The following is a 56,982-nucleotide window of genomic DNA, read 5'->3' as shown; positions in this document are numbered from 1 at the left end:
GATATTGAAAGTCATCGTAATCTCCTGAAATCGGTCGCTCAAAGCCCTTTGAAGCTGGCTGCGTGCAGGGTGGAATGGGTGCCGGACTTGAACTTGATGCGCCCGGTCTTTTCGACCGTGATGTGATTGGCGAACAGCGCCGCAGACTGGACGTTGAGGGTCGCGCCCTTGCCCACGAAGATGTCCTTGAACAGGAAGATGTGGATATTGATGCCAATCGTCCTGATCCATTTGTCGACCGCTTCGATCTGCCTTCGATCGATACGCTTGCTGTCGCCGAAGACATATTCGGCGCTGATGTCGTAGAACCGTTTGGTGGTTGGCACGTCCTGCGCCGTCGCTCCGGCCAGCACCAGCGGCGGAATGCGCCGCGACAAGGGCAAGCGATCTTCGAGCGCGAGGCGGGTTGGTATCTGCGGCCTTATCTGGAAGTCCGTTTCTTCCACGGCTTCGTCGGGAATCCCCATCGCCTGTTTGACGTCCCTGATCGAGTCGAACGTCATGCGTTCGAGATGGTCCTTGAAACGGTCATTTGCGCGGGTCGAGATCTATCGATTGCCCGGGCTCGACATGAAGATCTTCGAGCTGCCTGTCATGAGCGAGCCCGATAGACTTTAGTCGTTCGGCGATGGTCAATTCAGGCATGGCTGTTCTCCTCCGATGAAAGTGCAAGCACGTTCTCCTGCTCGGCCTCGCCTCACGAAGAAAATGCCAATCACACCGCGCCGAACACAGAAAGTTATCTGACATGAAAAAAATGGCAGTCGAACCTGCAGAACCGGCTTAAGTTTTTTACTATAGAAAAAGATAGATAGTTTTTGATCGATTCCCTAGATCTTCACTTTTGTTATTCGTGTAATTCGGAGTCAAGCCGCATCCTCATGTTAACCTTGTAATGAATGTCCATGAACTCCGTATTACTAGAAGTAGGATTACGTTAGTCAGAAAAGTGCATATTTTTATTAGAATTTTTGCATATTTCACAGAACAGTAAGTCAAGTGATTGGCCTTCTGAAAGTTCGGACGAAATACGGGGAGGTCCGGGCGCAGCATCAGCACGCGCCAGCAGGGCTCAGCGCAAGGTCTCAAATTGCTCTGACAGAGCCTGATGACCGCTTTGAGAACGCGAACGACTGGCTTAATGAATAAGATTGCGACAGGTCGGTGCCGTCTCGTTTCGGATAGACCAGCGTCCGCTTACGCCATTCTGCGGTTCCAAAGCGGACAGAAGGCCTTTCAGCCGTTTTGACGGGACAGCGATCGATGAATGACGTCAAGGCGCGGACGAGGATTAACGCGATGATCCCAACCTTGATTGTCTTGATCTGGCCATCTGGGGTGCATTTGTATAGTGTTGAGCGCTCAATATCGGTGACAGGGAACTCTTCGCGATAACAACAGTGATCGGCCCTGAAATGAATCAAGCATGAGGATTCCAGCGTATCCTTTACGACCGGCGCGCTCAACCTCGCCCCCAGCCACCGGGCACCGGTTTATGTTATGTTCGCGGTCATAAACCTCGGCGGTGCGCATCCGCACGTCGCGCCCGGCCTGCTCGAGTGCGCTCCGGCGCTGCTCGCGCTCCCCGCCAGTGTCGCTGCGGGGGGGGCACCGGCTGGCCCGTGCGACGTCCCTAACCGCCTTTCCGCCGGCGATTTGAACCAGTGTCCGATCGCTCACGCCCTGTTATCAGCGTGCTTCGACCGCCGACTGCCGGGTCAGGCGACCGCCGCCGTCTGCGCCGGCGGCATCTTTATGGGCGGCAGGTTGCGAAACCCGGGTCGCGCAAGCAGATAGCCTTGGATGTAGCGGACACCGATCTTGCGGAGCGTCGCATATTCCTCGGGCGTCTCGATGCCCTCGGCGATGATCGTGATGCCCATCGATTCGGCGATGCGGACGACGCCCTGCACGATCAACCGCCGGGGCGTGCTCGCGTCGATGCCGCGGATCAGGTCCATGTCTAGTTTGATTATGTCGGTCTGAAACTTGGCGAGCAACCCCAGCCCGGCGTGGCCCGCGCCGAAATCGTCGATCGCGGTGGCGAATCCCATCTGGCGATAGCTCTCGACGATGTGCTTCACATGATCGGTATCGGACATTTCCTCGTTTTCGGTGAATTCGAAGATCAGCCGGTCGATCGGGAAGCCGCAGGCGTTGGCGGTCTGCAGCGTCAGCTGGATGCACGCGAGCGGCGAATAGACGGCGTTGGGGAGGAAGTTGATCGACAGCCGGGCGCCGGTGTCGAGGATCCCCGCCGCGACCGCGCCTTCGATCGCGGCGACGCGGCATTGCTGATCGAACGCGTAGCGGTTCTCGGGGGTGACGCCGGCGAGCACCTCTGCCGCCCCCGCGCCGTTGCCGCCGCGCACCAACGCCTCGAACGCGAACGGGCGTCCGGTATCGGCGTCGACGATCGGCTGGAACGCCATCGCAATGTCGAAGCGATGGGTTTCTGATCGGCAGCCATTGCACCCTGCCTGCATGTTGCGTCTCCTCGCGCCTGCCCTGCTAGCAAAAGAGTGCTAACGGCCTGTTAAATGGACAGACATGCTGGCTTTCCCGAGATCCTCCGCACCGCCGCATTGCGATCGCCATGCGAAGGGTCTCGTCCGATGTCGGCGAAATGAAGCCGGCGACCAGCGCCTGAGACCCTGACTTTCGTCGGCATGCCGCGTAAGGGACGCGACCGCGGTATGGGTGCCCGCCGACCGAAACGGCGATGGCGCGACACTTTTCCAGAGGCCGGTACGTTACTGTGCCGCAGCGAGGGACGATTGATGACGGAACGCACCGCGGATCGCGCGGCGATGACACGATTGACGATCGATCTTGCCGCGATCGTCCGCAATTACCGGCGTATTGCTGCCCTTGCGCCCAATAGCACCGTCGCCGCCGTGGTGAAGGCCGATGCGTACGGCATCGGCGCCGCGCGCGTCGCTGCGGCGCTGGCAGCGGCGGGGTGTCGGCATTTCTTCGTCGCGCACCTGTCCGAAGTCGCCGCGGTCCGGGCAGCAGCGCCCGCGGGGACGCCGATCTATGTGCTCAACGGGCTGGTGGCCGGCGCGGAGGCCGATTGCGCGGCGTTAGGCGCGATTCCCGTGCTCAATTCGCTGGCACAGCTCGCCGCGTGGCGTGCTCAGGGCCCCGGCCTACCCGCCATCGTGCAGGTCGATTCGGGGATGCAGCGGCTCGGCCTGTCCGCGGACGAGATCGGCCAGTTGGCGACGGCGCCCGCGCTGCTCGACGGCATCGACCTGCGCTATGTGATGAGCCACCTCGCCTGCGCGGACGAACCCGATTCGCCTGCCAATGCCCGGCAGCGCGAGCGATTCGCGTCGATTTGCGCGGAACTGCCGCTGTCTCCGCGATCGCTTGCCAACTCGGGCGGCGCGTTCCTCGGCGCCGATTATCATTTTGACCTGCTGCGCCCCGGCATCGCGCTCTACGGCGGATCGCCGCGGCCCGGCGTCACGATGGACCCGGTCGTATCGCTCTCCGCGGCGATCATCCAGACCCGCGTGGTGCCCGCGGGCACCGGCATCGGCTATGGCCTGACCGCGGCCGCCGACCACCCCCGCGTGATCGCGACGATCGGCGTCGGCTATGCCGATGGCTGGCCGCGGCGGCTCGGCGGACGCGGATCGGCGTTCGTCGGCGACACGCGCGTGCCGATCGTCGGCCGCATCTCGATGGACAGCCTGTTGATCGACGTCAGCGCCATTCCCGACGAGGCGCGGCAGGCCGGCGCGGCGGTCGAACTGCTCGGTCCGCACCAGACGATCGACGACGTCGCGCGCGATGCCGACACGATATCCTATGAAATCCTGACCCAGCTTGGGGCCCGCTATGCGCGACACTATGTCGGCGACGGCGCGCCGCATCAGAGAGAATTGGCATGAAAGTCCTCGTCCTCGGCAGCGGCGTGATCGGCGTCACCTCGGCCTGGTATCTGCAGCAGGCGGGGCACGAGGTGGTCGTCGTCGACCGCCAGCCCGCGCCCGCGATGGAAACCAGCTTCGCCAATGCCGGCGAGATCTCGCCCGGCTATGCATCGCCCTGGGCGGCCCCGGGAATCCCGAGCAAGGCGCTGAAATGGCTGTTCATGGAGCATGCGCCGCTGATCCTGCGGCCGCAGCCCGACATGGCGATGGCGCGCTGGCTGGTGGCGATGCTGCGCAATTGCACCGCCGAGCGCTATGCGATCAACAAGCGGCGGATGGTGCGGATCGCCGAGTTCAGCCGCGACCGGCTGATCGACCTGCGCGCGACCACCGGGATACGCTATGACGAGCGGATGCAGGGCACGCTGCAGTTGTTCCGCGAAGCCAAGCAGCTCGACGGCATGGCCAAGGACATCGAAGTGCTGGCGGCGGACGGTGTCGCGTTCAAGGTGCTCGACCGCGCCGGCTGCCTCGCCGCCGAACCGGGCCTCGCCAACAGCACGGCGCCGATTGCAGGCGGACTGCGTCTGCCCAACGACGAGACCGGCGACTGTTTCAAGTTCACCAACGTGCTGGCGGACATGGCGGCGGCGCGCGGCGTGACCTTCATCCAGGGGCGGACGATCGAGCGGCTGACATCGGAGCGCGGCGCGATCACCGGCGTCGTCACCGATGGCGGGGTGATGACCGCGGACGCCTATGTCGTCGCCACCGGCCCGCATTCGCCGCAGATCGTGCGGTCGCTGGGGCTGCGCGTGCCGGTGTTCCCGGTGAAGGGCTATTCGATCACCGTGCCGATCACCGATGCGACGCGCGCACCGGTATCGACCTTGCTCGACGAGAGCTACAAGGTCGCGATCACGCGGCTTGGCGACCGCATCCGCGTCGGTGGGATGGCGGAGATTTCGGGCTACAACAACGCGCTGCCCGAGCCACGCCGCGCGACGCTGGAGCATTCGGTGGGAACGCTGTTCCCGGGGTCGGGCGACCTGCCGGCCGCGAGCTATTGGTCCGGGTTGCGGCCGATGACGCCCGACAGCACGCCGATCATCGGCCCGACGCGCTATCCGAACCTGTATCTCAATACCGGGCACGGCACGCTCGGCTGGACGATGGCGTGCGGTTCGGGGCATGTTCTGGCCGACATCGTCAGCGGGCGCGCGCCCGCGATCGACGTCGCCGACCTCGCGCTCTCGCGCTACTGACATGCCACCGGAGGGACCCATGACGATCACCCGCATCGAAACCGACGCCCGGATGAGCCAGGCGGTGATCCACGGCGACACCATCTATCTGGCGGGCCAGGTCGGCGAACCCGGGCAGGACGTCGGCGAACAGACGCGCAGCGCGCTGGCCGAGGTCGATGCGTTGCTGGCGGTGGCGGGCAGCGACAAGTCGCGGCTGCTGATGGTGACGATCTGGCTGGCGGACATGGCCGATTTCGGCGCGATGAACGCGGTGTGGGACGCGTGGATCGCCGGCATCGCCGCGCCCGCGCGCGCGACCGGGGAAGCCAGGCTCGCCTCGCCCGACTACCGAGTCGAGATCATCGCCACCGCCGCACGAGGATAAACGGCAAGGCACCGACCGGCGACATGCGGTCGCCGACAATCGCATGGCGGACGCAAAATCGGTTGCATCCGAACCGCATAGCGCTCCGTACCTGTACGCCGGCTGCGTTTTCGCTCCTTCGTTTCCGCAGCCCGGCCCGCGCCCGACTTTGTCGATAGGCGCGGGTCGCAAAAGGAGCTGCGTACAGCCGCCGCACTCGTGCGTCCGCGCACACTCCACGCAATGATGATCGGCCGCCGATCCATACATCATTTGTGGTTTCGCCCGCTCCTCGAAGCCGGCTGTGATATCCTTAGCAACTACGCCTGACTTCGGATCAGTTCGTTGATCCGCAGTTCTTCAATCGTGCGTCCCATCATTATCGATCCGACTCCCGATCCTCGCGGATTGCTGGCGAGCTCCGGACATTTCGAAAGAGCGGCAGATGACTGTTACGACACCACAAACCTCTTCGGTCGCGCACTGCCTTCTGATCAGCGGCGTGTCGCTGATCGCGTTGATGACCGCGGGTACGGTTGCCGCCAATGCGCAGGCGTTGCAGCCGACGTATTCGCCCGCGGCGAACAATGGCGGCGGATCGGTCGGCCAGCGCCCCGACATCATCAACGTGGTCGATTCGGCGAGCACGATCACGGGCGATTACGCGTTGCGCGGCACCAGCGCGCGGCGCTTCACGATCGACAGCGCCAGCATCGCCGACCGCAACCGCAACGGCGCGGTAATATCGGGCTATGACGCGGTCGCCGGGCGGTCCGTCGTCCTGCTCGGCACGCAGCAAAAGACCATCGCCACCACCTATCCCGACCAGATCCAGGGCACGCGCGTCGCGACCCTGGTCTATGACAACGACCGGCTGCTCGCGACCGCGAGCACCGACACGCGCGCGACGAGCTACGTCGACACCAACGCGCCGGTGTATGGCGACCTGCGGCTGGCCAATATCGCCAATTCGGCGGTCACGATCGCCACCGGCGACAAGGCCAAGAGCGTCTATGACACCGCCAATTTCGCACTGCTGACCGCGGACAGCGGGTCGACGCTGTACAACGTCACCAATGGCAGCACGATCGTCTATGACTCGCGCACCGCGACGATGGACGGCGCCGATCAGGACGGCCTGTCGCAGTCCGACAGCGTGACCGTCGCGGTTCCGGTCACGACCTTTTCGGGCGTCGCCTTCGGCAGCGGCGACCGCGTCACCGACCTTGCCAGCCTGAAGCGCTACAACACCGAACAGATCGCGCTGTTGACCGCAGGCACGATCGCGCCCGCCGAATATGAACGCCGCATCCAGGCGGCAGCGACCTCGGAGCTTCGCCAGGTGACGGTGCGGACCCCGGTGATCCCGCCCTATACCGCGCCCCCCACGGTCAGCGAGCGGCTGTTCATCAAGCTCGATCGGTCGACGTTGATCACCACCGCGGACTCACAACTGGTCGGCGTGGTCGGCGCGGACGGCAACAACGATGGCCTGTCGACGCTGATCCTCGCGCAGAACGGATCGACGATCGTCAACAACGGCACCATCGCGCAGGGCGAAGGCGGCGTCGGAATCCGCGTCCAGGATGCCGGCAGCAGCCTGACCAACAGCGCAACCGGCGTGATCGGCGTCGGCTATGAAGTGCTCGACCGCAGCAGCGGCCGGCCGAGCCCGAGCGGCTTCACCGACTTCCTCGGCTATGGCACCGGCAACATCGCGGTCCGCGCGACCGACGGCGCTACCGTCGTCAACAACGGGATCATCAACGTCGCCAACCGCGACATCCCAAACCACCCCGAAGACCCGAGCTATGGCAAGGCCAACACCGGCATCGCGGTCAGCACGGGCGCGACCGCGTCGAACGCGGGCACGATCCTGATCGGCGGTGCGGACAGTGCGGTCGCCAACACGCTCGGCATGTTCGGCGGCGCCGCGGGGATGGTCGCGTTCAACGGCGGCACCGTCACCAACACCGCCGACGGCGTGATCCGCGTCGGCACCAGCTTTGCCGGCAGCACCGCGGATCTGGCGGGGATCGTGGACGTCGTGTCGATCAACCCGGCGGCGGGGATGACGTCGCTGTCGGGCGGCGGCACGCTGGTCAATGACGGGCTGATCCGGATCGGATCGCTGGCGCAGAACGCCACCGGGATGCTGGTCGGCGGCGACGGCAATGTCGCGGTCAACACCGGCGCGATCACGATCGATCCTTCGGCGACCGCGGGGCCGAGCGCACGCAACGTCGGCATCGCGGTGCGCGGCAGCAGCGTCGCGGGCGCGGTCGCTGCGACCAACGCCGCGACCGGCGTGATCACGATCGGCGGCGTCAACGGAGTCGGGCTGCTGGTCGAGAACCGCGTCGCCGGTGGTTCGGCGCGCGCGGTCAACGACGGCACGATCATCGTCGCCGGCGGCATCTCGGTCGATCGGCTGCGCAGCTACGGCGTCTATGTCGGCAACGCATCGTCCTCGGCGCAGCAGAACGGCGCGGTCGTGCTGCGCGGCGAAGGCGCGATCGGCGTCCATGCGCGCAACGGCGCCACGGTCGATGTCGGCACGGCGGGCAGCGTCGATTTCCAGGGCGCGCGCCAGGTCGGCTATTACGCGCTCGGCGCCGGATCGACGATCACCGGTGCGGGGACGACCAACGTCGACACGATCGGGTCGACCGGACTGCGGCTCGAGGGCGGCGCGACCGCGCGGGGTGCGGGCCAGACCTTCCTCGTCTCGGGCGCCAACGCCTACGGGATCGTCGCCACCGGCGCCTCGACGGGAACGACGATCGATGCGACCGGCGCGCGGATCACCGTGTCGGGTGCCGGCGCGACCGGCCTTCTGGTCGAGGGCGGCGCGACCGGCCTCCTCTCCGGCACCAGCGACATCCAGCTGACCGGCAGCGGCACCACCGCGGCGATCGTCGACGGCCAGGCGCATGACCTGGACGGCGTCGCGGTCGGTGCCCCCGTGGCCGGAACACGCCTGACCTCCGCCGCGAACCTGGCGTCGTCGACCGCGGGCGTCACCGGCTATGCGGTGCGCAACGGCGGACAGCTGGTGCAGTCGGGCAGCATCGCCTTCACCGGCGCGGACAGCACCGGAATCGTCGCGTCGAGCGGCGGTACGGTGACCAACAGCGGCGCGATCACGATCGGCGGCGGCGCCTCCTACGGCATCGACCTCGCCGGATCCGGGACCAGTGCGACGCATAGCGGCAGCATCGGGGGCAGCGGCACCGGCGTCCGCATCGCCGGCGGCGCGCGCTTCACCAACAGCGGCGCGATCGCGCTGGCATCGGGCACCGGCATCCTCGTCGACGGCGCGACATCGGTGCTGGCGGGCATCGGCACGTCGCCGGTCTCGGTCGGTGACGGCGTCGCTGCGCTGCGGCTGGTCAACGGCGCGACGCTCATCAGCGCGGGCAGCTTCACCGGCGGCGGCAGCGCGCACGGCGTGCTGGTCGATACCGGCGCCGGCGCGCTGACGCTGGGAACCGGCACGATCCTCAGCACCGGCCGCGGCAACGCGCTCGAGAATGCTGCGGGGTCGACCGCGATCCGGCTCGACGGCACCACGCTGATCGCCAGCGGCAGCGGCGCGGCGGTCCACAGCGCGGTCGCGCTCGACCCCGCCTCGGTCGCGACGCTGACCGCTGCGGGCACCAACAGCATTGGCTTCGACGTGTCGGGCGCGGGCGGCGCGGTTACCACCGGGGGCCTGACGTTCGGCAACGGGCTCGCGATCACCGCCAGCGGCATCGGCGCGACCGGCATCCGTCTCAACACCACCGGCGCGGTGTCGCTGGGCGGGACGGTCGCGGTCACCAGCGCGCAGGGCGGATCGGCGGTGGTCGGCGGCCCGGCGGCGTCGGTTACCAACACCGGCACGCTGCGATCGGTCAGCACGACCGCGGCGGTAGTCGACCTGACCGGCGGCACGCGCGCCTTCACCAACAGCGGCACGATCGCCGCCGCCTCGGCCGCCGCAACCGCGATCCTGGGCGGCGCGAACGGCCAATCGGTGACCCTGTCGGGCGGCGCGGTGACCGGCGCGGTGACGCTGGGCGCGGGGAACGACGTGTTCCTGATGACCGGCGGCACGCTGACCGGGGCGTTCAACGCGGGCGGCGGCAACGACCGCGCGACCTTCCGCGGCCTCACCGACGCGAACCTGGCCGGCGTTACCGCGATTGCGGGCAACGGCGTGGCGGGCGGCAGCGACGCGCTCATCTTCGACGCGACCACCTCCACCGGCACGCGGCGTATCACCGGGTTCAACACCGTCGCGTTGACCAACGGATCGACGCTGACCGCCGACGGGAACCTGATCCTCGCCGGCGGCACCGCGACGATCGACGCCAGCTCGACCTTCTTTGCAGGGAACGGCGTGCGCGCGCTGATCGGCGCCGGCGCGGGCGGCACCGCGACCGTCGTCAACGCCGGGACCATCGACCTGACCAACGGCAGCTCGGGGCCGACCGACACGCTCACGATCCGCGGCAATTATGTCGGCCAGAACGGTACGCTGAAGCTTCAGACCGTGCTCGCCGGCGACGGCGCGCCGTCGGACCGGCTGATCATCGATGGCGGCGCGGTCAGCGGCACCACGCGGATCCAGGTCGTCAACACCGGCGGCCTGGGCGCGCGCACGACCGGCGACGGCATCGAACTGGTCAGCGCGGTCAACGGCGGCACCACCACCGCGCTGACCGGCGGCACCGGCTTCACGCTGGCGGGCGAGCATATCGATGTCGGCGCGTTCGAGTACCGGCTGTATGCATCGAACCCCGCGGGCACGAGCCAGAGCTTCTTCCTGCGCACCCAGGGTCCGGGCGCGAACGCGGACCCCACCTATCGTATCGAAGTGCCGCTGCTCGCCGCCCTGCCCGCGACGTTGCGACGGGGCGATCTGGCGATGCTCGGCACCTATCACCGCCGGATGGGCGACGAGCCAGGCACGGTTGCGGAGGGCTTCACCGTTCCCGGCCGGATCTGGGGTCGCGCGCTGGCCGATGACGGGCGCTTCCGCCAGCGCGGCGACGCGCGGCCGACCGCGGACGGGCATCTCTACGGCTTCCAGCTCGGCGTCGATCTGTTCCGCTTCGGCACCGCTGCGGGGCATCACGATCTGGGCGTCTATGGCGGCTATACCGATGGTCGCTACAGCGTCCGCGGGTTCGCCAGCGGCGTGGAGAACAGCCTGGCCGGCAGGCTCGACCCGAACGCGCGCTATGCAGGCGTCTACTGGACCTATCAGTCGCAAAAGGGGCTGTATGTCGACACCGTCGTCCAGCACAGCTGGTATGGGGGCCGCGCCACCGCGGCGAACGGCGTCCGCATGCCGATCGACGGCACCGGCATCCTCGCCTCGGTCGAAACGGGCTATGCGATCCCGCTGTCGACACGCTGGGTGATCGAACCGCAGGCGCAATTGATCGCGCAAGGAACGTCGATCGACGACGTCTCGATCGCCAATGCGCTGGTCCAGCAACGCGACCGCGGGCAGCTGACCGGTCGCCTCGGCCTGCGCACCCGCGCGCGCTACGAGACCGGGATGGGCGCGATCCAGCCCTATCTGCGCGCCAATCTGTGGAAGGCGTTCGCGTCGACCGACCGGACCCTGTTCGTCACCGACACCGCGACCACGGTGATCGCCACGCCCAATTCGGCGTTGTGGGGCGAGGCGGGCGCCGGCCTGACCTGGTCGCTCGGCGCGCGCGTGTCGCTGTACGGCGAGGCGGATTATCGCAAGTCGCTCGACAGCGGCCGCGGCATGGTGGGGCATTCGACTAGCGGAACGATCGGGTTGAAGATCGCGATGTGAGGAGAGGATGCAGGCCACAGCGCGCGCCGGCCGCTAGCCCTCCCCCCTACGGGAGGGCCCTGCATCTCTAGCGTTCGCGGACGCGGCGGATGAAGGCGAGCGTCCGGCGCGCCAGGGCCGCCTGGTCCTCGCGCACTTGCGACGCCGACCGGCTGGCCGGCGACGCAGTCTCTGCAGGTGATTGCGCATAGGCGCGCACCAGCGCCTTGGCGTACCGATCCCGCTCGGCGCCGCAGATCGTCAGCCCCGCGAGCGCGATCGCGGTGTCGCGCGCCGTGCCGGCTGTCGCGACCTGCGCATGCATCAGCAGGCAGTCACCCCATGCCTGAAGCGCGGGCTGCGCGGGCTCTTCGGCGGCAGCACCGGCGACGAGGATCAGGGCGAGCAACACGAAACATCTCCACGGCGCAAACGCCGACTAGGCGCGGATGGTCAGGATCGGACGCGGCGCCGGATCGTCGCTTCCGCGGATCAACGCGGCGTAGCGCCGCGCCAGTTCGGTATGAAGCTTCCCGATTGCCGGCGTCGCGGCGCGCAGTGCGCAGGCCAGTTCCTGCCGTTCGCGCCGTCGAAAATACTCCGCAGACATGTCGTCCGTCATATCAACCCCCGAGCTGTGAACTGCGCGACCTTGGTCGGTTGCGACACTCGCACATCCCGATAGTCCGGGATCGATCATTTGATCGTCATGACGCCGGTAAACGGAACGATGGACTAGGCCAGCTCTGCGTTCGCCCAGATGCTTGGGGTCGCCGCGCGGTTGACGCTGGGGAACGGGATGGACTCTCGAAACGCATCGCTGAACACGCCGTCGACCCGGATGCTGAACGACAATTCACCGCTCGCATCGCCGCCGTGGAACTGGTTGACCGTATCGAACCACGCCGAGTGCCCGGCAATATACGACCGCTTCCCGGTTTCGGCGTTCTCCATGTAGAAAGGCTTGCGGCGATTGGTGCGCAGCCAGATGAATTCGTGGCACAACTCGGCGCTGTCATGGTCCTTGTGCGCCGACACCGCGCGTCCATCGGGATCGTACATGATCAGCATCCGCCCCGTCCCCGCGAACGGCAGCGTCGCCAGGAAGTCCATCAGCGGCGCGAATTCCTCGGCGGCCGGCGTCGGCTGCCAGATATCGGTCCGGTCCAGATCATAATAGTCTTCCGGCTCGATCGAGCGGGTCAGCTCGATCATCCGCGACCCCGGGCGATCGGACGCGCTGGCGTCGAGCAGGAACGGCCCGGTGTAGAACGCACGGTCCGTCGACTCGGCGAGCCGCTCACGCAGCCGCTCGGTGATCATCGTATCGAGCGCAACCAGGCGCTCGACATCGATGAACGGATCAAAATTCTTGTAGCTCGGATAAAGATCAATAGCCATCTTTCGGAGCCTAGCAAGACATCCGGAGCGGGGCCAGCGCAACGCCGAAAACATAAATATAGCGCGGTTTAACATACGCTAACGCCAGAATTATAAAAACTTTAAATAAGCGCCTGACAGCGTCATCAACACAGCCGACAACCTTGTCTTCAGTCGAAATCTGAAAAGATTGTTTTGCGCATACTTGGAACTTTAATGAGAATCTATGTAAGCGGGCTGTACGCCGGCAGCAATCCGCAGCCGGGCGTGGGCATTGTTCGGTCCCTGCGCCAGGGCTTTCCCCAAGCAACCATCGTCGGAGTCGAATATTCCAACCGGGTGTCGGGCATCCATTTCGACGAGCTCGACGAGCTGTCGATCCAGCGGCCCTGGGGCGAACTCGACCTCGACAGCTATGCCGATACGGTACGCGAGATCCTCGACGCCGGCGGCCTGTGGATTTCGGGCAGCGACCTCGAGGCGATGTGGCTGGCGAGCATCCTGCCCGACGGTCACCCCAATCTGCTCGCCCCTCCGATGGGCGGGATCAAGCGGATCACCAAGCCGGTGGTCGAGGCCGCGTCCGGGCTGCCGGTCAAGATCCCGACTTATCTGTCGACCGAGAACAGCGACTGGGAGCTGCACGCGTTCTGCCGCCAGCATGACTGGCGCGTCTGGCTGAAGGGCCCGTATTACGACGCGTCGCGCACGCCGACCTGGGATCGTTTCACCGCGATCCGCGATGCGCTCAGCAAGGTCTGGTCGACCGAGAAGCTGTTCCTGCAGGCGCATGTCAGCGGCTATGAGGAATCGGTGATGCTGTCCGCCTATCAGGGCGAGCTGCTCGGCGCGGTCAGCATGCGCAAGCGCGACGTCACGCCCGAGGGCAAGACCTGGGCAGGCGACGTGTCCGAAGTGCCGCCGTCGTTCCTCGAACCGCTCCGTCAGATGGTGCGAGACACCAACTGGACCGGCGGCGGCGAGCTCGAAATGGTCCGCGACGCGTCGGACCAGCTCTGGCTGATCGAGATGAACCCGCGCTTCCCCGCCTGGGTGCACGGCGCGACGATCGCCGGCCACAATTTGCCCGCGCTGCTGGTCGAGGCTGCGACCGGTGAGCGCGCGCGGCGTCCCGCGGCGCTGTCCGCCGAGTTCACGCGGCTGGTGGTCGAGGTGCCGGTGCGCGCCGAATACCCCCTGCCCCCGCTCCCCGAACCGTTCGCGGGTGCGGTCGGCCATTCGATGAAGCATCCCTCGGGGCTGACCGCGCTCGCCGCGCGGTTGCACACGATCGATCCCGACATGCTCGACGTCGCGCTGGCGCCCGAAGGCTCACCGGCACCGAACGCGGTGCCTGAACTGCCCGAGACCTATGTCGCCGACATCGCCGCGCAGGATTTTGGAGCGATGCAGACGCCGCAGTACATCTACATGGAATCGACCGCCGAGGGGCTGTTCAAGCAGGCCGCCGACCGCGCGCGTCGCCTCAGCACCGACGATGTCGAGGTGATCAGCGGCTATTCGATCAAGACCAACCCCGACCCGCGGCTGATCAAGCTCGCGCTCGACAACGGTTTCTATGCCGAGGCGATCAGCCTGGGCGAAGTCCAGTCGGCGCTCGCGGTGGGGTTCCGGCCCGACCAGGTGATCCTCAACGGCCCCGGCAAATGGTGGCCCGAAGGCCTCATGCCGCGCGAACGCATGCACGCGGTGTTCTGCGACAGCATCGCCGATCTCGACCGCGTTGTCGCCGCCGTGGATGCGGGCGAATTGTCGGCCAAGCATATCGGCATCCGCATCCGCACGCCCAACATCACCTCGCGCTTCGGCATCCCGCTCGACAGCCCGAAGACGCTCGCGAAACTGATAGAGGGCGTGAAGCGCCTGCCGGTCGACAGCGCGTTCGGGATCCATTTCCACATGGCGAGCAGCCATGTCGGAATCGCGCAATGGTGGCATCTGTTCGAATCGATGCTGCGCTGGTGCCGGACGATCGAGCGGTTGAGCGGCCGGACGGTCGAGATGCTGGACATGGGCGGCGGCTGGTATCCCGACGACTGGCACGCCGACGAGACGGCGAAGATCGCGCGCGCGGCCGAACTGGTCCGCACGATGCTGCCCGGCGTCCGCCAGATCGCCTCCGAGCCCGGCAAGGCGATGGCGCAGCCGTCGATGGCGCTCGCTATGCGCGTGCTCGAGATCCAAAGCCACGAGAACGACATGATCGAGGCGGTGGTCGATGCGTCGATCGCCGAGATCCCGATGCACTTCTGGCAACCCCACCGGATGGTCCGCCAGTGCGGCGAGACCGGCGAACTGCAGCCGATCGGCCGCGGCAAGACCTATCTGATGGGCCGGCTGTGCATGGAGCACGACATCATCGCATCCAACGTTCAACTTCCCGAAGGGACCCGCGCCGGCGACCTTCTGATTTTCTGTGACGCCGGCGGTTATGACAGGAGCATGTCCTATGTATTTGGCCGAGGATAAGACCAAGAGCGGCCCGACGCCGGACACGGGCACCGACCAGGGCTTCATGTTCGCAGCGCCGGTATCGCCCGGCGGCAAGTGGGAGCATTTTCCCAACAGCCACATCTCGCACCACGGTGCCGCCTGCTGCGACATCGCGCATGAATGGCTGGTCGCGTTCGACTTCGCGCAGCTGAACGGCGGCGACGTGCTGTCCGGCCCGCGGTGGATGCGCGAGCATTCCGCCTGGGGCCCGACCGCCTGGCCAATCCACTGGTGCGAGGCGGTCGATGCCAAGACCGTCGACTGTGGCGTCCACGCCGCGATGGCGCACGAGGCGTTCGTCGCGCGCGGCGTGCGGGCGTTCCGCGCGCAGTTCATCCAGCGCTACAGCACCGATGCCGCGGCGTCGTGGCGCCAGAATTGGGGCAAGGATCAGGTGTCGGACCACTGGATCGACGGCGACGCGATCTATCACGAGGGCAACGCCGTGCTGGTTGGCGACGGCCAGGTGAAGCTGTGGGACGGATCGGCCGGCTGGTGGATCAACGTCCGCGGTACGGGCGGTTACGGCAGCCTCGCCGCGGTCCGCATCGAGACCGGCGCGGAGCAGGTCCCCGACGGCCTGATGTGGGGCGACCGCCGGCTCGCGACGAACGAATGGGTGGCGGTGTGAGCCGCGGATGCGTCGAAGCCGTCAATTGATCGGTCGGGGCAAAGCGGCGGCGCTTAGCACGCGTCATCATGCCCCCTATGACGACCGAACCCGAAGCGCTGACCCCTGCCGAGCAACAGCGCGTCAGCGCGGTGCTGGCGGCGGTCAGCACCCGGACCCTGCTCCAGTCGCTCGCGCGGCTGAACGTGCATAATGCCGATGCCGGACTGATCATCGCCGAGCTGCTGGCGCGCTTGCCGGCCGAGCGGGATCCGGTGCCCGTCTAGGATCCGGTCATGCCGATGAAGCGCGTGCCGGCATCGGTCCCTGCGTTGCGTACCTTGAGCGATCCGATCCGCGCGCCGCTTGCCGAGCGGACGACCAGGTCGATGTCGTAATCGCCACATTGTTCGAGCTGGACCAGGTTGTTCATCGGGTTGCCGGCGATCGTGTCCCACACCTCGCCGGTGACGCGCAGGCCGGTGCAGCGGATCGCGCGCAGGAACTGGCCGTTGCGGCGCCCCCTGAGCGTGACGTTGCGCAACGTCACGTTGCTGCAGTCGGTGATGTACGCGGTCGGCCCCTCCTGCGTCGCGGCGCCGAAATCGAGGTCGGCGTTGACGATCGTGACCCGGTCGATGACGCAGCCTTGCGCGACGCCGTCATTCTGCATTGCCAGCGGGCACCCGGTTGGCCCTTGCGTGATCCGGCCCTTGATCCCGGTCAGCGTGATGTTGCGGATGATCGCCTTGCCGGTGGTCTTGCTGGTGTAGAATTTGATGCACGAAAACGCCGCGCTGTTGAGCGTCATCGTCGTCAGCGTGATCCGCTCCATCAGCGCATCGATCGATTCGTGGTTTTCCGAGGTGAACGACAGCGCGTCGTCGCCGCTCTGCACGACGATGTTCGACCCCGTCACGCGCGTGCACGCGCCGAAGAAGTGCAACCCATCCGCCCCCGGCTTGTTGACGCCGGAATAGAGCTGCAGCCCGTTGAGGTGCCCCCCGCTCGAATTCTTGATCTCCATGCCGAAGCCGGTCAGCGGCCCCGCGGTACGCACGCCCATCACCGTGAACCCGTCGGTCGCGACGATCCCGAGCCCCTTGCGAGTCGCCCCCGCCGGATCGGTCGCCGCGCCGACGAACGCCCCGCCGGCGCCGATCACGGTGACGTTCGACAGGCGCCGGCCGGACCGATTGGTCAGGCAGTAATGCGTCCCCACCTGCGGGCCATGATCGTTGTACAGATCGCCCGTGACGACGATCTTGGCGTTGCTGGCATAGCCGAGCCCGGTGCTCGTCAGCCGGTGCCCCCCTGCCGGGATGGTATAGGTGACGCGCGCCGCGGCGGCAGCGTCGAGCGCGGCCTGCAGGGTGGCGGTCATGTCGGGCGAGGCCATGGGTGCTGTCATGGCCGCCGGTAGAGACCGCGGGGTCTTAACGGTTCCCTGCCGACCCGGGGCAACCGAACGCGCGTACATCATTTGATGTATTGGCGGCGACTCCGCGGGAACCGTTAATCTCTTGGCAAAGGTCGCAACCCCCAGATGGCGCCATGCAGACCCCATCGCCATCGCCCGATCGCCGCCAGTTCCTGCGCATGACCGCTGGCTTCTCTGCCGGTGCCTTGCTCGCCGGATGCGGGGGTGGAGGCGGCGGCGACGCGGCCGCCGGCGATACGGCAAGCGCGCCGATCGTCGTCGTCCCCGCCCCCACGCCCGCCTCGCCACCGCCGACCCTGGTCGCGGAGGCGAGCCATCCGCTGAACCTGGCGCTCACGCTGGCCTATGTCGGCGCGCAATATTATGGCTATGCCGCGCGCGGCACCGGCCTGTCCTCGACGCTCACCGCCGGGATCGGCCGCGCGGGGGGAGCGACCGGTGCGCGACAGGCGAATTTCAGCGACCCGCTGATCGCAGCCTATGCCGCCGAGCTCGCCGACGACAAACAGCGCCACGTCGAGCGGCTGCGCACCCAGACGGGCGCGCTCGCCGCGGCACAGCCCGTGGTCGACCTGTCGGGCGGCGCGAACGGTGCCTTTTCGGTGGCGGCGCGCGGATCCGGGATTATCGGTGCGGGCGCGAGTTTCGATCCCTATGCCGGCGACGACCAGTTCCTGCTGGGCGCGTTTCTGGTCGAGAACGCGGTCGCGGCGACCTATCGCACGTTGCTCGGCCAGACCGACGATCCGGCCGTCACGGACATCCTGTCGACCAATCTTGCCGACGCGATCTACCATGGCGGGCTGGTGCGCACGCTGCTCGACGGCAGGGCGACCGCGAACCCGTCGGTCGCCGCCGCGCTGACCGGCGCCTGCACGATGCTGAGCGCGCTCGACGGCAGCAACGTCGGTGATCAGTCGCTGACCGGCGCGACCGGGCTCAGCTCGAACATCCAGGATGCAGAGGGCCGGCCGATCCCGTTCACCCGCGCAACCGCGCAGGTGCTGCGATCGCTGTACCTGTCGAGCAGCGGGATCGGCGGCTTCCTGCCCGCCGGCATCAACGGCGTTGCGGTCTGAGCTCAGGCGGTGGCGCCCTCGCGGGTCGGATCGGCACGGTCCGCCAGCAGCGCCAGCCGCGCGAAATCGTCGACGGTGACCACGCCGCTGCGGATCGTCACCAGATTCTCGCGGCGGAATTGCGAGACGATGCGGTTGACGTGAACCAGGCTCAGTCCGAGCAGCTCGGCCAGCGTGTCTTGGGTCAACGGCATCGGGAACGATCCGTTGTGGACGAAGCCGAGGAACGCCAGCCGCTGATACAGTTCGAGCAGCAGGTGCGACATCCGCTGCCGTGCGCTCTGACAGCCGAGCCTGACGATGTGATCGAGCAGCGCCATCTCCTCGGACCGATCGATCGCCGCCAGCGCCCGGGCAATCCCCGGATAGTCGTCGGGCGTCAGCCGGACCGCCTGCACCATCCGCGCGATGTTGATCGTGCGGACCGGTGTCAGTGCGACCACCGGGTTGAGCGCGAACGGCCGGCGGTCGCCGCGATCGCCCATGAGGTCGCCCGGGACCAGCAGGCTGAGCATCTGCCGCCGCCCGTCGGGGAGGATGCGCGGGCGACAAGCCCAGCCACCGACGATCAGCCGCGGATGCGGGCTGCCGTCCTCGTGCGGGCAGATGCTGGTTCCCGGCGCGTGGACCTTGGGCTGTTCACCCAGCGACAGGACCATCTCGACCTCGAGCGGCGACAGCGTCGCGAGCTTGCGCAGGCGGTGCAGAAGCAGTTCGGTGCTGAGCGTTCGGCCGCTACCGCGTGGGTCGCCCGCATACATGACCTTCAACATCAGTTCGTGTAGTAGCCGCTGTACGACCCCATGAACTGCGCCGGGTCGCCGTAGCCGGACCGGGCGAGCTCGCGCAGGTCGACGCGGCTGAGCGCGACGCCGGTCATGTTCACGCCGAGCGACTGGAGCAGATGGATCGCCATCTCGACCGCCGCATCCGGCGTCTTGCGCCAGCGCACCAGCAACACGGTCGAATCGACCTTCTTGGCGACGAGGCGGCCGTCGACGACGGGCAGCACCGGCGACGCATCGAAGATGACAATGTCGAACCGCGCCTTCAGATCCTCGATCAGCGTATCGAAGCTGCCGTTGCCGAGCGCACTCGAAGCGGACAGCCCGGCGCGCAGCATCGGCAGGATCGTCAGCGTCGAATCGACGTCGGGCAGCAGCGCTTCGTCGAGCGTCGCATCGCCTTCGAGCACCTGCTGCAGACCGACGGTCGGGCGCAGGCCCAGCGCGTTGGCGATGCTGGGGCGCCGCATGTCGGCATCGACCAGCACGACGCTGACCCCGCTCATCGCGACGATCCGGGCGAGACCGATCGACGCCGTGGTCTTGCCTTCGTTCGGCAAGGCCGAGGTCAGCGCGATGGTGCGGACGCTGCCCGAGCCGGCGGCCTGCAGGACGGACGCGGCAAGGTTGCGATACCCCTCCGCATAGGCCGAGCCGCTATGGTCGACGAGCGCGCTGATCGGATCGCTGCCGCCGACGTGGCGGACCGCCGAACCGAGCGTCGGCAGGCCGGCCAGATACGGCAGCTGCAACCGCCCCTCGACATCCTCGAGCGTGCGGATGCCGTGATCGGTGCCCTGCTTCAGGAACACGACGCCCAGACCGATCGCGGTCGCGAGAAGCGCGCCGACGAGCAGGTTGATCGGCAGGTTGGGCGAGGTCGGACGCGTCGGCACCGCGGCGAGGCTGGCGACGCGCGCATCCGACTGGGTCGTCGCCGATTGCGTGCTGATCTCGTTCAACCGGTTGAGCAACTGCGCATAGCTCTGATGCGCGGTCTCCGAGCGCAGCTGCAGCCCGCCGAGCGCGATCGCGGCGACGTTGTTGTTGACGACCTGCGCCCGCGCACCGCCGGCACTGCCCGCGAGCGAACCGGTGCGACGCGACGCGACTTCGCGCTGCGCCTCGAGGTTGGCGATGGTCCGGTTGATCTCACCCTGGATCTGCGTGTCTATATCCGTCAGCTGACGCTGCGCGGCGGCAAGCGGCGGGTATTTGGCGCCGTAGCGACCGCCGAGATCGGCGACCTGCGCGCTGAGCGCCGCGCGCTGGCTGCGCAATTGCTGGATCACCGGCGAGCCGAGCGCCTCGCCCAGATCGTCACCCGAGGATCCGCGCGCGAGCTGGCGGCGCGCGGTCTGCAGCCGTGCGGTGGCTTCGGCTTCGCCCGCACGCGCCAGCGCGACCTGGCCGTCGAGCGACGACAATTGCTGTTCGGCGATCGTGCCGCCCTGGACGCTCATCAGATTGTGCGCGACCTTGTAGCGGCCGAGCGCGCTATCCGCGGCCTCGACCTCGCGACGCGCATGGGCAAGCTGCCCGCGCAACAGAGCGACCGACGTGTCCGATCCCTCGCGCTTGACGACGGTCGACTGCGCGACGAATTCGCGCGCATAGCTGTTGACGACATCGGCGGCGAGCTGCCGGTCCTGATGTTCGAACCCGACGCTGAGCGCAAAGGTCTGCGCGGTACGATGGACGTCGATACCCTGCTGGAGCCGGTCGATCGCCGCATCGCGCCGCGCCGACATGGCGACGGGGGGCGTGTTCGTCGCTAGCATCGGCACCCGGTCGCGGAACGACGGGACGTGCGTCAGGGTCGCGAAACGGTCTGCACCGGCAAGGCCAAGCTGGTCGACGACGCGCGCCGCGAGCGTGCGGCTCTTCAGCAGTTCGACCTGCGTATCGACGCTCGAATCCGCGGCAGGGTCGCTAAGCGCGCTCGTCCGGTCGGACCCGATATCCGCCGGGCGCGGCGCGATCACCAGGGTCGCGGTCGCGGTGTAACGCGGCGTCTGCAACAGCGTGTAGGCCGCGACCGCCAGCATGATGCCGCCGAAAACCAGCAGGAACAGCATCAGATGCCGGCGATAGGTCTTGATGAGATCGAGGATGCCGGTCGACGACGCGGGTCGTTCGTGCGGGACGATCATCGGGCGGACGCCGGTATAAGGCGCAAGTACGCTAGCCATGGGTGCGTCTCCGGTCAGTTCTGAAAGGTGAGCGTCGCGGAGACGCGGTGATCGTCGAAGTTCGTCACCCCGGCGGTGCAGGTGCAGTCGCGCGCGAGGTATCGATAGCCGAGCCGCGCGTTCCAATGGTTGCGCGACAGATAGGTCAGGCCAACATCCGCGTATGGCAGGCTGTCGCGCCGGTTGAGGCCGCGATAGGTGTCGCGGAAATAGCCTCCTTCGACCGAGGCGATGATGTAGCGGCGCAGTTCCTGGTCCGCGCGCAGCGATCCGCCGCGGTGCAGGAAGCCGCCGCTGCCGGGCACGCCGCTGTCCTCGATGCTGCTCTGCGCGGTCGCGGTGATCGTCAGCAGCTTGCTGGGGAAATACACCAGCTTCGCGAGCGTCCCGACCCCCGAGATCGGGCGGATATTCGCCAGATCGAAATTCTGCCGGACGTAACCAACACGAACGTCGCCGCGTAGCAGGTTGGTCAGCTCGAAGCTCGACCCGACATAGACGCCGTAGCCCTTCGAATCGCGCGTGCCGAGGCCGGGCGTGACGAAGCGATAGTCGACCTTGTTGAGCGTGGCGGCGCCATAGACCGAGAACGCCGGGCTGATCGCACGTTCGACGCGCAGCAGGCCCTGGTAGCGGGTACGGTCGCGGTCGCGGGTGAACAGCGTTCCGCCGGCGCGGCTCGGTGTGTCGCTGAACCGCAACCGGGCAACGTCGCCGCGAAAGATCACGCGCGTGCTGGCGCCCTCGATCGTGCCGCCGCCAAAGGCGTTGAACGCGCAATATTCGAGCGGCTTGGCAGCATCGACCGGTGAATCCGCAGCGTACCGCGGGGTGATCAGCGACGCATAGCTGGCGCCGGCGGTCAGGCTGCTCAGCGCGCCAATCGCGACGCTGCCGCGCAGGCCCGCGAGCCCCTCTTCGGTGTTCTCGCTGCCATAGGTCGAATAGCGGCGCAGGTCGCCGCGTGCATAGGCCGCGACCTGATAGGGTCCGGCACTGGTGCGCACGGTGAGTTCGGGCCGGACGACCAGCGCGATATCGTCGCGGCGGTCGTCATTGTTGGCGAACAGATTGGTCGTATAGAGGCCACCGATCGACAGCCCCGGGAACACGTCGAACGCGCCGACGCTCACGCCCTGCGCCGAGAAGGCCGGAAACATACGGTCCGCGACGCCGGTTTCCTGCGACCGCGCAAACACCGATCGCGCGGTGGTGATCGGCGGTTCGTCAGGGACGACGACGGTGATCGGATCCTGCAGCAACTGGGCCGCGGCGGGCGCCGCCGCCATCGTCGCAAGCGCGATCGTCGACACGGCGAGCGCGCGCCGAGTCGGTGCCGATGCCCGGATCAAAACCAGCGCTCCCGGATGCGGATCGTGTCGCCGGGCGCGATCATCGTCGCGGCGGTGATGTCGTAGGTGGCTTCCTCGTCCTTGCCGGCGTGCTTGATCAGGACCTTGTTGGTCTTGGCGCGGTAGGTATAGCCGCCCGCCTGCGCGACCGCGGCTTCGACCGTCAGGCCGTTGGCGAACGGGTATTGGCCGGGCTTGTTGACCTCACCCAGGATATAGAAGGGCCGGGTCGACAGCACTTCGACCGCGACGCGGGGATCCTGCAGATAGCCGTCCGCCAACCGGGTGACGATCCGCGACTGCAACTGCGCCGAGGTCAGCCCGCGGACGTCGACGTTGCCGATCAGCGGCAGCGCGATGAAGCCCGACCCGTCGATCGTGAACTCGCCGCCGAGCGCCGGATCGCCGAACACGACGACGCGGACGCGGTCGCCGCCCGACAGCGCATACGCGTAAGTTGGCAGGGTCGACGACGCCGCGATGGACTGCGTGGCCCCCTCGCGCTGCGCATCCTGACCCGCCGCGGGCGATGCCGCGAGGCCGATCGCCACGCAGGCCCAGACTATTCGTGATGCGAGACGCGCAGGCATAGGTCCTCCATCGGCGCGAAGCACCGGTTGAATGTTCAAACATGGTGACGAACCGGCTGCCCCAATTGGGGTTCAAGACGGTGGCCGGCCGCAGTGCGATCGAACGAACGCACTGCAGGGTGCAGCTCCCAATTCTTACGAACGATCCAATGATGTAGGGACGTTAATCGTTCTTTAACCCACATTCATTTCAGAACCGGTCGCCAAAATCATTGTATCTTTTGATGTTTTTAAGGCCGCGATTGCCAATAGGGCCGCATCGCACCTCTTTTGATTGGCTCGAAGTGGGACGTTTCGCGTTGGCGCGGGAACCCTAGCGAGTGAGTAACCATGATCGAAATCCCCTCCGCCGACGCGGTGCGTCGTCAGTCCCGGCTGCTTCAGGCGATCGACGTCACGCTGGCCTTCCTGCTCGTGCTGGTGCTGTCGCCGGTGATGCTGCTGCTCGGCTTCGCGATCTGGGCGCGCGACGGGCATTCGCCGATCTATGGCCATCGCCGCTACGGCAAGGATGGGCGGACGTTCCTGTGCTACAAGTTCCGCTCGATGGCGCCCGATTCGGACGCGCGCCTCGCGCGGCTGCTGGCCAGCGATCCGGTCGCGCGCGCCGAATGGCACCGCGACCACAAATTGCGCAACGATCCTCGGATCACCGCGATCGGCCGCGTCATCCGCAAGACCAGCCTCGACGAGCTGCCGCAGTTCGTGAACATCCTGCGCGGCGAGATGAGCCTGGTCGGCCCCCGCCCGATCGTCGCCGCCGAAGTCGCGCGCTACGGCCGCCGCTACGTCGATTATTGTTCGATGCTGCCGGGGATCACCGGGATCTGGCAGATCAGCGGTCGCAACGACACCGGCTATCGCCGGCGTGTCGCGATGGACAGCATGATGGCCCGCCGGATGTCACCGCGACTCTATGCGCGGATCCTGGTCGGCACCGCGCGCACCGTGCTGTCGGGCCACGGCGCCTATTGAAGGTCGCGGCGGCCGAGCACGCCGCCATAGACCGTGGCGAACGCGTTCGCGACCGCTTCGGGGGTGGTGCGCGCGATCACGCGGTCGCGGCCGGCGGGCGACTGCGGCTTGCCGTCGAGCAGCGCCGCCTTCATCCGCGCCGCCAGCGCCGCGACGTCGCCGGGCGGCACCAGCCAGGCGTCGTCGGCGATGATCTCGGCGATCCCACCGCTGCGCGCGCCGATCACGGGCACCTGCGCCTGATAGGCCTCCAGCACGGTACGCCCGAGCGGCTCGGCCCATAGGGACGGCGCGACGAGCATGTCGATGCGGTCGAACAGGTCCTTGGGCTTCTGGAAGCCGATGAACTCCACCGGCAGACCGCGCGCGAGTTCCTCATACGGCGCGATCGGCCCCAGCGCCGCGCCGGCGATCAGCAGCCGCCAGCCGCTCGCCGGCAACAGCCGCGCCGCACGGAGCAGCGTGTCGACGCCCTTTTCGGGGCTGATCCGGCCGAGATAGCCGAAGGTGATCGGGCCCGAGAGCGGCGGCTTCGCATAGTCGGCGCCGACCCCGTCGACCTTCGCGGTGTTCCAGATCACGTGCCGCTTCTCGCGCGGAACATGGTCGAAGAAGCCGTATTTCAGATGGCGCGCGAGCACCTCCTCACCCACCGCGGTCACCGCCGAGACGAGCCGCTGGTCGAACTGCTTGGTGAAGGTCAGGACCTTGCACTTCAGATGCCGGTGCGTGCACGGCCCCGTCTCGCGGTACATCGAGCTCGCCGCGCACAGCAGATCGAAATCGCGCAGCGTATGGACGATCGGCACGCCGCGTTTCTTCGCCGCGTGCCAGACGCGGGTAGAGATATCGACCATCGAATGCGTGTTGATCAGGTCGGGCTTGAACGCGTCGATCACCGCGCCGAACCGTCGCTCGATCGCGAAATTCGCCTGTTGCTTGAACTTCGCCCATTCGCGCTGGCGCGGCGTGTGGCTCAGCCAGTCCTCGAGCCAGAAGTCGTTGCCGTGTGGCATGCGAAACACGCGGACGCCGTTGCGGACTTCTTCGACGGCGTCGCCCGGCGTCAGGCAGGCGGCAGCGACGTCCCAGCCGGCCGCGGCCTGTGCCTCGGCGAGCATGCTGACCGAGCGTTCCGCGCCGCCGACGATATGCGGCGGGTACAGGCTCGACAGGTGCAGGATGCGCGGTGGCGCGGTCATGCTGCGGCGCTCGCGGTCAGGACATGATTGTAGAGCGAGTCATACGCGTCGAGCATCCGCGTCGGCGTCACCGCCGCAAGCACGCCGCCGAACGCCGCCGGCTTTGGCAGCGCGTCGCGGCCCTGTTCCATCGCCGTCAGCATCCGTGCGGCGAGCGCCGCCGCGTCGCCGGGTTCGACCAGCCAGTCGTCGCCGACCGCGCCGACCAGATCGGTGATCGCGCCCAGCCGCGCGCCGATCACCGGCACGCCGCGCGCGAACGCCTCGACCACCGTCAGCCCGAACGGCTCGCGCCAGATCGACGGGACGACCAGCAGGTCGATCGAGTCGAGAAACGCACGCGGATCGGTGAAGCCGAGGAAATCGACCGGCAGCCCGTCGGCGAGCGCGCGATAGGCGGCATCCCCCTCCTGCGCGCGCCCGGCGACGCGGAGGCGCCAACCACTCGCCGGCAGCAATCGGCATGCCGCGAGCAGAGTCTCGATGCCCTTTTCGGGCACCAGGCGGCCGAGGAATCCGAACACCATGTCGCCGGTCCGCTCGGGCCGAACATGCCCCGCGGCGACATCGACGGCGTTCCAGATCACGCGCGCACGGTCGTCGCGCAAATTGCGGAACAGTCCGAAGCGGCGATGCTCGTCGAGCACCGGCTGCGACACCGCGGCGACCGCGTCGATCTGGCCCGCGAACCGCGCCTTCCACGCGCCGGTGATCCGGCACGAGGCGTGCAGCGCCTCGCACGACTTGCCGTCGCGAAAGCGCGACGCGCGCGAACAGATCAGGTCGTAATCGTGCAAGGTGTGCACCGACCGCGCGCCGCTCGCCGCGATCGCCGCCCAGATCATCGGCGGCAGCTCGACCATCGAATGCGTGTGGACGATGTCGGGGCGGAACGCCGCGATCGCACGGCCGAAATCCGCCGCGGCGCGGTAATCGACCAATTGGCCGAGCTTGTTGGCGGTGCGCATCGGCCGGGGGCTGGCGAACACGTCCTCCATCCACAGCAGGTTGCGGCTCTGCTGCGGCATCACCGCGACGCCGTGGCGCTCGCCCGCTGCTTGCGCGTCGCGCGTCAGATACGCCGCTGCGACCTGATGCCCGCGCTGTACCTGCGCCTCTGCAAGCATTTCGACGACCTTTTCGGCACCGCCGATGACATGCGGCGGATAGACCGAACTGACGTGCAGGATACGCAAACGCTCAACCCTTCAGGAAACGGCGGGCGGCCGAAGCGGTCAGCTTCAGATAGGCGTCGCCATGCTCACGCGACGGCTCGATCTCGGAGCCCTCGTGCCATTCGTTGAAACTGGTGATCAGCACCCAGTCCGCATCATGGCGGATCGCGGCGTCCCACAAGGTGCGATAGGTCTGCCCGCCGTGCCGCGCGACCGTCGGCCGCGGCTGTGGCCGGCCGGGGACCAGCGTGTCGTCGAACCCCGGGATCACCGTCGCGCAGAACAGCCGATCCGCGATCTGCCGCTTCCACGCCGGATAGGTCCGGTCCGCCCATGCCGTCATCTGCGGCGGCGTCATGCCCTTCACATAGGGCGCGAGGACATAGACGTGGATGCCGTCCATGAACGGCGCCCAGGCCGCGAACTGCGCGGTTTCGCGCGGTGAGATGTCGCCGATCAGGAACGCCCGGCCCGCCGCCTTGCGCCAGTCCTTCGCGGGCAGATCGCGCAGCGCCTGCAGGTACAGGAACAGCACCGGCCGCGCGCGCACGCGCAGCCACGACGGATGATCGCCATAGGCTTTGGTCAGATACGCGATGTCGCGCGCCGCGCCCGCCGCGCCGTCCTTCTGCTGTTCGAGATAGACGGTGACATGCAGCCCCGCGGCCTTGGCCGCGGCGAGGATCGCCGGCATCGCCTTGTCCTCGAACGAATCGATTCCCCACCAGCTGACGATCAGCGCGGTGATACCCGCCGCCTTGGCCTGCGCGACATGGGTCGCGATCACCGCGGGGTCGTGGCTGTCGTACAGGCCAAGCGTCGGGTGGTTGAGCGTCGGGCTTTGCCGCGGCGCTTCGCCATTCGGGCCCCGCCAGTGGAACCAGCGCCCGCTTGTCTTCGGATTGCCGTACCAGGGATAGTAAAAGGCGAGCACCTGCCGCGGGTAGCGTCGCGGAGTTGCTGCAATCGCGGGCGCGCCGGCCAGCGCAAGCCCGCCGCCGATGACGGTGCGCCGCGAGATCACGCCGCCCGCTCCTGCGCGAACGCGGCGGCACGACGGCGTCCGAACGCCGAGAGGACCTGCGCGCGGTTGAGCGCAAGCAGGACGATCTCGATCGTCACGAACAGCAACAGGCGGTTGATCTGCCCCGGCGCGGCGATCGGCCAGAACGACGCCTGCTGCGCGGAGAAATAGATCTGGAGGAACACCCACACCGCGAAGAACAGGCTGAGCGGGAATCCCGAAGCGAAGGCGCGGCGCAGGTAGAGTGCGGCAAACGCCACCAGCATCCCCAGCACGGCCATGATCGCGGCGACGCCCAGATAGCCGAACATCACCAGCGCCAGCGCCTCGGTGCCCATCGTCAGCTGCACCCAGCCCTGGTTCTTGCGGAAACTGTCGGCGAGCTTGGCGGGCGCGTAGCGCTGGATGAAATAATAGGTCTCGACGCCGTTCGCGAACGCCGCCGCGGGTGGCGACGTCGCGTCGAGCGTGTCGAGGTTGCCCTTGACCAGATGCGCGTCCCAGTTCGTCACGCGGCGCGCATCGCGGCTGGCGACGAACCACAATTCGCCCTGCCCCGCGATGCGTTCGCCGACCAGCGTGACGGTGCGGTCGAGCGGCAGGCGACCATAGCCCGAATAGATGTAGAGCGTCGCACCGAGCGCGGCGCACAGCAGCGCGCCGACCGGCACCGCGAGCCGGATCATCGTACCCGCCAGCCTGCCCTGCCGCGAAAGCAGTAGCGGCATCGCGAAGAACGCGACCTCCGCCAGGATCGTGAAGAACTTGTCGCCGAACAGGAAATAGAGTCCGGTCAGCCCGAGGAACGTCAGGATCGCCGCGGTCTTGAGCAGCGGCCGGTATCGCGGCGCGAACGCGATCGCGCCGAGCATCGCGGCGAACAAAAACTTGTTGTCGAGCAGGATCAGGACCAGCCCGCTGCTGTATTCGCGTCGGTACAGGAAGCGGTCGATGCCCGCGAGCAGCGGGAAGCCGCCCTGCAGCCCGTGCAGGAAGGCGAGCCCGCCGAGCGCCATGCACAACAGCACGACCGGCCACGCCAGCAAGGCGACCAAGTCGTCGAGCAGCGGCGAGCGCACATAGGCGAGGAACACGCGCTCGAACCGCCGGAACACGAGCGCAAAAACCAGGAAGAAGATCGCGGTGAAGGCGACGAACGACGCGCTGGCGTCACCCGCTTCACCCAGCCGGTTGACCTCGGGCATGTACGCCCCCGCCTCGATCACCATCAGCGACAGCAAGGTCGCGCCGCGGGTGATCACCAGGGGCAACAGCAGGATCAGCCCCGCCGCACTGATCCGCCCGACCAGCAGCAACAGCGCGCCGAACAGCAGGAGCGACGTCCAGGAGAAGAGCGGGCTGGCGATCGTCGACGCCAGCAACCAGTTGAGCGCCAGCGCCGCCACCAGCGCGACGATACCGCCGAACGGTACGCGCGAGTGCGTCTGATGATCTGTCGCCGCCGAGATGCCGGGGTTTGCGAGAATGGCCATGCCCCCGGTTACGGCGCGCATCTGCGGCCGGGTGCGTCAATTGACGCAAGCGCCACGGCACCGCCGTGGTCAGGCCGGCGCTCGCAGGAGTTCGGACGTGCTTGGCAAGAATATTCTCTCGATGTCCGGGCTCAGCCTGTACCGCAATGCCATCCAGTTCGGGATGAACATTGCGATCGCGGCGTTCGTCCCGCCTGGCGACTATGGTCTGGTCGTGTTCACCACGCCGTTCGTCGTGCTGGTCGCGATGCTGACCGATCTGGGCATGACCAGCGCGATCACGCGCGCGCCGTCGCTGTCGCGGACCGAAGCCGGTGCGGCGATGGGGGCGATGATGCTCGGCGGGCTGGTCTGCGCGGGCCTGCTGGTCGCCGCCGCCTGGCCGCTGGAACGCGCGATCGGCATGGCGGGCCTCGCGCCGGTGATGGCCGCGATGGCGGGAGTCGTGATCCTGTCGATATCGGCGGCGACGCCGCGCGCGATGCTCGAACGCGAGTTGCGCTATGCGCATATCGCGCGGATCGAGGCGATCGCGATCGCCGTGTCCGCCGCGGTCGGGATCTTTGCGGCCTGGCATGGCGGCGGGGTGTGGTCGCTGGTGCTGTACAATTTGCTTGTCCAGTCGCTGCGCCTGGGCGCGTTCTGGTGGACCGCGCGGCGCGACGTTCGCCCCAATCTGGAGTTCGGCCAGCTCGGGCGGTTGTTGTCGTTCGGCGGCTGGGTGCTGGCGAGCAACATCCTCAACTTCCTGTCGCGCAACAGCGACAATCTGCTGATCGGCGCGTCGCTGGGCGCGGCGGCGGTCGGGGTCTACGGATTGTCCTATCAGTTCATGCTGGCGCCGCTGATGGCGATCACCTGGCCGACCAGCGCGATCCTGCTCGCAACGCTGCGCAACGAGGATCCGCACGGGCCGCGCGCGCAGGCGATGGTCCAAAGCGTGCTCTCGGTCACCGCGCTCGTGGTGATGCCGGCGATGCTGTATCTGACGTTCGGGCTGGCCTTCCCGGTCGGCGCGCTGCTGTCGGAGCGCTGGTCGGCGGTGCCGGGGATCGTCGCGTGGCTGGCGCCCGCGGGTGCGCTGCAGGCAATCGCGTCGTACAACGGCGCGCTGCTGATGGTCGCGGGCCGCGCGCGTGCGCAGTTCGTGCTGACGGTCATCAACACCGTGATCCTGGTCGCGACCTTCGTGGTGACCCTGCCCTACGGCCTGACGACCCTCGTCCACGCCTATACGATCGTCATCACGCTGCTGAGCCTCGCCTTCCTTGCGCTGATCGTCGCGCTGACCGGGCTCGGGCTACGCCGGCTGATCGACGCGCTGGCCCCCGCGCTGCTGGCGAGCGGCGTCGGCGTGGCGGCGGTTGCGCTCACCATCGGCACGCACCCCGACAGCTGGCTACGCTGGACCGCGGCGATGGCGATCTACGGCGCCGCGGTGCTCGGCTGCTACGTCGCGTTCCACGTCCATATCCGCGCGACGCTGGCGGTGATGCTCGCGCGGGGCGAGCCCGCCGCGACGGTCACAGGAACGTAGCGGGCAGATAGCGGCCGCCGGCGAACACCGCCTGCGTCTTGGCGGCGCGGACGACGCCGACCGCATAGTCGCGCTTGGCCGCCTGCAGCCGGTCATGGACCAAGGCGACGGTATCCTGCTCGCCCTCGCGTTCGCTGTCGTCGAGGATCAGCGCGAAATCGTCGGGCACTTGGTCGAGCATCGCCAGGATCCCGCTGCGCGACTGCCGCGGGGTGCCGCGCGGGCCGTCGCAGACGATCACGTCGAAGCGGCGATCCGTCTTCACCGCGGCCCAGTCATAGGACAGCACCGTGCGGCGGCCGACGCGCATCGGTTGCAGCGGCGAAACCATGATTTGATGCGTCACCTGCGCGCCGATCCGCGCGGCCCATTCCGCGTCGTTTTCGAGCGTCAGGACGGCACCGACCAACCCCCGCCGCTGCAGCATCGCCCATAGCAGCGTGCTCTGCCCCGCGCCGATGTCGAGCACCGATGCCGGGCGAAACTCGCTGCCGATCCGCAGGATCAGGTACAACAAACTGTAGTTCGCCGCACCACCGGTCGGAAAGAACCGGTCCTCCTCGCCCAGCAGCGCCAGTTCGCGCAGGAACAGGTCGCGGTAGATGACCTCCAGCCCCGGCTCGGGCTGAAACACGCTCGGCCTTCCGGTCAGGTGGCGGAATCGCTGGCGCAGGCTGGTCATGCGGAATCTCCCATGGTGTCAGACGATGAGGGGGGCGGTCGGTCGGCGCGGCGCGAGCATCGCGGTGAGCGCGATCGTCATCGGCCGTTCGATCCAGCGATAGGCGGCGAGCGCGATCAGAATCGCGCCGGCGACCGTGACCAGAACGAGCACCCAGCCAGGCGTATCGCGCACCACCGCCAGCTTCTGCGCGGCCTTCTCCATCGCGATCAGCGCGAACGGGTGGAACAGATACAGCGAATAGGACGCGTCGCCGATCCGCGTGAACGGCACCGCCGCGCGCGGCATACCGGGCTCTGGCCCGAGCAGCGCCGCTGCCAGCACCGCCGCCACCGGCACGCCGGCGAGCAGCACGCGCGGCCAGGCGTTGGCGACGGTCATGCCGACAGGGCCGTCGAAGACATGGCCGGGGTCCGCCAGCAGCACGCCGATCCCGACGGCCGCGATCGCGATACGCAGCGCCTTCGGCAGGACGACATGCCCCGCGACCAGCGCGCCGACGGCAACGCCCAACCCGAAATCGAGGATGATCGGCCGCGTCCAGAACCATAACGCCGCAGGCAGCGGAACCACCTGCCCGACGCCGACCAGCACCGCCAGCACGACCGCGAGGACGACGAGCGCGCGGCGCCGCGGCCACGCCACGACGACCGCCAGCAGCGCATAGAACAGCATCTCGTAATTCAGCGTCCAGCCGAGATCGAACACCGGGAACAGCCCGCCGTCGCCCCGCGTGTCCATCGGCACGAACGCGTAGGATGCGAGGATCGCGGCGGACCCTGGAAACGCGTCGCCGCCCTTCAGCGTCGCCGCGGCGAGCAGCGCCAGGAACAGCGTGGTCACCAGCCAATAGAGCGGGACGATCCGGATCAGCCGTCGCGCGATGAAATCCTTGCGCGCGCCCGGGCGCGCGAACAGCCGGGTCGAGGCATGGACGATGATGAACCCCGAAATCACGAAGAACAGATCGACCCCCGCGCCCCACGGTACCAGCGTCGACCGCACGAACACCTGCGCGCCCGACGCGCCCGACGTGATCGCCGCGCCGACCGCGCTCTGGCTGTGGCCGAACACGACCATCAACGCCGCCACGCCGCGCAGCACCTGCACCGTCCACAGCGTCCCGCGCGGCGCGGGCGCCGCCTGGCTTCGTGTGTGTGGTGCATCCGGCATTTGATCCATGCCGTGTTCGACCACAGCGTCGGCCAGGCGCTTGCGTCAATTGACGCAGTGCACTGCAGCGCCGCCTCCTAGGCAGCGGTTCGCGTAACCCACCCGGGGGCATGATGAAGATTCTCCACCTTGCCGAATCCGCCAAGGGTGGAGTCGGTACCTATCTCGCCGAAATCCTGGGCGACCAGGCGCGGCGCTATGGCAGCGGCAATGTCCGCGCACTGATCCCCAGCCAGCATGCCGCCCACGTCAGTGGCGTCGACCGCCGCCTGCTCGTCACCTGGCGGCGGCAGGACCGTTCGGTGCTCGGTGTATTCCAGTTCGCCGCGGCGATCCGTCGCGAGATCGCGCGCTTCCAGCCGACCGTCGTCCATGCGCATTCGAGCTTCGCGGGCGGTGTCATCCGCCTGCTCTATGGCTGGAAGCGCGCGCCGTTCCGGATCGTCTATTGCCCGCATGGCTGGGCGTTCGACCGCCAGTCTTCGGGGCTCAAGAACCGACTGATCGAACGCATCGAACGCAGCCTTGCGCCAGCCGCCGACCGTATCGTCCTGATCTCCCAGCACGAAGAGCGCGAGGCGATCCGCATCGGCATCGATCCGGCGCGCCTGGCTGTCATCCTCAACGGCATCGACGACCAGCCCGCCGGACGCCCGGCGCGGTGGGACGACGATCGGGTGCGCGTGCTGTTCGTCGGGCGGCTCGACACGCAGAAGGGGTTCGACACGCTGCTCGACGCGGTCGATCCGATCCGCGACCGCGTGTCGGTCCGCGTGATCGGCAAGGCGGTGGCGGGTCCCGCCACGGCGCCGCGCCCGCACAGTCCGCAGGTCGAATATCTCGGCTGGCGGTCGCTCGCCGAGGTCGCGACCGAAATCGCCGCAGCCGACGTCGTCGTCATTCCGTCGCGCTGGGAGGGTTTCGGCCTGGTCGCGCTCGAGGCGATGCGCGGTGGCTGCGCCGTGGTGGCGTCGGCGGTCGGCGGCTTGCGCGAGATCGTCGTCGAGGGGGTCACCGGCCACCTCGTCGCGCCTGACAACCCCGAACGGCTGATGCACGCGCTCAGCCTGCACGATCGCGAAACCTGGCGCACGATGGGCGCGGCGGGGCGCGCGCGCTACGAGGCGGTATTCACCGCGCGTCGCATGAACGACGAGTTGCAGGCGCTGTACGACGATCTCGCGCCGCCGAACGCGCCGGCCCACCCCGGCACCATGGCCGCCGCGCATGCGTAGCGGCCGTGCGATCGTGCTGTCGGACTATATCGGCGGCGAGGGCGCGAACAGCGGTGGCGCAGGCCATGCCGCGCTCGACAGCTACCGCGCGCTGCGCGCAACCGGTGCCGATGTCCGCGTCGTCACCGGGTTCGGCGCCGCCCCGGCGATCGAACCCGATCGCTTCGCGACTCTGGGCGGCGGCGACCTGCGCAACGGCCAGCCGGGCGGCATGCTGAAGGGGATCTACAACCCGCCCGCGCGCACCGCGCTGGCGCACGCGCTGGCCGACGAGGACCCCGACACGACCCTGGTGATCCTCCATCAGTGGACGCGCTATCTGTCGCCGGCCGCGCTGTCGGTCGCGACGCGCTTCCCGACGATGGTGTACATGCACGATTACTTCTGGGCCTGCCCGAACGGGCTCTATTATGACTTCCAGGAGGAACGCCCGTGCGACCGGCGCCCGATGGGCGTGCGGTGCCTGAGCGCTGCCTGCGATCGGCAGGGGCGCGTGACCAAGATCGGACGGGTCGCACGGCAGGCGGTGCGCCAGGCGGCGACCAATGGCCCACCGGCGCGCCGGCTGTTCCTGCATCTGTCCGAACAGGCGCAGCGCACCGCCGCGCCGCTGCTGCCCGGCGAGCGTCATGCGATCCTGTACAACCCGCTGCCGATGCCCGAAGCCGCGGCACCGCCGCCGTCAGAGGCATCGCACGACGTCGGCTATTTCGGCCGGCTGGAAGCCGACAAGGGCGTCGGCCTGCTGGTCGATGCCGTCGACGAACTGGGGCTGACCGGACTCTTCGTCGGCCAAGGATCGGTCGAGCCCAGATTCGCGGATTCACCCGGTATCGACCACCGTGCGTGGCAGCCGCGCGACACGATGATGGCGGCGATGCGATCGTGCCGCGTCGTCGTGCTCCCGTCGCTATGGCATGAGACCTGGGGGCTGATCATCCCCGAGGCGATGGCCGCTGGCGTTCCGGTGCTGGTGTCCTGCCGGGCCGGGTCGGCCGAGCTGGTGCGGCGGTTCGGCGGTGGCGCGACGTTCGATCCCGGCATCGCGGGCGACCTCGCCGCGAAGCTGGCGGCGATGCTCGCGGTTGCGCCGCGGCCGACGCCGATGCGCGACAGCCTGCGCAGCTTCCTGTCGCCCGAACGCCACGCCGCGCGCATCCTCGCATTGGCCGAAAGCCAGTTCGGGCTCGACCTGCGCCCCGCCGGTCGACGGATCAACGCTCGAGCAACCCCGTCAATATGCCTGCAAGCCTGACGCCCGCTGCGGCCCAGGTGAACCGGCCCGCGCGGGCGTGTCCTGCGGCGATCTTTGCATAGCGCAAACCGGGGGATTGCAGCGCCAGCACCGCATCCACCCACTCGCGCGCATCGTCGACGCCGGCATAGACCACCGCGTCGCGGCACACTTCCGGAATCGCGCCTGCGGGTGCGGCGACCACCGGGCAGCCGCACAGCATCGCCTCGACCGGCGGCAGGCCGAAGCCCTCGGTCCGCGACGGATAGAGCAGGCAATGCGCGTGTTCGTACAGCGCGCGCAGATCAGCGTCGTCGATCCCGCCGACGAACATCGCATTGGCCGGCGCGGTCAATCCGGCCGCCTGCAGCGTCGCGCGCGTCGCGCCGATCACCACCAGCGGCAGGCCGGCCAGTTCGGCGCGCGCGAACGCGGCAAAGACGATGGCGACGTTCTTGTACCGCGCCGGCGATCCGAACAGCAGCGCGAAGCCGCCCGTCGCCAGCCCGTGCCGCGCGAGGATCGCGGGGTCGGCGGCGGTTTCGAGGATGTGATCGGCGCCGTTGTGGAGGACGCGCGTCTGCTCGGCGCGGGCAATGCCGAACGTCGCTAGGCTGTCGCGCGCATAGTCGGACACGGTCAGCACGGTCTCGCTGGACCGCGCACCGCGCGGTACGAGCAGGCGGTAGCCCCAGCGCAGCTTGGTCGGATAGCTTTCGGGCGACAGGCGGAACTGCGCGTCGTGCACCATCGTCAACTTGCGCGGGTGGAAGCCGGGGGCAAGGTTGGCGAAGCTGGCCAGCACGCCGCCGCGCGCGACGCGCGGCAGCACGATCTGCTCCCAACCCTGCGTATGGCCGCGCCGCTGCGGCACGGGAACGATCGCGCCGAACCGCGGCGCCCAGTTGACCTTTTCGGGCAACAGCAACCGCATGTCCCAGCGCGCCGGCGCCTCCCCCGCCACCGCGAGGCGATCGAGTTCGCGGATCAGGCGGTCGGCGACACGGCTGACTCCGTTGGTCGCGCCGGCGTAGAATTTTCCGTTGAGGAACAGCCGCGGTCTTTCACCATCCGTCATCAAGCGGCGCGAGCGATCGGAACCGTAGTGGTGGCAACCAAGTCGACGGCAAAGGCGCGGACCGCAGGGCCGATATCGGCACGCGCGAGCGCCAGCGCGAGATTGGCCTGGACGTAGCCCGTCTTGTCGCCGCAGTCGTGCCGCTCGCCATCGAAGGTGACGCCGTGGAACGGCTGCCGACCGATCAGCTGCGACATCGCGTCGGTCAGCTGGATCTCGCCGCCCGCGCCCTTTTCCTGGCGGCCGAGGATGTCCATCACCTCGGGCTGGAGGATGTAGCGGCCCGGAATCATCAGGTTCGACGGCGCCGTCCCGCGTGCGGGCTTTTCGACCAGCGCGGTGACCTCGGTCAGCGCGCCGTCGCGGCGGCCGGGCGAGATGACGCCGTATTTGTCGGTCTCGGCATCGGGCACCGCGAGCGCGCCGACCAAATTGCCGCCGACGCGGTCATAGGCCGCAACCATCTGCGCCAGGAACCCGGGCGTGCCGACCATCAGTTCGTCGGGCAACAGCACCGCGAACGGCTCGTCCCCGACGATGTCGCGCGCGCACCACACCGCATGGCCGAGCCCGAGCGGCTCCTGCTGCCGGACATAGACCGGGCTGCCCGGCTGCATGCGGATGCCCGAGATCGGCGCGAGCGACTTGCCCCGCGCGCGCATCGTATCCTCGAGCTCATAGGCGATGTCGAAATGGTCCTCGATCGCACCCTTGTTGCGCCCGGTGACGAAGATGATCTGCTCGATCCCCGCCTCGATCGCTTCCTCGACCGCGTATTGGATCAGCGGCTTGTCGACGACCGGCAGCATTTCCTTGGGCATTGCCTTGGTGGCGGGCAGGAAGCGCGTGCCGAGCCCCGCCACGGGGAAGATCGCCTTGCGTACCGGTTTCATCGCCAACTCCACGCGTGATTGCATGGCTCCTGATACCGACCTCACCGATCCGCCGCCCATCAAAGGATGGCTTCGCGACCGACCCGACCTGCCAAGCGCGGCCTTCGATTACGAACCGGTGGATATTTATGCGAATTACGATGATCGGCTCGGGCTATGTCGGCCTCGTCTCGGGGGCGTGCTTCGCCGATTTCGGCCACGACGTCGTCTGCGTCGACAAGGATGCGGGCAAGATCGCGGCACTCGAAGCCGGGCGGATGCCGATCTACGAACCCGGCCTGGCGCATCTCGTCGCGCAGAACGTCGCCGCGGGCCGGCTGACCTTCACCACCGAGCTCGCCGCCGCGGTCGCGGGCGCCGATGCGATCTTCATCGCCGTCGGTACGCCGGCGCGGCGCGGCGACGGTCATGCCGATCTGCGCTATGTGATGGCCGCGACCGAGGAGATCGCCGCGACGATCACCGGTCCGACCATCGTCGTGACCAAGTCGACCGTCCCGGTCGGCACCGGCGACCGCGTCGAGGCGATCCTGCGCGAGATGCGCCCCGAGATCGACGTGGCCGTCGTCTCGAACCCCGAATTCCTGCGCGAAGGCGCCGCGATCGACGACTTCAAGCGGCCCGACCGGATCGTCGTCGGCACCAGCGACGCGCGCGCCCGAGAAGTGATGCGTGCGGTGTATCGCCCGTTGTTCATCAACGAATCGCCGATCCTGTTCACCGACCGGCGCACATCCGAATTGACCAAATACGCCGCCAACGCGTTCCTGGCGACCAAGATCACCTTCATCAACGAGATCGCCGACCTGTGCGAGGCGGTCGGTGCGGACGTGCAGGACGTCAGCCGCGGGATCGGGCTCGACAACCGTATCGGCAAGAAATTCCTCCACGCCGGCCCCGGCTATGGCGGATCGTGCTTCCCCAAGGACACGCTCGCGCTGCTCAAGACCGCGGAGGATTACCGCTCGCCGATCCGCATCGTCGAAGCGGTCGTCCAGGTGAACGACAACCGCAAACGCGCGATGGGCCGCAAGGTGCTGGCGGCGCTGGGCGACGAACCCCGCGGCAAGACGGTCGCGCTGCTGGGGCTGACGTTCAAGCCCAACACCGACGACATGCGCGACGCACCCAGCATCGCGATCGCGACGGCGCTGCTCGATGCGGGCGTCCGCGTCCGCGCGTGCGACCCCGAAGGTGTCGCGGCCGCACGCGCGATCATGCCCGACCTGACCTATTGCGACGATGCGTACGATGCCGCGACGGGGGCGGACGCGGTGGTGATCGTGACCGAATGGGACGCGTTCCGCGCGCTCGATCTCGGCCGATTGAAGCGCGTGGTGGCACAGCCGGTGATGGTCGACCTGCGCAACGTCTATCGCCGCGACGTCGTCGAACAGGCGGGGTTCGGCTATATCGCGGTCGGTCGCTGACAGCGCGGCTGGTGTTGCATCAGTCCTTGGGGACGAACCGCGGCGGCCGGTGATCGACCAGCGACTGCAGATGCGCACGATCGGTCAGCGTGATCGTGCCCCCCTGCGCCCCCAGCAATCCCTCGCGCCGCAACACCTGCAGCGTCCGGTTCACATGCACGTTGGTCAGGCCGAGCGTATCGGCGAGCAGCTCCTGCGTCAGCGGGACGGTGAACTGGTCGCTGGCGACGATCCCTGCGAGCTTCAGGCGACCCTGGATTTCGAGGAACCAGTCGATCAACCGCTCCTGCGCGGTCAACCGCCCGAGCCGGATGCTATGCTGGACCAGATAATGCATCTCCAGCGCCGCGCTGAGTGCATAGGCTTCGGCCAGCTCCGTCCCCGCCTGGGCGATGGGCAACGCGCAGGTGACGACTTCGGTCACCGCGACGATCGACGCGGATTCGACCGGCTGCCGATGCGCGCAAACGCCGATCAGGTCGCCGGGAATCAGGAAATTGATGATCTGCCGGCGCCCGTCGCCGAGAATCCGCTGCTGGAACGCCCACCCGCTGACGATCGCGCGAGGCTTGATGAGGTCCCCTTCCCCCACCATCTCGCGCCGCGCAGGCCAGCGACGCTGATCGCGCTCCGCCGTCGCCAGCGCGGTCAGCGTGGCCGCATCGAGCCTGGCAAGCCGGCACAGTCGCGCGCGAAGCGGCGAAACCTTCGGCCGCGGGTCAGTCGAGATCGGCATTGAGACCGCCGCCATTGAGCAGGCTGGACCGTTCGATCGGCAGAAACGCCATCGGCTCGACCTGCGTGGGCAACGGCAAGACGATCGAACATTCCAGCCCGCCGGGTTTGAATTCGAACGAGGTCGTGGCGCCGAATTGATACGGCAGCGCTTCCTCGATCAGATCCTGCCCGAACCCACGCGGGCGCGGCGCGGTCGTCAGCAGGGCGACGCCCGTTTCCTTCCAATGGAAGTGCAACATCGACTGCCCCGCCTCTTCGGTCAGCCACCATTCGATGCGCAACGCGCCGCCGTGGCACAGCGCGCCGAACTTGACCGCGTTGATCGCCAGCTCGTGCAGCGCCAGCCCCATCAGTTCGACCCACTTCGCCGACAACCGGACCGACGGACCGGTGATCGTGCAGTCCGGGCCGTCGGTGCAGTGGACGGTCAGCAACTCGTCGCGGACCATGTCCTCCAGCTCGATACCCCCTGCCGATACGCCGGCGATATCCGTCTGGTACCGGCCAATCGCATCGAGCCGATCCTCGAAATGGAACGCGAACTGGTCCTGCGCGGTTTTGCTGGCAAGCATGCGCCGATAGATCGTCCGGATCACCGCGAGCATGTTACGCACACGGTGCTGGAGCTCATATGTCAACGCGCGTTCACGAACTTCCGCCGCCGCCAGCGCGCGGTGCAGCGACTGGACCTCGTGCATGAGCGCGGTCAGCTGCGCGTCCGCCGACAGCGGTTGTTCGGGATCGCTGGACGGAGTCGTTCGTTCTGGCACAGCTTTGATACTCGTCAACCAACTGCCTATCGCTTAATGGTCAGGTCTATCCGACACAACGCCGCCGTGGATGGAAAGGTTCTTTTCCGGTCCGTTACCGGCAAATCCACGACGTGTGTCCCTGCGCCGTCTCGATATGAACAGCTGTGCAGTGCCATAATCCAAAATCGAATCCCCCAGGGCGGAGAATGCCATGATTGACCAGACGCTCGCGGGTGCCCGAATTTTGGTGGTCGAGGACGAATATTATCTCGCCGACGAAGCCCGGCAGATTTTGTCGCATGTCGGCGCGGATATCATCGGTCCGGTACCGACCGTCGCCCAGGCCAGAGCGGTGATGGACGCCAACACCAGGATCGACGGCGCGCTGCTCGACGTGAATCTGCGCGGCGAGCTGGTGTTCGATCTCGCCGATGCCTTGCAAGCGCGCGCAATTCCGTTCGCGTTCGCGACCGGTTACGACGGCAACGTGCTCCCCGACCGGTTCGCCGAACGGCCGGTGCTCAACAAGCCGGTCCGGCCCGAACATCTGATCGACGCATTCGAACGCCTGATCACGGAAGCGCGCGCCCGCGAATGATCAGGGTGTGTCGGTTGATGCAATTGCCCCGTCGATCAGCGTGCCGAGGGTCTTCAGCAGGCTGCGCATGTCGATCGGCTTCGTGCAGTTCATGACCTCGGGGTAGCGATCGCGGGTCACCGAATCGTGATAGCCGCTGGAAAACACGAACGGCACGCGTCGCGCGGTCAGCGCCTCGGCGACCGGAAACACGAATTCGCCGCCCAGATTGACGTCGAGAACCGCGGCATCGATCCGCGGCTCGTCGGCGACGCGCCGCAACGCCGCCGCCACCGACGGCTCGGGTCCGAGCACCACCGCGCCGACATCCTCGAGCTGTGTCTGCAGGTCCAGCGCCAGCATATATTCGTCTTCGACGAGTAGGATTCGGCAACGTGCCAGATCGGTCATTGCCAGCCCTTTGTCGTCCCCGGGATACGAATCTTCCTTGAGCACCCCGCTTGCTGGTTCGCCATAACGTAGGTTGTTCGCAGGACATGCGCAGCTTCGCCCGGTTAATATTGCCGATCGTGCGCCAGAACTCGCGCTGAAGCGTTGGAAATTCATGATCGATCCGAACAAATTCTCCGAACGACAGCGAATTCTTGCAAACTTCGGCGATTTTGTCCTGGATCATGACGATCTCGACGAGATCCTCAACGAAGCCTGCCGCCTGATCGCACAGGCGCTCGACACCGATTTCGCCAAGGTCATCGAGATCGAGCCCGGAAACGGCACGGGGCTCGTCCGCGCGGGCGTCGGCTGGCGCCCGGGGATCGTCGGTCACGAACGCGTCAGCCTTGGCGAACGATCGTCCGAAGCGTTCGCGATCGAAATGACCGAACCCGTCATCACCAACGACATCGCGCAAGAAGAGCGGTTCGTGTTTCCCGCGTTCCTTCGCGACCATGGCGTCGTCGCGATCGTCAACGTCCCGATCCTGCTGCCCGGCCGCGTGCCGTACGGTATCCTGCAGGTCGACCATTGTGCCCGGCGCGAATTCGACAAGGATGACGTCCAGTTCCTCAAGACCTATGCGATGGTGCTGGGCCCGGTGATCGACCGGTTGAAGACCGCCGCGGCGCTCAAGGCCACCGACGAACGGTTGCGGCTGATCGTCGACAACGCCCGCGCCTATGTGATGGTCGTCAGCGACGCCGATGACCGCATCACCGACTGGCTGGGCGGATCGGAAGCCATTCTCGGCTGGTCGCCGGCCGAGGCGATCGGCCAGCGCAGCGAGATGTTCTTCACCCACGAGGACCGCGCAGCCGGCGTCCCCGAGCGCGAACTTTGCAACGCCCGCGAAAACGGCGCCGCCGCGAATATACGCTGCCACCGGCGCAAGGACGGATCGCAGGTGTTCCTCGACGGGCAGACGATCGCGCTGCGCGAACAGGGCGGCAAGCTGCGCGGCTATCTGAAGATCGCGCAGGACTTCACCGACCGCAAGCAGGCCGAGGACCGGCAGGGGTTCCTGATCGGGCTGTCCGATGCGCTGCGCCCGCTGACGACGGTGGCGGCGGTGACCGCGCTGGCGGCCACGGGTCTCGGCAAACAGCTCGACGCGAACCGCGTCGTGTACGGCACGATCGCAAACGGCGTGTTCACCGTGGAACATGATTATGCGCGCGACGTCCCCTCGATCGTCGGCGACCACACGATCGCGCCGTTCGAGCGCGATTTCCTGGCGGTGTATCGGTCCGGCGCACTGGTCGCGGTCGACGAGATCGAAACCGATTCCAGGCTCGACGAAGCCGGGCGCGCCGCGCTCCGCGGTCGCGACGTCGTCGCCTTCGCCGATCACGTGCTGTTCGATGAAAGCGACCTCATCACGATCCTGGGCGTACAGAGTGCGACACCGCGGGTCTGGACTGCGAGCGAGAAAACGCTGATCCGCGAAGTCGGCGAGCGCCTCAAAACCGCGATAGATCGCGCCCGCGCCGAAACCGCGCTGCGCCACAGCGAGGCCCGCCTGCGCCAGTTCGGCGAAGCGTCGTCCGACGTCCTGTGGAGCCGCGACGCCGAAACGCTGCAATGGGACTATCTGAGCCCGGCGTTCGAGACCGTCTATGGCATGCCGGTCGACCAGGCGCTGGCCGGCGACAATCTCAAGAACTGGACCGACCTGATCGTCGAGGACGATCGCGCGCACGCGCTCGCGAGCCTCGAACGCGTGCGCGCGGGCGAACAGACCACCTTCGAATTTCGCATCCAGCGCCCCGATGGTGGCATCCGCTGGCTGCGCGACACCGACTTCCCGATCTACGGCCCCGACGGGCGGATCGTGCGCTTCGGCGGCATCGGCCAGGACGTGACCGAGGTCAAACAGGCGCAGCATCTCCTCGAGGAAAGCGAGGAACGGCTACGCCACGCGCTCGAGGTCGGACGCCAGGGATTGTGGGACTGGAACGTCGCGACCGGCCATGTCCATTGGTCCGATGAACATTACCGTCTGGAGGGGTATGCCGTCGGCGCGGTCGTCCCGAGCTATGATCTGTGGCTGGCGGGTGTCCACCCCGACGACCGCGCCGACGCCGAAGCCGTCCTGCACCGGGCAATGGATCAGCATACCGACTTCATCCACGAATTCCGCGTGGTCCATCCCGATGGATCGGTGCATTGGCTCGATGGGCGTGGACGCTTCTTCTACGACGACCACGGCCAGCCGCAGCGGATGGTCGGCGCGATGATCGAGACCACCGAACGCCGCGAATGGTCCGAACGGCAGAACGTGCTCGTCGCCGAACTGCAGCACCGGACGCGCAACCTGATCGCGCTGGTCCGCTCGACCGCGGAAAAGACCGCGCGCGGCAGCGCGGACCTCGGCGACTTCCGCGTGCGCTTCCGCGACCGGCTCGAGGCGCTGGCGCGTGTCCAGGGGCTGCTGTCGCGGCTGAACGACGTCGACCGCGTCACCTTCGACGACCTGATCCGGACCGAACTGTCGGCGATGACCGACACGCTCGACCGGGTGACGCTGACGGGGCCGGCGGATATCCGGCTGCGCTCGTCGACCGTGCAGACGCTGGCGATGGCGCTGCACGAACTGGCGACCAATGCGGTCAAATATGGCGCACTCGGCCAGCCCGACGCGCATCTAACGGTCACCTGGTCGCTCGAGCCGACCGGCGCCGACGGGCGGCCCTGGTTGCATGTGGAATGGCGCGAGAGCGGCGTTGCGATGCATGCCGCCAGCACGACCTCACGCGGCACGGGCCAGGGCCGCGAGCTGATCGAACGCGCGCTGCCGTACCAGCTCGGCGCCAAGACGTCCTACACGCTCGGGGCTGAGGGCGTGCGGTGCACGATTTCGATTCCGGTATCCCGCACAACGACGGAAGGCTTGCCATGACTGACCGCACTTTGAAGGACTGCCGGATTCTGGTCGTCGAAGACGAATATATGCTCGCCGACGAACTCTCGTCCGAACTTGACGCCATGAACGCAGTCGTCCTCGGACCGGTCGGCACGCTCGATGCCGCGCTCGGGATCATCGCCGAGGAACACGACATCGACGGCGCGGTGCTCGACGTCAATCTGGACGGCGAGATGTCCTATTCGGCCGCCGACCTGCTCGCACACCGCGGCATCCCGTTCGTGTTCGCGACCGGGTACGACGCATCGCGGATCCCACCGCGCTTCGAGCATATCGTGCTGTGCGAGAAGCCGGTCGTCTTGACGTCCATCGCGCGTGCCATCGGCCGCACCGAACGCTGACACCGCCCGGTGTTCGCCATCGTGTACCTGGCCTCGATGATCCGCCCGAGATGACCGCACTGTTATAAATTGCGTGTCATCGCGATGCGGTGGCCTTAGGAGGACCACACCGAAACGGGTGCATGTCTGCTATGGACCATACGCTAGAATTCGATCCATCCGTGAATCGGCACGTCCGCCTCGTCGTCGACAGTCCGATCCCGTCGGTGATCAGCGATCCGCGACTGCCCGACAATCCGATCGTGGCATGCAATGCGGCGTTTTGTGCGTTGACCGGCTATCCGGCCGAAGAGGTTGTGGGGCGCAACTGTCGGTTTCTGTCGGGCCCGGCGACCGAGCCCTGGCTGACCGAGGAGATCCGCCGCGGGGTTCGCGACCATCGCCCGGTGCTGGTGGAAATCCTCAACTACAAGCGCAACGGCCAGCCGTTTCGCAACGCGGTCCTGGTCGCCCCGATCTATGACGAGGACGACGCGCTGCTCTATTTCCTGGGGTCGCAGCTTGAAATCGACGCCGATGCGGCGGCACCGTCGAGCATGCGCCGGATTCGGGCCGCCGAAATGGTGAAGGCACTGTCGCCGCGCCAAGGGCAGGTGCTCAAACTGGTCGCGAACGGCCTGCTCAACAAGCAGATCGCGGCCGAGCTCAACCTGGCCGAAAAGACGGTCAAGATGCACCGTGCGATCCTGATGAACCGCCTCGGGCTGCATACCACGGCAGACCTGATCCGTCTGGCGGTGGAGGCCGGGCTTTAGCGCCGGTCCGGACCGATACGGCACAAGGTCCGTATCGCCTGAGCGTCGCCCACGCCGTATTTCCATAGCGTCGTCACAGCGGCATAGCCGAACATCAATAGCCATTCGGTGTTCGACTGGTCCCGTCCCAGACCCTTCCGGTGTCGTTGTGACGACATCGCGGGAGCCCCAGGATCGTTTCCCGACGGTTGCGTGATCTCCCGCATATTCCCCGGCGCAACCGTGCCGCGGGTCATTGCGACGGAGACATCGATGGATATCGTCACGCCCTTTCAGTTCTCGCTGGTCTACAACGCGTTTTCGTTCACGTTCGCGGCGATGGCCGCAGCGACGGCATTTCTATGGCTCAGCCGATCGCAAGTCGCGCCGGCATACCGCACCGCGCTGACCATCTCGGGGCTGGTCACGGCGATCGCCGCCTATCACTATCTCCGCATCTTCGAGAGCTGGAACGCGGCCTACACGTTCCGGGAAGGCGTCGTCGCCGCCACCGGCTTCGGCTTCAACGACGCCTATCGCTATGTCGACTGGCTGCTGACCGTTCCGCTGCTATTGATCGAACTCGTTCTCGTGATGCGTCTGTCGCCCGAGGAGACGTCGTCCAAGTCGATCCGGCTCGGGTCTGCGGCGGCGCTGATGATCGTGCTGGGCTATCCGGGCGAGATCGCCAGCGACATCCCGACGCGCGCGATCTGGGGTACGCTGTCGGCGATCCCGTTCCTCTACATCGTCTGGGAACTGTTCAGCGGGCTCGGCGCATCGATCCAGCAGCAACCCGCAGGCGCGCAGAACCTTGTCCGCAAGGCCCGCCTGCTGACCTTCGCCTCGTGGGGCTTCTACCCGATCGTCTATATGGCGCCCTATGCCGGGCTGACCGGTGGCACCGTCACCACGACGATCCAGATCGGCTACACGATCGCCGACATCGTCGCCAAGGCCGGGCTCGGCATCCTTATCTTCCTGATCGCGGTCCGGAAGTCGCAGGCCGAGGGCGTGGACGGCAGGGTCTACGCCGCCTGATCCGATGGCGGATACCGCGTCCCCGCCCCCGTCGTCGCATCGCCGCGTCCCTCAGGGGCGCGGCGATGCCGTGTTTCCGATCTATTGGTTCGCCGCGGCCGCGCTCGGTCTGGCGATGGCGCTCGGCGTCCCGCTCGACACGCCGCAGGGGACCACGCTGGCCAGCATGGTGTTCATCGGCGGCGGGCTCCCGCACGGCGCCTATGACATCGCGCTGCTGCGCCGCGCCGTGGCGCTCGACCGTACCGCGCTGATCCTGGCCGTTATGGGCTATGCGGGCGTCGCCCTGCTGATGGTGGTGCTCTGGATGACGGTGCCGCTGGTCGCGCTCATGCTGTTCCTCACGGTTGCCGCGGTGCATTTCGGCGGGGACTGGCCGATGCTCGACGAGCCGCTGCTGCGCTGTGCCGCCGGTGCGGCGGTGATCGCCGCGGCGACGATCGGGCACCCGGCAGACGTCGCGGCTCTTTTCGTGACGATGAGCGACCCGCGCGCCGCGATCATCGCGCAGATCATCACCGCGGCCGCGCCGGTTGCGTTGCTGGTGACCACCATCGGCGTCGTCGTCGCCTGGCAGGGCGGTAGCGGCCGCTGGGCCGGCGCGATGACATCGTGCCTCGCGCTCCTCATGCTGCTGCCCCCGGCCTGGGGTTTCGCGCTGTTCTTCGTGTTCCTGCATTCGCCGCGTCACCTGGCCGACACGCGCATGGCGCTGAGCGACATGCCCTTGACGCGGTGGTTCGCAACCGGCGCTTTCCTTTCGCTGCTGACCGTTGTCGGCTGGCTCGCGCTGCGTCGCGTTGCGCCGCAAGATCTGGACCTGCCGGTCGTCGCCCAAGCCTTTCAGATGCTGGCGTCGGTGGCGGTGCCGCACCTGCTGCTATCGCGCCAGCTCGAGCGGCGGCTCGATCGGGCCGAGCGAAGCGCGCGCCGCCTCCCCGAAGACACGGCGGCGCTCGCCTAGACACGGGTCAGGCGGACGCGACCTCGAAGTCGATCCTGCGCTTCGCCACATCCACGCCGATAAGCCGTGCGTCGATACGGTCTCCGGGCTTCAGGCTCTCCGCGGCGATGCGGGCGAGTACCGGGAGCTTGCACAGCTGGATGCGGGCATGGCGCGCGTCGGCCTCTACCACCACTGCGGGAAACGTCTTGCCCACATCGCCGCCGAGCATCACGGCCTCGGCCAGGTCGAGTGTCGCGCGATCGACCTGGCCCTGCCGCGCACCGGCCCGTGCCATCACCGGCGGCAACGTCTCGAACGCCGCGGCGATCGGATCTGGCACAGCGCGACCATTTGCGATCGCGAGCGCGGCCATGACGACGTAACGGTCGGCGAGCCGCCGCAACGGCGCCGTGGCGTGCGCATAGGTTGCGCCCATCGCCGCGTGCCAGGGCGTCGTGCCGGAGCGATAGGGCTGGTAGCTCGCCCCGGCGCCGGCACGCCGGATCGCCAGCATCATCGCCGCGTCGTTCGGCCTGGTGGCATCCAGCGCCTGCTCGAGGGTTTGCAGCGGCATCTCCGCCGGCCAAACGATTCCGATCGCCGCAGCCGTCACGCGCAGACGCGCCACCGTCGCCATATCGGGTTCTGGCATGACCCTGAACAAGCCGGTGTGATGTGCGAGCAGCGCATCCGCAACGGCAAGGTTGGTGGCCAGCGACAGCGCGGCGTTGCGGTCCTCGGAGACAAGTCTCGGCCGGAACGACAGCGCAAATCCGCCGCCCGGAACCGCATCGACCTGCTGCTCCGGCGGGTCGACGCGCGCGGCACCACGGTGGCGCTCCGCGTCGGCGATGCGGTGCGCGAGGTCCTCCATCTGCGGCGGCAGGTCCGCGGCGCGGACCCCGTCGTACGACAGCTTGGCGCGGCTGCGGATGATCGCGCGTTCCGCGCCGTCGAGCCTGACCTCGCCATCGGGCGCGACGCGAACAGCGAACACGACCGCCGGCCGCGGACCGTCCGGCAACAGGCTCGCGGCGTGTTCGCCCAGAATCGGCGGGTACAGGCCCGCCTTCCCATCGGGCAGGTACAGCGTTTCGCCACGGCGCCACGCTTCGGCATCGATCACGTCGCCAGGCTCGACGAACCAGCCGACATCGGCGATCGCGTAGCGCAGCAGAAGATCGTTCCCGCTCGTCTCGATGCAGAACGCCTGATCGAGATCGGTCGATGTCGCCGGGTCCAGCGTGACGAAGGGAAGATCGAGCCGGTCGACATGCGCGGTCGGCGCGCGCTTCGCTGCCAGTTCCGCGGCGGCCAGCACCTCCGGCGGGAACGCGGCCACCACCTGGAATTCGCTGCGGATCGCGGCCAGTCCGGCGGCCAGCGCGTGATCGGGATCGACAAGGGCTTTCATGGCGACACGCCTACACGCGGGAGGGCATTCGGATCGAAGGGAAGCGTCATACGCCCACCCCTGCAGAACAATCTCCAAGAAGTGAAAGAGTTTTTCCGTATGCCCTCATGGCGAGCGCGCGACGCAACCCGCTGGCTCGCTCGTTAGCCGCTCAGATGCCATACGGTTATAGCGGCTTCGTCATTTACAGGCGCGTTCAGCATCCTTCTTTTCAAGATTTTCTGCCAGCGCTTCCCGCAAAGCACGATTTGGGTCGATCCTGCCAGGTCAGGTGACGGCCGGTGAGAGCCGTGCTTTACTCCCCGCAGAAGCGAGCAGGGAGGTTGCGTGGGTTACGCTCAATTGGGGTTGTCCGTCGCGCTTTGCATGACGGCGATGTCGGCACCGGCGGCGTTGGCGCCCGCCGCGGGATCGAATCCGATCATCCGCGACAAGTTCACCGCCGATCCCGCGCCGCTGGTCGTCGGCGATCGTCTCTATCTGTATGTCGGACATGATCAGGCGCAGCGCGACGAGATGTTCAACATGCGCGAGTGGCTGGTCTATTCGACCACGGATATGACGCACTGGCAGGATCATGGGCCGATCATGAAGGTGACCGATTTCCGCTGGGCCAAGGCCGATGCCTGGGCATCGCAGGCCATCGCGAAGAACGGCAAATACTGGTTCTATGCCGCGGTGGAGCATGATGCGACGCATCCGGGCAAGGCGATCGCGGTGGCGGTGGCGGACACGCCGACCGGGCCGTTCGTCGATGCCAAGGGATCCGCGCTGATTACCAACCAGATGACGCCGAAGGGCACGCACAGCTGGGAGGACATCGACCCGACCGTTTTCACCGACGACGCGGGCACGACCTGGATCGCGTGGGGGAACCGGCAGGCCTATATCGCCAAACTGAAGCCCAACATGATCGAGATCGACGGTCCGATCACCGAGATCACCCCGCCGCATTTCGAGGAGGGGCCCTGGCTGCACAAGCGGGGCAAGCTTTGGTATCTGACCTATGCCTCGCTCGACCGGTCGGTTCACCGTGACGAGCGCGTATCCTATGCCACCGCAAGCGATCCGCGCGGGCCCTGGCACTATCGCGGCGAACTGACCGGATCGGGGAAATATAGTTTCACGATCCATCCGGGCATCGCCGACTTCAAGGGCAAGTCCTACCTATTCCTGCACAATGCGACGCTGGCGATTGGCGACATGAACGGCGCGATCGGGCGGCGGGCGGTCACGGTGGAACGGCTTCATTACAACGCGGACGGGACGATGCGGCCGGTGGTGCAGACCGACGCAGGCGTTTCGGCGCCGTAAGTTCGACCGACGATTACCGCTGCGGCCGCTCTCCGTTGCCGGCCATGACTCGCAAGCACGTGTCCAGCTGAGCGGCAACCGTGCTTGCGCGCACCGGCTTTTCCAGCCTGCCCACGTCGGAATAGCGGTCAGGAAGCGCCCCTTCGTCATATCCGGTGGCGAAGATGAAGGGGATGCCGCGCAGGGTCAGGGCGTCCGCGAACGGAAAGACCATCTCCCCACACAAATTCACGTCCAACACGGCCGCGTCGATAACGGCTGCCGAGTCTAGACACGCCACCGCTTTGGCAATCGTCGGACATGGCCCCACGATCCCGGCCCCTGCGTCGGCCAAAGCCTCGCACAGGTCATCGGCGATCAAATAGTCGTCCTCGACCACCAATATCTGGCGCCCGGTCAATGTGACATCGGTCATGAATTTGCCCCTGTATTGACGGCGCTCGGCACCATCATCTCGATGGTGCAATGAACGCCGTCTTCTGCAAAACGATACCCGGTCTTGGCGCCCAGCTGATATGGCAGAGCGCGCTCGATGAGCTCGCGGCCGTACCCTCCGCGCGGCGGCTCCGAACCGGCTTCGGCCATGGGGACGCCGCTTTCCTTCCACGTTATCAGAAGGCGCCTTTCGGCTTCGTCCTTGGCCAAGAGCTCCCAGGATACATCCAGATGCGCCGTCGGGATCGCCAAGGCGCCATATTTGACGGCGTTGGTCAGCAATTCGTGAATAGCCAATGCCAGCGTCTGGACGATCGAGGAGCGCAGGGGCACACCGCGCGGGCCAACGGTCGACACTTGCGCCGCATTGCCGTCATCGTCGAGTTTCATCTGCGACGACAACTCGGCATAGAGCAATTCCTCGAACGATACCTTGCCGAGCCCCCGACGCGACAGCAGTCCCTGCACGCGCGCGAGCGCCTGCATCCGGTCGTCGATACACTGGCGGAACTCCTCGAGCGTCTTGCTGCCCTTGATCGTCCTGAGCGTCACCGCTTGGACGACGGCCATCAGATTGCGTGTCCGATGCTGAAGCTCGTCGATCAGAATACCCTGCCGGTGCTGGAGCTGGATCAGGTCATCGATGTCGGTCGAGGTGCCCAGCCATTCGGCGACCACGCCTTCGTCCGTCAGCACAACGACCGCACGCGTATGGAAATGACGGTAGCGATCTTCGCGCGCATGGTAGATCCGCGCTTCGAACTCCAGCGCACGCTTCGCCTCCGCCGCCATCCAGGCCTCAGCCACGCCGGCGCGATCGTCTGGGTGGATCGCGTCGAGCCAACCATCGGCCAGGCTCTCGTCATAAGTCTGTCCGGTATAGCTCTGCCATTGCGGGCTCGACCACGTCCATCGCCCTTCGTTACGCGACCGCCACGCCAACTGCGGAATACCCTCGATCAGCACGCGAAAGGCCGATTCGCTCTGGCGAAGCGACGCGTTTGCCTGCGCCAGCGCGCGCGTGCGCTCATCGACGCGCTGCTCGAGCTGCGCGTTGGTTTCCTCCAGGCTCGTGTTGGCGACTTCCAGCTCTTCCGTCAGAACCTGCAGTTCTTCGAACGCAACCCGCAATTCCTCCTCGGTCTCGCTCTTTCGAATGTCTTCGTCGCCAAGGCTATTTGGCGTGGGACTTGGATCGCATGTACGGTTTGCCGACTGCAGCTCGCGCGCCAGCGTGGTCACGCGTTTGAGCAGGCGATCGCGGTCTTCCGAAATCGACGCGTTTTCGTCGAGCGAGGATTCGAGCGCGGTACGCAGCTGCTCATTCTCGTCGCGCAACCTTGCATAGTCGTCGGCGGTATCCATCGGTGCCAGCCAATCCATTATCCAATCTCGTCAGATACTAACGATAGACGGCCGCGGACGGGCCCGTCATGCGCCTGAGAAATAGCACAGCTTACTGGACCTAGCACGCGACGGCATCGTTGGAGGGGAGTAAGGACCCAATATGCAGACCAGAGATATCGTCGTGATCGGTGCTTCCGCCGGGGGAGTCGAAGCACTGCAGCGCCTGTGCGCGGCGCTGCCTGCCGACTTCCCCGCATCGGTGTTCGTGGTCCAGCACCTGTCAGCCTCCGCGCGCAGCATGTTACCCCTGTTGCTCAGCCGGGCGGGCGCGATGCCCGCGCGCGCGCCGGACGATGGCGAGCGGATCGAACGCGGCGTGATCTATGTCGGCGCGCCGGACCACCACATGCTGCTGCGCCAGGGCCAGATCCTGATGCGCCGCGGCCCGAACGAGAATCGCACCCGCCCCGCGGTCAACGCGCTGTTCCGGTCGGCCGCGCTCGCCTATGGCGGACGCGTCATCGGCGTCGTGCTGACCGGTATGCTGGACGACGGGACCGAGGGCCTGATAGCGATCACCGCGGGCGGCGGCATGTCAGTCGTGCAGGACCCCGACGATGCCCAATGGCCGTCGATGCCCCGCAACGCGCTGAAGCGCGATCACGCCTCGCATGTCGTGCCGCTGGCCGGGCTTGCCGCTTTGCTGATCCGTCTGGTCACCGAGGAAGCAGCGCCCAGCATGCTCCTACCCGACGAATACAGGGTCGAGGATCGTATGGCCGCAATGGAGTTTTCCGTCATGGAACCTGAAATCATCACGCCCGGCGATCCGAGCCACGTGGCCTGCCCCGATTGCGGCGGCGTGCTCAACAAGATCGAAGCGCAGGACGAACTGCGGTTCCGGTGCCAAGTGGGCCACGCCTTCACGCCCCTTGGCCTTGCCGACGCCCAAAGCCAGGAACTCGAGCGCGCGATATCGGTCGCTGCACGCACGCACCGTGACCGCATCCGTCTGTTCGAACAGATGGGCGATAACGCGCACGCCCGCGGGCTTCCGCATGCCGAAAGCCGTTGGAAGGCAGCGGCCGAGGAATCCTCGCACCTCATGGAGATCCTTGAGAAGGCGATGCACGCTTTACGCAAGCCGCCCGGTGACGGTGAAGCCTAACTAGCGACTCCAGCCGCCTCCAACTGCTGACGCTCGCTGGTGTCGTGAACGATCGCAACCAGGATCGGCGGGTGTTCGTCCCCGAAATACTGCATGCAGATTTCCGCTGGATAGTGACGATCCGCCGCCTTGATGGTCGCCTCGAACACGATGTCGGACTTGCTGCCGTCCATCACGGGCGCCAGCATCGACCGTAGCTCGGCGGCAGCGTCGCCAGCCAGCACGTCCGCAAACGTCATCTGCATCAGGGCCTGCTCGCCATAGCCCAGCGCCTGCCGGGCGCCGTCGTTGGCGAGCACGAACTTCAAGCTGGTCGGATCGAGGAAATAGATTTCGTTCAGCGCGCGGCCCATGATGCGTCCGAGATAGCGGCCATATTCCTCGCGGCGGCGTTCTTCGGTCAGGTCCTGGAAGATCAACACGGTACCGTGATTCTCTTCGTCGTCGTCGAGCAACGGCGCGATGCGGATACGGCACAGGATCCGCCGGCCACGACGATCGAGCCCCTCCAGCACCTCTTCGACCTGCTCTTCGCGCCCTGCCTGCACCCCGACGATATGATCGCGCAGACGCTGCACCGGTATCCCGATGTCGAGCGCGTCGAAATTGGTGTCGATCACTTCCTCGGCGCGCAGCCCCCAGGTCCTTTCGCTCCACCGGTTCCAGTCGCGGATCTTGCGCTTTCGGTCGACCACGATGATGCCGCCGTTCATGCTGCGCAGCACCGCCTCCAGGTGCAAGCGGAAGCCGGTCGACTGCTCCGCCTGGATACGCAGCTCTTCGTTGACCGATTCCATCTCTTCGTTGCTCGACCGCGCTTCCTCGTTCAGCGTCTCGAGCTCTTCGTTGGTGGATTGAAGTTCCTCGTTTGTCGTTTCGAGTTCTTCGTTGGTCGACTGCATTTCCTCGTTGGTCGTCTCCAGTTCCTCGTTGGCGGACTGGAGTTCCTCTATCGAGTTCTCCAGATTTTCCTGCGCGGTCTCGAGTTCCATTTCGAGTGCGTGCATGCGCGAGGCGTCGACGAACGACAGGAGCACGGCATAGGGATTGCCGCTCGTGCGCATCAACGGCCTGATGTCGATGGTCAGTCGCAGGACTTCGTCCTGAGTCAGCCGGTATTCCTGATCCTCGAGCTTCAGGCTTCGCCGCTGGCGGAATACCTCCTCGATCGGCCCGCGCAGTTCCATCGGCCGATAGGATATCGGCAGGTCCTGGAACGGGCGACCGATGTCCCCTTCCCCGATTCCCAGCAATTGCCGCGCCTGCGTGTTGGCAAGGATCATCGCGCCGCCGTCGTCGACGACCAGCAACGCCGTGCCCGTTTCGTTGATGACCGCTTCCAGCAGCATGCTGCTCGGCAAGCCGGCGTCGGAGCGCGGCATGCGCCCGCCAAAGGCCGCCGGGATCGGCCGCCGCCACTCCTGGGGGACCTTGCTGAAGATGCGGTGCTTCATCTCGACGGCGCGGAACAATGGCGATCTGGCCAGCTGCGTTTCAGCCTTGCCCAGAAACAGCACACCTTCGGGATCGAGGGCATAATGCAGGCGCGGCAGCACGATCGCCTGCGTTTCAGCTTCGAGATAGATCAGCAGATTCCGGCAGACCAGCAGGCCGATCCGCGAGATCGGCGCATCGTGCACGACATTGTGCCGCCCGAAGATCACGCATTTGCGCAGCGCGCGATCGAACACGTAATGGTTGTTGGTGCGCTCGAAAAACCGTTCGAGATAGTCGCTGGGCAGGCATTCGACTTCGCGCGGCGTATAGGTCGCAACCCGTGCCGCCTTGAGGGCCTCCTCATCGAGATCGGTTGCGTAGATCTTCACGCGCGCGCAGAAATCGGCCATCCCCAGCTGCTCGGCGAAGAGCATCGCGATCGAGAACGGCTCCTCACCCGACGCGCAGCCGACGCTCCACACGCGGATCGGCTGGTCCGGCTCGGTTCGCGCGATCAGCGCCGGGATGACCTGGGTCTTGAGCACCTCCCACGCGTCGGGATCGCGGAAGAACGAGGTGACGTTGATGAGCACGGTGTTGAGCAGGCTCTCGAACTCGCCCGGATCGGCCTCGAGCAGCGACTGATAGGTCGCGAACGTGTCGGCGCCGACCGCCTCCATCCGCAGCGTGATGCGACGACGCAGGCTGGTACGCTTGTAGCCGCGGAAATCGAGGCCACGGCTTTGCTGGATATGGCTTAGCAGCGCCTCAAATGCCGGGTCGGGCGTCGTATTCTCGGTCATTGGTCCTCGGATCCGCCGACCATTTGGTCGGACGTTCAAGAGGTACTCGCCCGGGGCACGGTGCGTCTACCCAAGCAGGTCACAATTGCGACGGTCCGGAAACGTCGGCGCTAGCCCGGCGGTTAGCCTAGGTGAATGTGCCGCCCGCGCCCGACGGATACCGAAATCGAACACGCCACAACGGAGACTGTCATGGCGCTATTTGTTCCTGCCGAACTGCTGATCTGCATCGGCGAGGACCGGGCGCCGACCGCCAACGAGGTGGCGGTCGTCGCCGACAAGATCTGGCATGAGGCGCTGGCGCACCGCCGCCTCGACCCGCGGCATGCCGCCGCGGTCGCGCGTGTGGCGCTCGTCGGACAACCGCCCGCGGTCCGGTCCTAGGCGGAATCTTGAGCCGACGGCTGCCGTATGGCGCGCGGCTGAGGGCGGAAGACACATCACGCAAACACCGATGGAGGCAACCCATGAGCAACGACAATCCGACCCCGCCCTTTTCCGACCAGCGCCAGAACTTCCCCGGCACCATCGCCGCGATGGATCCCAAGCCCGATCACGGCGAGGATAGCTACAAGGGCAGCGGACGGCTGCTGGGCAAAAAGGCGATCATCACCGGCGGGGACAGCGGCATCGGCCGGGCGGTCGCGATCGCCTTTGCCCGCGAAGGCGCCGACGTGCTGATCGCCTATCTGAACGAGGACGCCGATGCGCAGGACACCGCGCGGTTGATCGAACAGGCGGGCCAGCAGGCTGTGCTCGTCCCGGGCGACATCGGCACGCCGGCGCAGTGTCGGGCGATCGTCGACAAGGCCGTGTCGGCGTTCGGGCGCATCGACATTCTGGTCAACAACGCCGCGCACCAAATGACCTTCGAAACGCTCGCCGACATTCCCGACGAAGAATGGGACCTGACCTTCCGTACCAACATCCACGCGATGTTCTATCTCTGCAAGGCCGCCGTGCCGCACATGAGCGGAGGCGGCGCGATCATCAACACGACGTCGATCAACGCGGACTCGCCGACCGAAACGCTGTTGCCCTATGCGACCACCAAGGGCGCCATCCAGAACTTCACAGGCGGCCTGGCCCAGCTGCTCGCCAAGGACGGCATACGGGTCAACTGCGTCGCGCCGGGCCCGGTCTGGACCCCTCTGATCCCGTCGACGATGCCGGCCGAAAAGGTGAAGACGTTCGGCCAGGACTATCCGATCGGGCGCCCTGCCCAGCCCAAGGAGCTGGCCCCGGTCTATGTGATGCTCGCGACCGACGAGGCGAGCTACGTGTCCGGGGCAACCGTCGCAGTCACCGGCGGCAAGCCGATCATCTGACCGACGCGGATCGCGGCGCGTCGACGTGTCCGGTCCGCGCCACCATGCACATCACGGAGCATCACCATGACCACCCGCAACTTCGCACTCGTCTTCGGCATCGTCTTTCTGCTTGCCGGTATCAGCGGGTTCATCCCCGGATTATCGCCCGATCACATGCATCCGGGGTTGAGCGTGAACGCCGGATCGCGGCTTGCGTTCGGGCTGTTCCCCGTCAACGTGCTGCACAACCTGATCCATATCGCATTCGGCATCTGGGGTCTGCTCGCCAGCCGCGCGCTCGGCGGCGCGCGCGGCTATGCCCGCAGTGTCGCGGTGATCTACGGCGTACTCACCGTGATGGGCCTGATTCCGAGCACGGACACGACCTTCGGCCTGGTGCCGATCTATGGCAACGACATCGGGTTGCACGCCGTGCTGGCGTTGGTCGCCGCCTATTTCGGCTTCGTGCACCGCGACCGCCACGACGACGCGCGCGTGTAGGCGCGTTTCCACAAAAAGGACGTCGCGGTGCCAGGGCATCAGGCGACACGACACCGGACGGGCGCGCCTTTCGCTGGCGCGCCCGTCATGCGGCTTAAATTCTAAGCGGCGTAGCCCCCCTGTCTCGGCATGCCGTCATTGACGGCCGGCATATTCCATATCGGGCGCGACCACGGTCGGCCCCTCGCTGTGGATCGTGATCGGGATCGACTTTGCCGCGGGGGTCTTGCTGCCGACCGCATAGTGCCAGATCGGCATCAGCACGTTGCACTCCGGATAATAGCCGCCGACGCAGCCGATCGGCAGGTCGTAGGCGACGACGATCGTCCCCGGCAGCCGGCGGTCGATGCCATCCTTCGCGACGGTCTTGAGCGTG

At 66.9% G+C, this 56,982-nt stretch carries 53 protein-coding genes (2 of these 53 running past the window's edge); 24 read left to right on the top strand and 29 right to left on the bottom strand.

What is annotated here, in order from left to right:
• From U1701_RS09545 to U1701_RS09530, 4 genes are all read right to left on the bottom strand, one after another.
• Positions 1–15, bottom strand: partial view of a hypothetical protein gene (locus U1701_RS09545; RefSeq protein ID WP_332782322.1) — the 5' portion only. It extends 648 nt beyond the left edge of the window; the window shows 15 of its 663 coding nt (coding positions 1–15); it begins with the start codon at positions 13–15; its stop codon lies beyond the left edge, outside the window.
• Between the two features lie 23 nt (positions 16–38).
• Entirely contained in the window at positions 39–503 is a 465-nt protein-coding gene (locus U1701_RS09540; protein ID WP_332782321.1) for a hypothetical protein, read from the bottom strand.
• 582 nt (positions 504–1,085) lie between these two features.
• The gene (locus U1701_RS09535) at positions 1,086–1,466 is read right to left on the bottom strand and encodes a hypothetical protein (protein WP_332782320.1); all 381 of its coding nucleotides are present in this window, start codon (positions 1,464–1,466) and stop codon (positions 1,086–1,088) included.
• A gap of 252 nt (positions 1,467–1,718) precedes the next feature.
• Positions 1,719–2,486 (bottom strand): EAL domain-containing protein, encoded by a 768-nt coding sequence (locus tag U1701_RS09530; RefSeq protein WP_332782319.1) that lies wholly within the window; start codon positions 2,484–2,486, stop codon positions 1,719–1,721.
• 294 nt (positions 2,487–2,780) lie between these two features.
• Here U1701_RS09530 and alr point away from each other — a divergent pair, with 294 nt between their 5' ends.
• From alr to U1701_RS09510, 4 genes are all read left to right on the top strand, one after another.
• Positions 2,781–3,902 (top strand): alanine racemase, encoded by a 1,122-nt coding sequence (gene alr, locus U1701_RS09525; protein WP_332782318.1) that lies wholly within the window; start codon positions 2,781–2,783, stop codon positions 3,900–3,902.
• A complete protein-coding gene (locus U1701_RS09520; protein WP_332782317.1) occupies positions 3,899–5,149 on the top strand; it encodes a D-amino acid dehydrogenase in 1,251 nt (416 codons plus the stop codon). The genes alr and U1701_RS09520 overlap by 4 nt, the downstream gene beginning before the upstream one ends.
• A gap of 19 nt (positions 5,150–5,168) precedes the next feature.
• A complete protein-coding gene (locus U1701_RS09515; protein WP_332782316.1) occupies positions 5,169–5,516 on the top strand; it encodes a RidA family protein in 348 nt (115 codons plus the stop codon).
• 424 nt (positions 5,517–5,940) lie between these two features.
• Entirely contained in the window at positions 5,941–11,316 is a 5,376-nt protein-coding gene (locus tag U1701_RS09510) for an autotransporter outer membrane beta-barrel domain-containing protein (RefSeq protein WP_332782315.1), read from the top strand.
• A 67-nt stretch (positions 11,317–11,383) separates the two neighbouring features.
• Here the strand turns inward: U1701_RS09510 and U1701_RS09505 are convergent, their stop codons facing one another.
• The 3 genes from U1701_RS09505 to U1701_RS09495 all read right to left on the bottom strand — a co-directional run bounded on the left by U1701_RS09505 (position 11,384) and on the right by U1701_RS09495 (position 12,696).
• Positions 11,384–11,707, bottom strand: a complete 324-nt coding sequence (locus U1701_RS09505; protein ID WP_332782314.1) for a hypothetical protein — start codon at positions 11,705–11,707, stop codon at positions 11,384–11,386.
• A 27-nt stretch (positions 11,708–11,734) separates the two neighbouring features.
• Positions 11,735–11,917 (bottom strand): hypothetical protein, encoded by a 183-nt coding sequence (locus tag U1701_RS09500; RefSeq protein WP_332782313.1) that lies wholly within the window; start codon positions 11,915–11,917, stop codon positions 11,735–11,737.
• A 113-nt stretch (positions 11,918–12,030) separates the two neighbouring features.
• Positions 12,031–12,696, bottom strand: a complete 666-nt coding sequence (locus U1701_RS09495) for a hypothetical protein (protein ID WP_332782312.1) — start codon at positions 12,694–12,696, stop codon at positions 12,031–12,033.
• A 195-nt stretch (positions 12,697–12,891) separates the two neighbouring features.
• Here U1701_RS09495 and U1701_RS09490 point away from each other — a divergent pair, with 195 nt between their 5' ends.
• The 3 genes from U1701_RS09490 (at position 12,892) to U1701_RS09480 (ending at position 16,086) form a co-directional block, all read left to right on the top strand.
• Positions 12,892–15,165 (top strand): ATP-grasp domain-containing protein, encoded by a 2,274-nt coding sequence (locus U1701_RS09490; protein WP_332782311.1) that lies wholly within the window; start codon positions 12,892–12,894, stop codon positions 15,163–15,165.
• A complete protein-coding gene (locus U1701_RS09485; protein ID WP_332782310.1) occupies positions 15,146–15,820 on the top strand; it encodes a hypothetical protein in 675 nt (224 codons plus the stop codon). The genes U1701_RS09490 and U1701_RS09485 overlap by 20 nt, the downstream gene beginning before the upstream one ends.
• A gap of 77 nt (positions 15,821–15,897) precedes the next feature.
• Positions 15,898–16,086 carry a hypothetical protein gene (locus U1701_RS09480; RefSeq protein ID WP_332782309.1) on the top strand — a complete coding sequence of 63 codons (189 nt, stop codon included), beginning with the start codon at positions 15,898–15,900 and terminating at the stop codon, positions 16,084–16,086.
• On the opposite strand, the gene U1701_RS09475 is transcribed toward U1701_RS09480, so the two are convergent.
• On the bottom strand, positions 16,083–17,210 hold the full coding sequence (locus tag U1701_RS09475; protein WP_332782308.1) for a hypothetical protein: 1,128 nt from the start codon (positions 17,208–17,210) through the stop codon (positions 16,083–16,085). The genes U1701_RS09480 and U1701_RS09475 overlap by 4 nt on opposite strands.
• Positions 17,211–17,353: 143 nt before the next feature.
• Here U1701_RS09475 and U1701_RS09470 point away from each other — a divergent pair, with 143 nt between their 5' ends.
• Positions 17,354–18,319: a ferritin-like domain-containing protein gene (locus U1701_RS09470; protein WP_332782307.1), complete on the top strand. Its 966-nt coding sequence runs from the start codon at positions 17,354–17,356 to the stop codon at positions 18,317–18,319.
• A 2-nt stretch (positions 18,320–18,321) separates the two neighbouring features.
• Here U1701_RS09470 and U1701_RS09465 read toward each other — a convergent pair whose 3' ends face one another.
• From U1701_RS09465 to U1701_RS09450, 4 genes are read right to left on the bottom strand one after another with little or no spacing between them, the layout of a single operon-like run.
• On the bottom strand, positions 18,322–19,092 hold the full coding sequence (locus tag U1701_RS09465; protein ID WP_332782306.1) for a Crp/Fnr family transcriptional regulator: 771 nt from the start codon (positions 19,090–19,092) through the stop codon (positions 18,322–18,324).
• Positions 19,092–21,296, bottom strand: coding sequence for a GumC family protein (locus U1701_RS09460; protein ID WP_332782305.1), 2,205 nt, complete (start codon positions 21,294–21,296; stop codon positions 19,092–19,094). The genes U1701_RS09465 and U1701_RS09460 overlap by 1 nt, the downstream gene beginning before the upstream one ends.
• Positions 21,297–21,310: 14 nt before the next feature.
• Positions 21,311–22,648, bottom strand: a complete 1,338-nt coding sequence (locus U1701_RS09455) for an outer membrane beta-barrel protein (protein WP_332782304.1) — start codon at positions 22,646–22,648, stop codon at positions 21,311–21,313.
• Positions 22,645–23,238, bottom strand: coding sequence for a polysaccharide biosynthesis/export family protein (locus U1701_RS09450; RefSeq protein WP_332782303.1), 594 nt, complete (start codon positions 23,236–23,238; stop codon positions 22,645–22,647). Before U1701_RS09450 ends, U1701_RS09455 begins: the two co-directional genes overlap by 4 nt.
• A gap of 330 nt (positions 23,239–23,568) precedes the next feature.
• Here U1701_RS09450 and U1701_RS09445 point away from each other — a divergent pair, with 330 nt between their 5' ends.
• Positions 23,569–24,213, top strand: a complete 645-nt coding sequence (locus U1701_RS09445; protein WP_332782302.1) for a sugar transferase — start codon at positions 23,569–23,571, stop codon at positions 24,211–24,213.
• Here U1701_RS09445 and U1701_RS09440 read toward each other — a convergent pair.
• The 4 genes from U1701_RS09440 to U1701_RS09425 are packed head-to-tail and all read right to left on the bottom strand — an operon-like array spanning position 24,207 to position 29,107.
• Entirely contained in the window at positions 24,207–25,415 is a 1,209-nt protein-coding gene (locus U1701_RS09440; protein WP_332782301.1) for a glycosyltransferase family 4 protein, read from the bottom strand. The two genes, U1701_RS09445 and U1701_RS09440, sit on opposite strands and share 7 nt — an antisense overlap.
• Positions 25,412–26,611 carry a glycosyltransferase family 4 protein gene (locus U1701_RS09435; protein WP_332782300.1) on the bottom strand — a complete coding sequence of 400 codons (1,200 nt, stop codon included), beginning with the start codon at positions 26,609–26,611 and terminating at the stop codon, positions 25,412–25,414. The genes U1701_RS09440 and U1701_RS09435 overlap by 4 nt, the downstream gene beginning before the upstream one ends.
• Before the next feature lie 4 nt (positions 26,612–26,615).
• A complete protein-coding gene (locus U1701_RS09430; RefSeq protein ID WP_332782299.1) occupies positions 26,616–27,614 on the bottom strand; it encodes an endo-1,3-alpha-glucanase family glycosylhydrolase in 999 nt (332 codons plus the stop codon).
• Positions 27,611–29,107, bottom strand: coding sequence for a DUF6418 domain-containing protein (locus U1701_RS09425; RefSeq protein ID WP_332782298.1), 1,497 nt, complete (start codon positions 29,105–29,107; stop codon positions 27,611–27,613). Before U1701_RS09425 ends, U1701_RS09430 begins: the two co-directional genes overlap by 4 nt.
• A 97-nt stretch (positions 29,108–29,204) precedes the next feature.
• On the opposite strand from U1701_RS09425, the gene U1701_RS09420 reads away from it, so the two are divergent.
• Positions 29,205–30,644, top strand: coding sequence for an oligosaccharide flippase family protein (locus U1701_RS09420; protein WP_332782297.1), 1,440 nt, complete (start codon positions 29,205–29,207; stop codon positions 30,642–30,644).
• Here U1701_RS09420 and U1701_RS09415 read toward each other — a convergent pair.
• On the bottom strand, positions 30,631–31,326 hold the full coding sequence (locus tag U1701_RS09415) for a small ribosomal subunit Rsm22 family protein (RefSeq protein ID WP_332782296.1): 696 nt from the start codon (positions 31,324–31,326) through the stop codon (positions 30,631–30,633). The two genes, U1701_RS09420 and U1701_RS09415, sit on opposite strands and share 14 nt — an antisense overlap.
• An 18-nt stretch (positions 31,327–31,344) precedes the next feature.
• On the bottom strand, positions 31,345–32,508 hold the full coding sequence (locus U1701_RS09410; protein WP_332782295.1) for an acyltransferase family protein: 1,164 nt from the start codon (positions 32,506–32,508) through the stop codon (positions 31,345–31,347).
• A gap of 101 nt (positions 32,509–32,609) precedes the next feature.
• On the opposite strand from U1701_RS09410, the gene U1701_RS09405 reads away from it, so the two are divergent.
• Positions 32,610–33,734 carry a glycosyltransferase gene (locus tag U1701_RS09405; RefSeq protein ID WP_332782294.1) on the top strand — a complete coding sequence of 375 codons (1,125 nt, stop codon included), beginning with the start codon at positions 32,610–32,612 and terminating at the stop codon, positions 33,732–33,734.
• Positions 33,727–34,989, top strand: a complete 1,263-nt coding sequence (locus U1701_RS09400) for a glycosyltransferase (protein ID WP_332782293.1) — start codon at positions 33,727–33,729, stop codon at positions 34,987–34,989. The genes U1701_RS09405 and U1701_RS09400 overlap by 8 nt, the downstream gene beginning before the upstream one ends.
• Here U1701_RS09400 and U1701_RS09395 read toward each other — a convergent pair.
• Both U1701_RS09395 and galU read right to left on the bottom strand, forming a co-directional pair.
• Positions 34,949–36,046 carry a glycosyltransferase family 4 protein gene (locus tag U1701_RS09395; protein ID WP_332782292.1) on the bottom strand — a complete coding sequence of 366 codons (1,098 nt, stop codon included), beginning with the start codon at positions 36,044–36,046 and terminating at the stop codon, positions 34,949–34,951. The genes U1701_RS09400 and U1701_RS09395 overlap by 41 nt on opposite strands.
• Positions 36,046–36,945, bottom strand: a complete 900-nt coding sequence (gene galU / locus U1701_RS09390) for a UTP--glucose-1-phosphate uridylyltransferase GalU (RefSeq protein ID WP_332782339.1) — start codon at positions 36,943–36,945, stop codon at positions 36,046–36,048. Before galU ends, U1701_RS09395 begins: the two co-directional genes overlap by 1 nt.
• Positions 36,946–37,067: 122 nt before the next feature.
• On the opposite strand from galU, the gene U1701_RS09385 reads away from it, so the two are divergent.
• Complete coding sequence (locus U1701_RS09385) at positions 37,068–38,369, top strand: UDP-glucose dehydrogenase family protein (RefSeq protein WP_332782291.1); 1,302 nt, start codon at positions 37,068–37,070, stop codon at positions 38,367–38,369.
• A gap of 19 nt (positions 38,370–38,388) precedes the next feature.
• Here U1701_RS09385 and U1701_RS09380 read toward each other — a convergent pair whose 3' ends face one another.
• Positions 38,389–39,105 carry a Crp/Fnr family transcriptional regulator gene (locus tag U1701_RS09380; RefSeq protein ID WP_332782290.1) on the bottom strand — a complete coding sequence of 239 codons (717 nt, stop codon included), beginning with the start codon at positions 39,103–39,105 and terminating at the stop codon, positions 38,389–38,391.
• Positions 39,089–39,895 (bottom strand): HWE histidine kinase domain-containing protein, encoded by an 807-nt coding sequence (locus U1701_RS09375; protein WP_332782289.1) that lies wholly within the window; start codon positions 39,893–39,895, stop codon positions 39,089–39,091. The genes U1701_RS09380 and U1701_RS09375 overlap by 17 nt, the downstream gene beginning before the upstream one ends.
• A 175-nt stretch (positions 39,896–40,070) precedes the next feature.
• On the opposite strand from U1701_RS09375, the gene U1701_RS09370 reads away from it, so the two are divergent.
• On the top strand, positions 40,071–40,457 hold the full coding sequence (locus U1701_RS09370; protein ID WP_332782288.1) for a response regulator: 387 nt from the start codon (positions 40,071–40,073) through the stop codon (positions 40,455–40,457).
• Here the strand turns inward: U1701_RS09370 and U1701_RS09365 are convergent, their stop codons facing one another.
• A complete protein-coding gene (locus U1701_RS09365) occupies positions 40,458–40,847 on the bottom strand; it encodes a response regulator (RefSeq protein ID WP_332782287.1) in 390 nt (129 codons plus the stop codon). It lies immediately after the preceding gene.
• Positions 40,848–41,001: 154 nt separating this feature from the next.
• On the opposite strand from U1701_RS09365, the gene U1701_RS09360 reads away from it, so the two are divergent.
• The 3 genes from U1701_RS09360 to U1701_RS09350 all read left to right on the top strand — a co-directional run bounded on the left by U1701_RS09360 (position 41,002) and on the right by U1701_RS09350 (position 44,911).
• Positions 41,002–43,791: a PAS domain-containing protein gene (locus tag U1701_RS09360; RefSeq protein WP_332782286.1), complete on the top strand. Its 2,790-nt coding sequence runs from the start codon at positions 41,002–41,004 to the stop codon at positions 43,789–43,791.
• Positions 43,788–44,156: a response regulator gene (locus tag U1701_RS09355; protein ID WP_332782285.1), complete on the top strand. Its 369-nt coding sequence runs from the start codon at positions 43,788–43,790 to the stop codon at positions 44,154–44,156. The genes U1701_RS09360 and U1701_RS09355 overlap by 4 nt, the downstream gene beginning before the upstream one ends.
• 131 nt (positions 44,157–44,287) lie before the next feature.
• Positions 44,288–44,911, top strand: a complete 624-nt coding sequence (locus U1701_RS09350) for a LuxR C-terminal-related transcriptional regulator (RefSeq protein WP_332782284.1) — start codon at positions 44,288–44,290, stop codon at positions 44,909–44,911.
• Here the strand turns inward: U1701_RS09350 and U1701_RS09345 are convergent.
• Positions 44,908–45,177 (bottom strand): hypothetical protein, encoded by a 270-nt coding sequence (locus U1701_RS09345; RefSeq protein WP_332782283.1) that lies wholly within the window; start codon positions 45,175–45,177, stop codon positions 44,908–44,910. The two genes, U1701_RS09350 and U1701_RS09345, sit on opposite strands and share 4 nt — an antisense overlap.
• Here U1701_RS09345 and U1701_RS09340 point away from each other — a divergent pair.
• The gene (locus tag U1701_RS09340; RefSeq protein WP_332782282.1) at positions 45,164–45,931 is read left to right on the top strand and encodes a bacteriorhodopsin-like; all 768 of its coding nucleotides are present in this window, start codon (positions 45,164–45,166) and stop codon (positions 45,929–45,931) included. The two genes, U1701_RS09345 and U1701_RS09340, sit on opposite strands and share 14 nt — an antisense overlap.
• A 70-nt stretch (positions 45,932–46,001) precedes the next feature.
• The gene (locus tag U1701_RS09335; RefSeq protein WP_332782281.1) at positions 46,002–46,895 is read left to right on the top strand and encodes a Brp/Blh family beta-carotene 15,15'-dioxygenase; all 894 of its coding nucleotides are present in this window, start codon (positions 46,002–46,004) and stop codon (positions 46,893–46,895) included.
• A gap of 7 nt (positions 46,896–46,902) precedes the next feature.
• Here U1701_RS09335 and U1701_RS09330 read toward each other — a convergent pair whose 3' ends face one another.
• Positions 46,903–48,291 carry an RNB domain-containing ribonuclease gene (locus tag U1701_RS09330; protein WP_332782280.1) on the bottom strand — a complete coding sequence of 463 codons (1,389 nt, stop codon included), beginning with the start codon at positions 48,289–48,291 and terminating at the stop codon, positions 46,903–46,905.
• Between the two features lie 366 nt (positions 48,292–48,657).
• Here U1701_RS09330 and U1701_RS09325 point away from each other — a divergent pair, with 366 nt between their 5' ends.
• Positions 48,658–49,605: a glycoside hydrolase family 43 protein gene (locus U1701_RS09325; protein ID WP_332782279.1), complete on the top strand. Its 948-nt coding sequence runs from the start codon at positions 48,658–48,660 to the stop codon at positions 49,603–49,605.
• Between the two features lie 13 nt (positions 49,606–49,618).
• Here the strand turns inward: U1701_RS09325 and U1701_RS09320 are convergent, their stop codons facing one another.
• Positions 49,619–50,020, bottom strand: a complete 402-nt coding sequence (locus U1701_RS09320; RefSeq protein WP_332782278.1) for a response regulator — start codon at positions 50,018–50,020, stop codon at positions 49,619–49,621.
• Positions 50,017–51,423, bottom strand: coding sequence for a sensor histidine kinase (locus U1701_RS09315; protein ID WP_332782277.1), 1,407 nt, complete (start codon positions 51,421–51,423; stop codon positions 50,017–50,019). Before U1701_RS09315 ends, U1701_RS09320 begins: the two co-directional genes overlap by 4 nt.
• Before the next feature lie 124 nt (positions 51,424–51,547).
• Between U1701_RS09315 and U1701_RS09310 the strand changes: the two genes are divergently transcribed.
• Entirely contained in the window at positions 51,548–52,555 is a 1,008-nt protein-coding gene (locus tag U1701_RS09310; RefSeq protein WP_332782276.1) for a chemotaxis protein CheB, read from the top strand.
• Here the strand turns inward: U1701_RS09310 and U1701_RS09305 are convergent.
• Positions 52,552–54,795 (bottom strand): CheR family methyltransferase, encoded by a 2,244-nt coding sequence (locus U1701_RS09305; RefSeq protein WP_332782275.1) that lies wholly within the window; start codon positions 54,793–54,795, stop codon positions 52,552–52,554. The two genes, U1701_RS09310 and U1701_RS09305, sit on opposite strands and share 4 nt — an antisense overlap.
• 192 nt (positions 54,796–54,987) lie before the next feature.
• Between U1701_RS09305 and U1701_RS09300 the strand changes: the two genes are divergently transcribed.
• The 3 genes from U1701_RS09300 (at position 54,988) to U1701_RS09290 (ending at position 56,606) form a co-directional block, all read left to right on the top strand.
• Positions 54,988–55,179 carry a hypothetical protein gene (locus U1701_RS09300; RefSeq protein ID WP_332782274.1) on the top strand — a complete coding sequence of 64 codons (192 nt, stop codon included), beginning with the start codon at positions 54,988–54,990 and terminating at the stop codon, positions 55,177–55,179.
• Positions 55,180–55,262: 83 nt separating this feature from the next.
• Positions 55,263–56,123 (top strand): glucose 1-dehydrogenase, encoded by an 861-nt coding sequence (locus tag U1701_RS09295; protein WP_332782273.1) that lies wholly within the window; start codon positions 55,263–55,265, stop codon positions 56,121–56,123.
• A 66-nt stretch (positions 56,124–56,189) separates the two neighbouring features.
• Positions 56,190–56,606 carry a DUF4383 domain-containing protein gene (locus U1701_RS09290; RefSeq protein WP_332782272.1) on the top strand — a complete coding sequence of 139 codons (417 nt, stop codon included), beginning with the start codon at positions 56,190–56,192 and terminating at the stop codon, positions 56,604–56,606.
• A gap of 135 nt (positions 56,607–56,741) precedes the next feature.
• On the opposite strand, the gene U1701_RS09285 is transcribed toward U1701_RS09290, so the two are convergent.
• Positions 56,742–56,982: the 3' end of an FdhF/YdeP family oxidoreductase gene (locus U1701_RS09285; protein WP_332782271.1), read on the bottom strand. It continues 2,093 nt past the right edge of the window; only the last 241 of its 2,334 coding nucleotides appear in the window; its start codon lies beyond the right edge, outside the window; the stop codon is at positions 56,742–56,744.

The sequence above is a fragment of the Sphingomonas rhamnosi genome, from assembly GCF_036663615.1.
Classification (GTDB): Bacteria; Pseudomonadota; Alphaproteobacteria; order Sphingomonadales; family Sphingomonadaceae; genus Sphingomonas.
This window is presented reverse-complemented; position numbering and strand designations above follow the sequence as displayed.

What these genes read in the sequence shown, in the direction of transcription:
- U1701_RS09350 (WP_332782284.1), top strand. Translation starts at nt 44,288, where the DNA reads ATGGACCATACGCTAGAATTCGATCCATCCGTGAATCGGCACGTCCGC.
- U1701_RS09500 (WP_332782313.1), bottom strand. Translation starts at nt 11,917, where the DNA reads ATGACGGACGACATGTCTGCGGAGTATTTTCGACGGCGCGAACGGCAG.
- U1701_RS09385 (WP_332782291.1), top strand. Translation starts at nt 37,068, where the DNA reads ATGCGAATTACGATGATCGGCTCGGGCTATGTCGGCCTCGTCTCGGGG.
- U1701_RS09445 (WP_332782302.1), top strand. Translation starts at nt 23,569, where the DNA reads ATGATCGAAATCCCCTCCGCCGACGCGGTGCGTCGTCAGTCCCGGCTG.
- U1701_RS09495 (WP_332782312.1), bottom strand. Translation starts at nt 12,696, where the DNA reads ATGGCTATTGATCTTTATCCGAGCTACAAGAATTTTGATCCGTTCATC.
- U1701_RS09400 (WP_332782293.1), top strand. Translation starts at nt 33,727, where the DNA reads ATGCGTAGCGGCCGTGCGATCGTGCTGTCGGACTATATCGGCGGCGAG.
- U1701_RS09370 (WP_332782288.1), top strand. Translation starts at nt 40,071, where the DNA reads ATGATTGACCAGACGCTCGCGGGTGCCCGAATTTTGGTGGTCGAGGAC.
- U1701_RS09480 (WP_332782309.1), top strand. Translation starts at nt 15,898, where the DNA reads ATGACGACCGAACCCGAAGCGCTGACCCCTGCCGAGCAACAGCGCGTC.
- U1701_RS09485 (WP_332782310.1), top strand. Translation starts at nt 15,146, where the DNA reads ATGTATTTGGCCGAGGATAAGACCAAGAGCGGCCCGACGCCGGACACG.
- U1701_RS09330 (WP_332782280.1), bottom strand. Translation starts at nt 48,291, where the DNA reads ATGAAAGCCCTTGTCGATCCCGATCACGCGCTGGCCGCCGGACTGGCC.
- U1701_RS09470 (WP_332782307.1), top strand. Translation starts at nt 17,354, where the DNA reads ATGCAGACCCCATCGCCATCGCCCGATCGCCGCCAGTTCCTGCGCATG.
- U1701_RS09305 (WP_332782275.1), bottom strand. Translation starts at nt 54,795, where the DNA reads ATGACCGAGAATACGACGCCCGACCCGGCATTTGAGGCGCTGCTAAGC.
- U1701_RS09410 (WP_332782295.1), bottom strand. Translation starts at nt 32,508, where the DNA reads ATGGATCAAATGCCGGATGCACCACACACACGAAGCCAGGCGGCGCCC.
- U1701_RS09520 (WP_332782317.1), top strand. Translation starts at nt 3,899, where the DNA reads ATGAAAGTCCTCGTCCTCGGCAGCGGCGTGATCGGCGTCACCTCGGCC.
- U1701_RS09290 (WP_332782272.1), top strand. Translation starts at nt 56,190, where the DNA reads ATGACCACCCGCAACTTCGCACTCGTCTTCGGCATCGTCTTTCTGCTT.
- U1701_RS09340 (WP_332782282.1), top strand. Translation starts at nt 45,164, where the DNA reads ATGGATATCGTCACGCCCTTTCAGTTCTCGCTGGTCTACAACGCGTTT.
- U1701_RS09515 (WP_332782316.1), top strand. Translation starts at nt 5,169, where the DNA reads ATGACGATCACCCGCATCGAAACCGACGCCCGGATGAGCCAGGCGGTG.
- U1701_RS09450 (WP_332782303.1), bottom strand. Translation starts at nt 23,238, where the DNA reads ATGCCTGCGCGTCTCGCATCACGAATAGTCTGGGCCTGCGTGGCGATC.
- U1701_RS09300 (WP_332782274.1), top strand. Translation starts at nt 54,988, where the DNA reads ATGGCGCTATTTGTTCCTGCCGAACTGCTGATCTGCATCGGCGAGGAC.
- U1701_RS09540 (WP_332782321.1), bottom strand. Translation starts at nt 503, where the DNA reads ATGACGTTCGACTCGATCAGGGACGTCAAACAGGCGATGGGGATTCCC.
- U1701_RS09415 (WP_332782296.1), bottom strand. Translation starts at nt 31,326, where the DNA reads ATGACCAGCCTGCGCCAGCGATTCCGCCACCTGACCGGAAGGCCGAGC.
- U1701_RS09320 (WP_332782278.1), bottom strand. Translation starts at nt 50,020, where the DNA reads ATGACCGATGTCACATTGACCGGGCGCCAGATATTGGTGGTCGAGGAC.
- U1701_RS09395 (WP_332782292.1), bottom strand. Translation starts at nt 36,046, where the DNA reads ATGACGGATGGTGAAAGACCGCGGCTGTTCCTCAACGGAAAATTCTAC.
- U1701_RS09355 (WP_332782285.1), top strand. Translation starts at nt 43,788, where the DNA reads ATGACTGACCGCACTTTGAAGGACTGCCGGATTCTGGTCGTCGAAGAC.
- U1701_RS09465 (WP_332782306.1), bottom strand. Translation starts at nt 19,092, where the DNA reads ATGTTGAAGGTCATGTATGCGGGCGACCCACGCGGTAGCGGCCGAACG.
- U1701_RS09460 (WP_332782305.1), bottom strand. Translation starts at nt 21,296, where the DNA reads ATGGCTAGCGTACTTGCGCCTTATACCGGCGTCCGCCCGATGATCGTC.
- U1701_RS09315 (WP_332782277.1), bottom strand. Translation starts at nt 51,423, where the DNA reads ATGGATTGGCTGGCACCGATGGATACCGCCGACGACTATGCAAGGTTG.
- U1701_RS09530 (WP_332782319.1), bottom strand. Translation starts at nt 2,486, where the DNA reads ATGCAGGCAGGGTGCAATGGCTGCCGATCAGAAACCCATCGCTTCGAC.
- U1701_RS09310 (WP_332782276.1), top strand. Translation starts at nt 51,548, where the DNA reads ATGCAGACCAGAGATATCGTCGTGATCGGTGCTTCCGCCGGGGGAGTC.
- U1701_RS09490 (WP_332782311.1), top strand. Translation starts at nt 12,892, where the DNA reads ATGAGAATCTATGTAAGCGGGCTGTACGCCGGCAGCAATCCGCAGCCG.
- U1701_RS09425 (WP_332782298.1), bottom strand. Translation starts at nt 29,107, where the DNA reads ATGGCCATTCTCGCAAACCCCGGCATCTCGGCGGCGACAGATCATCAG.
- U1701_RS09365 (WP_332782287.1), bottom strand. Translation starts at nt 40,847, where the DNA reads ATGACCGATCTGGCACGTTGCCGAATCCTACTCGTCGAAGACGAATAT.
- U1701_RS09405 (WP_332782294.1), top strand. Translation starts at nt 32,610, where the DNA reads ATGATGAAGATTCTCCACCTTGCCGAATCCGCCAAGGGTGGAGTCGGT.
- U1701_RS09325 (WP_332782279.1), top strand. Translation starts at nt 48,658, where the DNA reads ATGACGGCGATGTCGGCACCGGCGGCGTTGGCGCCCGCCGCGGGATCG.
- U1701_RS09360 (WP_332782286.1), top strand. Translation starts at nt 41,002, where the DNA reads ATGATCGATCCGAACAAATTCTCCGAACGACAGCGAATTCTTGCAAAC.
- U1701_RS09295 (WP_332782273.1), top strand. Translation starts at nt 55,263, where the DNA reads ATGAGCAACGACAATCCGACCCCGCCCTTTTCCGACCAGCGCCAGAAC.
- alr (WP_332782318.1), top strand. Translation starts at nt 2,781, where the DNA reads ATGACGGAACGCACCGCGGATCGCGCGGCGATGACACGATTGACGATC.
- U1701_RS09440 (WP_332782301.1), bottom strand. Translation starts at nt 25,415, where the DNA reads ATGACCGCGCCACCGCGCATCCTGCACCTGTCGAGCCTGTACCCGCCG.
- U1701_RS09475 (WP_332782308.1), bottom strand. Translation starts at nt 17,210, where the DNA reads ATGACAGCACCCATGGCCTCGCCCGACATGACCGCCACCCTGCAGGCC.
- U1701_RS09380 (WP_332782290.1), bottom strand. Translation starts at nt 39,105, where the DNA reads ATGCCGATCTCGACTGACCCGCGGCCGAAGGTTTCGCCGCTTCGCGCG.
- U1701_RS09510 (WP_332782315.1), top strand. Translation starts at nt 5,941, where the DNA reads ATGACTGTTACGACACCACAAACCTCTTCGGTCGCGCACTGCCTTCTG.